Origin of the sequence: Inquilinus ginsengisoli, assembly GCF_050434925.1 — a bacterium.
GTDB lineage: Bacteria > Pseudomonadota > Alphaproteobacteria > DSM-16000 > Inquilinaceae > Inquilinus > Inquilinus ginsengisoli_B.
In genome coordinates this window covers 2,746,295-2,802,415 of record NZ_JBNDJK010000001.1, presented here as the reverse complement: position 1 = coordinate 2,802,415, position 56,121 = coordinate 2,746,295, and the positions used below count along the sequence as shown (strand labels likewise).

Genomic DNA, 56,121 nt, shown 5'->3' with positions numbered 1-56,121 from the left:
GCCCTTGCGGATGACCGAGCCCTCGATGTCGACGCCGCTCATGCGGGTCTGGGCGGTGAAGGGCACGAACTGCGCGTGCATGCGGCCGACCTCGCGGGCCCGCAGCCCGTATTTCTCCTTCGCCAGCACCACCACCGAGCGGCCTTCCGGAGTCTCGTCGCTGAGCGAGGAGAGCTGGGCGGCGTCCGCCAGCTCGGCGTCGGTGACGCCGGGCAGCGGCACGAACTCGGTGGCCAGGCGGTTGCCCAACGTGATGGTGCCGGTCTTGTCGAGCAGCAGCGTGTCGACGTCGCCGGCCGCCTCGACCGCGCGGCCGGACATGGCGAGCACGTTGAAGCGCACCAGCCGGTCCATGCCGGCGATGCCGATGGCGGACAGCAGCGCGCCGATCGTGGTCGGGATCAGGGTGACGAACAGCGCCACCAGCACCACCACCGAGATCGACCCGCCGGCATAGGCGGCGAAGCTGGGGATGGTGACCGTGGCGAAGACGAAGATGATCGTCAGCCCGGCCAGCAGGATGTTCAGCGCGATCTCGTTCGGCGTCTTCTGGCGCGACGCCCCTTCGACCAGCGCGATCATGCGGTCGAGGAAGGTCGATCCCTGGGCCGCGGTGATGCGCACCTTGACCCAGTCGGACAGCACGCGGGTGCCGCCGGTGACGGCCGACCGGTCGCCGCCGGATTCGCGGATCACCGGGGCGGATTCGCCGGTGATCGCGCTTTCGTCGACCGAGGCGATGCCCTCGATCACCTCACCATCGGAGGGGATCAGGTCGCCGGCCTCGACCAGCACCAGGTCGCCCTGGCGCAGCGACAGCGCCGGCACCGGCTCGGTGTCGCGGCCGGCGGCGTCGCGCAGCCGCTTGGCCACAGTGTCGGTCCGGGTCTTGCGCAGGCTTTCGGCCTGCGCCTTGCCCCGGCCCTCGGCCACGGCTTCCGCGAAGTTGGCGAACAGCACGGTGAACCAGAGCCAGAGCACGATCTGGACGGTGAAGCCGATGCCGGCGGCGCCGGTGGCGATGTCGCGCAGCAGCAGCACGGTGGTCAGGGCCGCGACGACCTCGACCACGAACATCACCGGGCTGCGCCACATGATGCGGGGGTCGAGCTTGCGCACGGCGTCGATCGCGGCCGGGCCCATGATCTTGGCGTCGAACAGCGACGCCGGGGTGTTGGAAGTCTTCATGACCGAGTGTCCGATCAGAACAGAGTGCCGGCGGAGGAGGCGAGCTGGTCCACGATCGGACCCAGCGCCAGGGCCGGGAAGAAGGTCAGGCCGCCCATGATCAGCACCACGCCGATCAGCAGGCCGACGAACAGCGGCCCGGTGGTCGGGAAGGTGCCGGAGGACGGCGGCAGGCTGCGCTTGGCGGCGAGCGACCCGGCGACGGCCAGCATCGGCACGATCATCAGGAAGCGGCCGATCAGCATCGCGAAGCCGAGGGTGATCGTATAGAACAGCGAGGTCGCGGTCAGGCCGCCGAAGGCCGAGCCGTTGTTCGCGGTGCCCGAGGTGTAGGCGTACAGCACCTCGGTGAAGCCGTGCGGCCCCGGGTTGAGGATGCCGGCCAGCCCGGCCTGGGTCGACACCGCCAGGGCGGTGAGGCCCAGCATCGAGGCCGGCAGGATCAGCAGGGCCAGCATGGTCATCTTGACCTCCTTGGCCTCGATCTTCTTGCCGACGTACTCCGGCGTGCGGCCGACCATCAGCCCGGCGACGAAGATCGCCTCGACCACGAACAGCAGCATGCCGTAAAGGCCGGCGCCGACGCCGCCGATCACGACCTCGCCCAGCATCATGTTGACCAGCGGCACCATGCCGCCCAGCGCGGTGAAGCTGTCATGCTGGGCGATGATGGCGCCGCAGGACGCCGCGGTGGTGACCACGGCGAACAGGGCCGACAGCGCCTCGCCGAAGCGGACCTCCTTGCCCTCCATGTTGCCGAGGCTGGTGTCGACGCCGAGCGAGGCCAGCAGATGGCCGCCGCCCGCCTCCTGCCAATAGGTGATGAAGACGCCGGCGAGGAACAGCACGCCCATGGCGCTGAGGATCGCCCAGCCCTGGCGCTCATTGCCGACCATGCGGCCGAAGACGTTGGTCAGCGCGGCGCCGATCGCGAAGATCAGCACCATCTGCACCAGGTTCGACAGCGCGGTCGGGTTCTCGTAGGGATGGGCCGAATTGGCGTTGAAGAAGCCGCCGCCATTGGTGCCCAGCATCTTGATCGCCAGCTGCGAGGCCACCGGCCCCTGGGCGATGGTCTGATGCGCGCCTTCCAGCGTGGTGGCGTCGACATAGCTGCCGAAATTCTGCGGCACGCCCTGCCAGACGAAGAACACCGTGGCGACGACGCAGATCGGCAGCAGCACGTAGAGCACGGTCCGGGTCAGGTCGACCCAGAAATTGCCGATGGTCGGGGACGACCGCCGGGCGAAGCCGCGCACCAGCGCGATGGCCAGAGCGATGCCGACCGCGGCGGAGGCGAAGTTCTGCACCGTCAGCCCGGCCATCTGCACCAGGTAGCTCATGGTGCTTTCGCCGCCATAGGACTGCCAGTTGGTGTTGCTGACGAAGCTGACCGCGGTGTTGAAGGCGAGGCCTTCCGGCACCGCCGCCATGCCGGCCGGGTTCAGCGGCAGCACGTCCTGGAAGCGCTGCAGCGCGTACAGCACGACGACGCTGACCAGGCTGAAGATCAGCATGCCGAAGGCATAGCCGGTCCAGTGCTGCTCGCGGTCCTCGCGCACGCCGGCGGCGGCGTAGAACAGCCGCTCGACCGGGCGCAGGATGGGGGAGAGGAAAGTGCGCTCGCCCGCGAAAACGCGGGTCATGTAGCCGCCGAGCGGGCGCACGATGAGGATGACGATCGCGCAAAAGATCGCGATCTGGATCCAGCCGTTGAGGGTCATGGTCGCCTCAGAACTTCTCGGGCCGGACCAGGGCATAGACGAGGTAGCCGAGCAGCAGCGCGGATACGACGCCGCCGAGGATGAGATCGAAGGTCATCGTCCCCTCACAGCCGGTCGCAAAGCAGCACATAGCCCAGGCCGACGGCGAAGAACGCCGCGGCCAGGGCGAGCATCAGAACGTCGAGCACGAAGTCTCCTTTCCGCAGATGGCCTGCGGAGTCGTGTGATCGGGGCGGATCAGACGCCCGGAGCACATAAAAATTCGATCCGGATTTCCGCCGCAGGTCCACGCCGGACTATCCTGACTGCAAGACCTTTTCCAGAATGTCTCTTGGGCCATTTGGGGGGCCAGCAACGCCATCGACCGAAAGAGAAATGGGTCCCCCCTCCCCTCGCGGGAGGGGGCTAGGGGGAGGGGGTTTTCGCCGTCAAGACCGGCCTGGGTTCTGGCGATCCGGCTCTCACCGCGGGACCCGTTCTCTGCCCATTCGCGCGCGGACGCGCGCAGCCCCCTCCCCCTGCCCCCTCCCGCAAGGGGAGGGGGGACTAAAAAGGAACGGACTTCAGCTATTCTGAAAAGGTCTCGACCGCAGAGGGGCCGAGCTTGGGAGATGGGTAAATGATGACGGGCGGATGCCTGTGCGGGGCGGTGCGCTACGAGGTGGCGGCCGATCCCGTCTACACCGGACACTGCCATTGCCGGTCCTGCCAGCGCGCCAGCGGTGCCGGCCATTCCACCTATGTCGGCGTCCCGCGCGCGGCCATGACCGTCCGCGGCGAGACCCGCGTCTACGCCGCGACCGGCGGCAGCGGGCTGCAGGCCCTGCGCCATTTCTGCCCGGTCTGCGGCAGCCAGCTGTTCGGCACCGGCGAGATGGATCCCGGCACCGCCACGCTCTATGCCGGGTCGCTGGACGACCCGTCGGCGATCCGGCCGGACGCCGCGATCAATGTGCGCGACCGCCAGCCCTGGGACCGGATCGCCGGCGGCCTGCCGGAATTCGACGGCATGCCGCCCGGGGCCGGCGGAGTGTAGCGTTCCTCAGCCGGCGATCGATCGGATGACCCGCGCCGGATTTCCGCCGGCCAGGCTGTTCGGCGGAACGTCCCTGGTGACCACCGAACCCGCCGCGACGACCGAGTTCTCCCCGATCGTGACGCCGCCGATGACGATCGCACCGGCCGCGATCCAGACGTTCCGCCCGATCGCAATCGGCTTGGCGACGACGCAGGCGCGCCGCTGGGACGGCTCGATCGGGTGGCCGGACGTGATCAGGCTCACATTCGGCCCGATCATCACATCGTCGGCAATATCGAGCCCGCCCAGGTCGTAGAAGGTGCAGTTCTGATTGATGAAGACATTGCGCCCGACGCTGATGTCGGCCCCGCCGGTCGTGAAAAACGGCGGGATCAACAGAAAGCTGTCGTCGACCGTCTTGCCGATCAATTCACCGAACAGGGTCCGGATCTGAGCCGCATCGTCGAAGGTCAGGCGGTTGAGCGCGGCGGTGAGCGCCATCGCTCGTTTGACGCTCGCGGTCATGGCCGCCGATTCCGGCGTTCTCCCGGGAATGATCCTGGTGCGGTCGTCATTCTCCATTTGTTGTCTCCGTCTGCGTGCGGTCTGTCAGGCGAGGGTGAGGTAGATCTCGGCCTCGATCACCCAATCCGCGCCGGTCTTGCGCCATTTGGCGGTGTAGGAGCCGGATGCGAGCGGCAGGCCGCCGGCGGCGGTGACGCCCTGCCAGCGGCCATGCTCGAGGGCGATGGGCTCGACCGGCGAGACCAGGATGGTGTCGGGGGTGCGGGTGTAGATCGTGCGCAGGGACGCGGCGAATTCGCGCTCCCATGCCGCGAGCTGGGCCTTGCGGCCGGAGATGACGGCGCTGTCCGTGCCGGTGACGAGAACGACACCCGGCGCCAGAAGCAGCCCGATGGCCTTGAGGTCCGCCCCGGCCAGAGCGCGATTGAAGGCATCGCGCCGCCGGCGGATGGCGTGGTCGGGGGCATCGGTCATCTCTAGGCTTTCGGCAGGGGATCGACTGCCGGGGATAGTGCCCCTGCGCACGATGGCGGTCGACGCCCCAGTTTCGTTGCGACGATACCGCCGAATGGATCGAGGCGCCCGCAATCCGGGCGAGGCCCTGGCTGGTTTCGACCCTTTGCGGACATAGGGCATGGGGCAGATACGGTGCCTCTCCCCGATCCGCTCTAGAAACGTTGCGGGCGGCTCGGCGATGACGTCTAAATATCTGCTACTGAGATACGGCGCGGGACAGCTTTCCGCCAGCCCCGGCCGAGCTCGTTTCGACAACCACTTTTTAAGATATAGGAGGCGCCATGAAGCTTAATGTCCATGAAATCTCCATTGCGGCTCGCTGTCTTAATGAATTTCTGAATGGTCTTCCTGCTTCTGTTCTCCGGCCAAAACAGCCATTTCCAGAAGAGCATTTCCGTTCATTTCTCAGGAAAATAAAGGACGACAGATATTATTTTAATATCGGCTATAGTTTGGATATTGACGATAATCAAAGAGTTATGACAATTTTTGTGGTTAATATAGTCTTGAATGAAATAGAGGAATGGGAAATTCCTATACGATTGGGATTTAAGAAAGACAGAATATTAAATTTTCTAAATAAACTTGAGGATCGTGATATAACCGGATTAAATAACTGCATATTTCGATAGGCCAATGGATGATTATATACGGATAATCATGGCAATAACGTGACTCGTCATGTGTTCGTCCCCTGCATGCTTCTCCTTCGGTTCGCTTTCCGCCCCTTCCGGCCGGATTTCCGCCGGTCACCGCCCCGTCGGCGGCCGGGCCACCCAGACCAGCCCGTGCCAGGCGACGCCGTCATAGGTCGCGGTGAAGTCGCGCGACGGATCGCGCTGCAGGCCCAGCCGCGCCATCACCGCCTGCGAGCGCAGGTTGTCGGGCGCGATGTAGGCCAGGATCTCGGCCAGGCCGAGCCGGCCGAAACCGTCCCGCAGCGCCGCCGCCGCGGCCTCGGTGGCGTAGCCGCGGCCCCAGGCGTGCCGCATCAGCCGCCAGCCGATCTCGGCGCCGGGGCCGAGCGGATGGTCCGGCCCCAAGGGCATCAGCCCGGCATAGCCGAGGAATTCGCCCGCCGCGCTCTCCACCGCCCAGCGGCAGAAGCCGTGCCGGTCGAAGGCGGCGCGATAGCGGTCGAGCTTGGCGTCGCTGCCCGCCCGGTCCAGCGGCCCGCCGAGATCGCGCATCACCTCGGGGTCGGCGGCCAGGGCGGCGAAGGCGTCCCGGTCCTCGTCGCACCAGGGCCGGAGGCGCAATCGCGGTGTGGTCAGGATCACCGGCGCCTCAGCGCCGGCTGTCCGGGTCGAACTCCAGCCCGTCGCCGATCTCGTCGAGGCCGAGCAGCGGACCGCGCGGCAGGGTCTCCCAACGCGTCTTCTCCGCGTCGCTCTCGATCGTGCCCTGGGTCCGCTTCGCCCGGCGGGTCAGATAATTGATGCTGAGGCCCTCGATCTCGCCGCTGCCGCGGTTGGTCTCCGTGCGGTCGTAGCCGATCAGCTCGAAGCGGCCGTTCTGCCAGCGGAAGGTCGTGGCGATCGTCGACATCGACCAGCTGCCGGCGCTGGCGAAGACCCCGAGCCTCAGGCGCAGCGTGCCGCGGGCGACCTCGAGGCCGCTGGCGGCAACGGAGTCGAACGGGTCGTCCAGCACCGGATCGGTCCGGCGCGGGATCAGGGCATGGTTCTCCAGCGCCAGCTCGTAGCCCGCCGCCCGGGCGAAGGCGACGGCCAGGATGCGCGGATTGGTGTCCAGCGAATCCACGCCGAGCCCGTCCGGGTTGGCCACCACGTTCTTCGGGTCCGTGCCGTGCAGGACGAAGGCGAGATCGGCCTTGCCGTCGCCGTTCAGGTCGCCCTTGGCCTGCGCCTCCAGCCGCCAGCCGGGCGGCACGAAGCCCTCGGCCGAGGCCGCCTGGCGCGGCAGCGCCGGATAGGTGGCCGCGGGGATCGCGAGCTCCTGCGCGGACGCGCAGGACAGGCCGGCGAGGAGGGCGGCAACGACAGAGACCAGAAGCTTCACGGCGAATCCCTCTCCGAACATGATGGCATCCAGAGACACCAGGCTTCGGGCTTTGTCATGGCAGCGCCGGGCCCCGCAGCCGGTCCAGCGCCAGCACGGCGCCGCCGGCCACCAGGCCCCAGAAGGCGGCGCCGATGCCGAACAGGGAGAGGCCGGAGACGGTGGTGACGAAGGTGACGACCGCCGGCAGCCGCCCCTGCTCCCGCGCCAGCGCGGTCGACAGCGCGCCGCCGAGGCTGCCCAGCAGCGCCAGCCCGGCCACCGCCTGGATCAGCAGCGGCGGCGAGGCGGCGATGAAGGCGGCGGCGAAGCCGGCGAACAGGCCGAGCCCGACATAGACCGCCCCGGCCATCACCGCCGCCGGCCAGCGCCGCGCCGGGTCGGGATGGGCCTCGGCCGAGGCGCAGAGCGCCGCGGTGATCGCCGACAGGTTGACCGCATGGCCGCCGAACAGCGCGGTCAGGGCGCTGGTCGCGCCGGTGGCGACGAACAGCGGCCCGACCGGCGGCCGGTAGCCATTGGCGTTCAGCACCGCCAGGCCGGGCACGTTCTGCGACGCCATGGTGACGATGAACAGCGGCACGGCGATGCCGATGATGGCGCCCGTGGTGAAGGCGGGGGCGACGAAGACCGGCTCCGGCCACAGCTGGGCGAAGGCCCCCGGCGGCACCGCGGTGGTCAGCGCGATCAGCGCCACCGCCGCCGCCACCGCGGCGGGCACGGCGTAAAGCCGGGCGAAGCGCCAGGTCAGCGCCCAGACCAGCAGCACCGGCAGGGCCAGCATCGGCATGGCGCCGACCGCCCGGGCCGGGGCCAGGCAGAGGTCGAGCAGCACCCCGGCCAGCATGGCGCTGGCCAGCGGCGTCGGGATCGCGGTGACCAGCCGGCCGAAGGGGCGCCACAGCCCGGCCACCACCACCAGCGCCGCGGCCACCAGGAAGGCGCCGACCGCGGCCGCGAAGCCGCCCGCCGGCACCCCGGTGGCGATCAGCAGCGCCGCGCCGGGGGTCGACCAGGCGATGCTGATCGGCAGCTTCGAGCGCCAGGACAGCAGGATCGCCAGCAGCCCCTGGCCGATGCAGACCGCGAGCAGCCCGGAGGCCGCCTGGGCCGGGGTGGCGCCGGCCGCCGCCAGGCCCTGCAGCACCACGGTGAAGGCGCTGGCGAAACCGACGATGGCGGCCAGCAGCCCGGCCGCGACCGGCTGCAGCGCCGAGCCGCCGCGCGGAGCCGCCGGTACATCGTCGAAGGTGGAGGAAGTGTCGGTCCGCATCGCCGGGCCTCTGCAGTGGGCCGGCGGAAGGCTGCCGCCCGGCGGCTGCCCAAACTAAAGGCAGTCGCCCGGCTCCGAAACAGGTCAATTGTTTGGATACAAGCGCGCCTACTGCGCGATCGCCGGCCGCTCCGGCTCCGGCCCGTCGCAATAGATCCGGTTGCGGCCGCTCATCTTGGCGGAGTACAGCGCCTTGTCCGCCCGTGCGTAGAGGCCGGCGACCGTGTCCCCGGCGCGGCCCTCCGCCAGCCCGGCGGAAAAGGTATAGGCGACGTCTCCGCGGTCCGGCACCGGCCGGGCTGTGCGGATCACGGCCAGCATCCGCTCGACCACCAGGACCGCCGGCTCGATCGAGGTGCGCGGCAGGACCAGCAGGAACTCGTCCCCGCCCATCCGGCCGAAGCAGTCGGACCGCCGGACCATGCCGGCGATGCGCTGCGCGAAGTCGCGCAGGACCAGGTCGCCGGCCTGGTGGCCGTGCCGGTCGTTGACCGGCTTGAAATGGTCGATATCCAGGAGCGCGACACAGCCGAGCACGCCGGGTTTGAATGGCGGCCGGCGGAGCATCTCCTCGATCCGCTCGGTGACGAAGCGGCGGTTGGCGACGCCGGTCAGCTCGTCGGTGTAGGACGCCTTGACGGCGAAATCCCGGTCTTGCCGCACGGCCCGGTCCTCGGCCCGCATGCCGGTGATGTCGCTGGCGATGCACAGCATCCAGCCGTCGCCGCGGACGCTTTCCGTCATCCACAGCCACCGGCCGTCGACCAGATCGGTCTCATAGGCCCGGAAGCCGGTCTTGCCGCGGCGGGACTGAGTCGAGACCAGCCACGCCTCGAAATCCTCCGCCCGGATCACCGAGCCCCGGCCGGCACCATGGTTCCGGCGCATGATCTCGGACCAGAGCGGGGTCTCGTCGTCGGCGATGAAGAAGGCGCCCCGAAAGGCCGGGTTGGCATAGCGCAGCCGGTCGAACTCGTCATAGGCGGCAACCAGAACCGACGTCCCATCGAACATCTGAACGAGGGTTGCGAGAACGCTGTCCATAATACCCCATCATGACCGAGATCCGGCCACGGGGCGAGTGTCGTCGAAGCGTATGGATGCGGCTTGCAGAGGAGGACGACGAGGAGGATCGTAGGATCGGAGTCGGCCGTCGGTTGGCGACGGCGGTTCGCAGGGGGAGTACGGATCATGCGGAATCCGACAGTAGCGCTGCTTTCGATGGTTGCGGCCGGCATCGCCCTGGTCGCGTGCTCGTCCTCCGAGACGCCGGGCGACAGCTTCAACCTGTCGGTCCACAACCCGACCCCCTCCGCGCTGGCCCGGACCGGCCCCACCGCGGAGCCCGGCGAGGATCCCTACAACCGGACCGTCCCGCTGCCCTGAGGCGGCTCAGAGACCGTCTGGAAGTGCGCTGGCGAGTCGGCTGGCGGTGGTTTCGAGAACCGGCGCGCAGCGCACGTCTGGTGCGTGAGCACCGGAAGCTTCGAGTCCGCCGTCAGACGGCCGCGCCAGTAGCGTTTACAAGCGGTCTCTCATTCCATCCGGCGGCGGAACATCCAGGCCGCGGCACTGAGCGTCACCAGGGCAATCAGCGCCAGCGGCACGGTGTTGCGCAGCATCTCCTCGACCGGCAGCCCCTTCAGGAACACGCCGCGGACGATGATGATGAAGTAGCGCAGCGGGTTGACGTAGGTCGCCGGCTGCAGCCATTCCGGCATGTTGTCGATCGGGGTGGCGAAGCCGGACATCAGCGTCGCCGGGATCATGAACAGGAATGACCCGAGGATCGCCTGCTGCTGCGTCGCGGACAGCGCCGAGATGAACAGCCCGATCCCGATCAGCGCCAGCAGGTAGAAGAACACCCCGGCATAGAACATGCCCAGCGACCCGCGCAGCGGCAGGCCGAACCAGACCACCGCCACCAGCAGGTAGAAGCTGCAATGGGCGAAGCCGATCAGCAGCGACGGGATGGTCTTGCCCAGCAGGATCTCATGCACCCTGAGCGGCGACACCAGCAGCTGGTCGAAGGTGCCGAGCTCGCGCTCCCGCGCGATGGTCAGGCCGGTGACGATCAGCCCGATCAGCACGGCGATCACCGCGACCAGGTTCGGCACCATGAACCATTGCGTGTCGAGCGCCGGGTTGAACCAGAAGCGCGGCACCGCGGCGTCCGTCCCCTTCGCCACGCCGCTGGGGCTGGCCGCGTCGAGCGCCATGGCGGCAACGATCTGCGAGATGTAGTTGCCGGTCAGCTGCGAGGCGTTGGACCGGCGGCCGTCGAGGATGACCTGCACATCGGTCGGGCGCCCGGCGGCGATGTCGCGGGAGAAGCCGGGCCCGATCTGCACGGCCGCGAGCACCTCTTGCTGATCAATGGCTCGGCGCAGGGCCTCCGGCGTGTCGACCACCAGGATGCTGCGGAACGTCGGCGAGCCCTCGACCCGCCGCACCAGCTCCTGGCTCCAGGCGCTGCGGTCGCGGTCGAGCAGGGCGATGTCGACATTCTTCACCTCCATCGTCGCGGCATAGGCGAAGACGAACAGCTGAATGATCGGCGGCACGATCAGGATCAACCGGCCGCGCGGGTCGCGCAGCACGGCCAAGAGCTCCTTGATGATGAGAGCTCTCAGGCGGCGCAGCATCGCATGCCCCTCCTCGCCATCCCCGAAACCGTCATGGCGAGCCCCGCAGGGGCGTGGCCATCCAGGGCCGCTCGCACCAATCCTGGATGGCCACGTCGCTTCGCTCCTCGCCATGACGGTTTCGGTGGGTGGACAGGCCCGTTCTCCTTCGGTCCGACATCAGGCCAGCCTCTTCCGGGTCAGCCGCGCCGCCAGGGCCAGCAGCACCGCGCCCTCGACCAGCATCACCGCCATGTTGCGCAGGTACAGCGGCCAGATGTCCCCGGCCAGGAACACGGTCTGCAGCGCCGGCACGTAGTAGCGCGCCGGCAGGATGTAGGTGATCCACTGGATCGGAAGCGGCATCGAGCTGATCTCGAACAGGAAGCCCGACAGCAGGAAGGCCGGCAGGAACCCCGCCACCAGGGCCAGCTGCGACGCCAGGAACTGGTTCTTGGTGGCGGCGGAGATGATCAGCCCCAGCCCCAGCGCCGGACACAGGAAGGCGGCGGAGACCAGGTAGAGGGCCCCGATCGAGCCGCGGAACGGCACCCCGAACAGCACCACGGCGACGAAGACGCACAGGGTCAGCGATGCTAAAGCGAGCAGGAAATACGGCAGCACCTTGCCGGCCAGCAGCTCCAGCGCCGTGACCGGCGTCGCCATCATCGCCTCCATGGTGCCGCGCTCCCACTCCCGCGCCACCACCAGCGCGGTCAGCAGCGTGCCGATCATGGTCATGACGATGGCGATGGCGCCGGGCACCAGCGTGTTGCGACTGACCAGCTCCTGGTTGAACCAGACCCGCTGCTCGACATCGATCATGGGCGCGCCGTCGGCGCCCTGCCCCGCCGCCCGCATCGCCCGCCAGCCCGACAGCACGCCCTGGGCATAGGCCATGACGAAGTTCGCGGTGTTCGGGTCGCTGCCGTCGACCAGGATCTGGATCTGCGGCGCCCCGCCCGGCCGCGCCGCCTCGGCGGCGAAGGTCGCCGGGATGACGATGATGCCCTTGACCCGGTTGGTCACCAGATCCTCGGCGAACTCCCGCCGGTCGGTGCCGATCCGGGCGTCGAAATAGCGCGAGGCCTGGAAGCTGGCGGCGAGGTCGCGCGCCTCCGGCCCCGGGCTCTCCACCGCCACGCCGACCCGGGTGTGGTCGGCGTCGAGCGACAGGGCGTAGCCGAACAGGAACAGCAGCAGCACCGGCAGCACCACGGCGATCAGCAGGCTCGACGGATCGCGCAGGATCTGCCGGCTCTCCTTCCGCAGCAGCGCCCCGAACCGCCGCAGCCGGTCGGCGCGGGAGATGGCGGGGGCGTCGGTCATGCGGCGCCTCCGAACCGGTGGCCGTCCGTGACGGCCCCGTCACGCTGCGCCCTTTTATTGTCCCCCCTCGCCTTGCGGGAGGGGGGTAGGGGGAGGGGTCTGCGCGCGTCCGCGCGCGAATGCCATGGAAGCACAACTCCCACCCAGACCGGCTCTGCAGAATCCAAGGTCCGCCCGAGCTGCGACACCCCCCTCCCCCTAGCCCCCTCCCGCGAGGGGAGGGGGGACTCATCTTTCTTCTGCCTGCCCACGCCCATCACGCCGCCTCCTGCTTCGCGTCGGAGGCCTCAACCAGGGCGATGAAAGCGTCCTCCATGGTCGGGTCGGGGTGCTCGCTGTCAGCCACCTTCGCCTTCAGCTCGTCCGGCGATCCCAGCGCGATCGAGCGGCCACGATAGATCAGCGAGATCCGGTCGCAATATTCCGCCTCCTCCATGAAATGGGTGGTGACCAGCACGGTCACCCCCTTCTCGACCAGGCCGTTGATGTGGGTCCAGAACTCGCGCCGGCTGATCGGGTCGACGCCGGAGGTCGGCTCGTCCAGGAACAGCACCTCGGGCTCGTGCATCACGGCGCAGGCCAGCGCCAGGCGCTGCTTGAAGCCGAGCGGCAGGGTGCCGGCCGAGCGCGGCAGCACGTCGCCGAGCGCGAAGATCTCGGTCATCAGCCCGATCTGCCGCCGCGCCCGGCGCCGGTCCAGGCCGTAGACGCCGGCGAAGAAGTCGAGGTTCTGGCCAACGCTGAGATCGCCGTAGAGCGAGAATTTCTGGGCCATGTAGCCCAGCCGGTTGCGCGCCTCGGCGCTGTCGCGGCGCAGGTCGAAGCCGGCCACCCGCCCCTTCCCCGCCGTCGGCTTCAGCAGGCCGCACAGCATCTTGAAGGTGGTCGACTTGCCGGCGCCGTTGGGGCCGAGCAGGCCGAAGATCTCGCCGCGCGGGATGTCGAAGGTGATGTCGGCCGCGGCGGTGAAGTCGCCGAAGCGCTTGGTCAGGCCGCGCGCCTCGATCACCGGCCCTTCCCGCGGCGGCAGCGTCTCGCGCGCCTCGGCCAGCTTCGACCGGCCGCCGGGGCCGCCGCCGAGGATGTCGACGAAGGCGTCCTCGAAGCGCGGCGCCGCCGGGCCGATCTTCGCGGCCGCTCCGGCCTCCTCCGGTGGCGCCGGGGGCTGCCCGGCGTCCTTCGCCACCAGCCGGATCGCCGTGCCCTGGATCACGCCGTCGATCACGCCCGGCTGGTCCAGCACGGCCGCCAGCACCTGCCGCCGCCGGCCTTCGACCCCGGTCAGCCGGAACACCCGGCCCTCGACCCGCCCGGTCAGCCCGTCCGGCTCACCCTCGTAGAGCAGCTTGCCCTCGTTCAGCAGCAGCACCCGGTCGCATTTCTCGGCCTCGTCGAGATAGGCGGTCGACCACACCACGCCGATGCCCTCGCGGGTCAGGTCCTGCACCATGCCCCACAGCTCGCGCCGCGAGATCGGGTCGACGCCCACGCCCGGCTCGTCCAGCAGCAGCAGGCGCGGCTTGCGCAGCAGGGCGCAGCCGAGGCCGAGCTTCTGCTTCATGCCGCCGGACAGCTTGCCGGCGAGGCGGCCGGTGAAGCGCTTCAGGTCGGTGAAGGTCAGGATCTCGTCGAACACCGCCGGCCGCTCGGCCCGCGGCAGGGCGCGGAGATCGGCGTAGAGGTCGAGGTTCTCCTGCACCGTCAGGTCCTCGTACAGGCCGAAGCGCTGCGGCATGTAGCCGATCGCGGCCTGGATCGGCGCCGGCTCGGCCCGGCTGTCATGGCCGAGCACGGTCAGCGATCCCTCCTCGGGCCACATCAGCGCGGTCATCAGCCGGATCAGCGTGGTCTTGCCCGCCCCGTCCGGCCCGACCAACCCGGTGATCCGGCCGCCGCCGATCGCCGCGGTGACGGCGTCCAGCGCCGGCCTGCCGGGCCCGAAGCGCTTGGTGACGCCCTCGATCCGGACCAGGTCCGTGGGCATGGAAATCCGGCTGTGACCGCTCGACGGCATGACGCTCACCCCGTCGCAGCCAAAAATAACTGAGTCCCCCCTCCCCTCGCGGGAGGGGGATAGGGGGAGGGGGTTCTCTCCGCTCGCGCCGCGCCAGGGTATCCAACCCGCAACGACGGCGGAGACGGCCATGACTCATTCGCGCGCGGACGCGCGCAGCCCCCTCCCCCTGCCCCCCTCCCGCAAGGGGCTACGGGATTCACGGAAGTTTTGCCTGTGTTGCGAGGGCATAGCCATGGAGCATAGGGGCGAGCCGTTTCCATCCATTGTGCATGGTTTTGGGACCCGGTGGCTTGCCGTAGCAGTTCCATCCGCCGAGGCGAGCGGTGACCCAGGAGAGGAAGGCGAGGCTGGTGGGGGCATGGGGGTTCTTCTGGCGCGGGGTGTTGCCTTCGAGGGATCGAGAGATGGCGGCAAGTGGAGCGAGGAGGTCGGGATCGACCACGTCGGTGGCCGGCCTGGGGCTGCCGTCGCGGGCATCGACGAGTTGCAGGGTGCGGACTGCGGCGGCCAAGCCCATGGCGGCGAGGATGAACAGCCGCTCGGCATCGGCGAGTTGAGTGTCTTCGAGGCCCAGGCCATCGCTCTTGAGGGCACGAAAGACCTGCTCGATGCGCCAGCGCAGGCGATAGAGATCGATGATCTCGGTGGCGGCGTCGGCGCCGTCGGCGGGATGGGTGGTGAGCAGGCGCCAGGCGATGGCCTGCTTCGGGTCGGGCGGATCGATCTCGATGGCCTGGACCAGCGTCAGGGTTACGGTGCGCACCGCGCCCGGTTCGGCCTTGCGGCTCTTCGGACGGGCGATCTGCACGCTGCCCGCCTTGATCGCGAGGGTCGCTTCACGGCTGCGCTCGCCCGGTCGGCTCGGCGGCACCAGGATGCGGCGGCGCGTCAGCTCCGGGGCATCGTCCAGGGCGGCGAACAGCCGGCCGCCGCCGGCCAGGCTGCGGTTCTGCGCCGACCGGAGGATCAGGTCGAGATTGTCCGGGCGCTCGGTGAACAGCTCCCAGATGTCGCTCTCGCGATCGGCGATCATCGTCACCGCCGCCGCCTCGGCCAGCACCCGGGCCGCGGTGGTGCAGCCGTCGTGCCAGCGCATCGATTCCTTTTCCGCCAGGGCCCGGCCACGCCGCTCGCCCACCGGCACCGAGCCTCGCGTCCAGATCTGGGCCCCGACCAGGCCGATCACCGCCTCTTCCTCCACATCCACCGCAATCACCGGATGCAGGAAGAAGCCGGGGTCCTTCCCGTTGCCCCCAGGACCCAGCCCGCGCCGCTTGGCCGCCCGACCCTTGAAGTTGACCTCGCTCGTATCCTGGATCGCCACCACCCGGCGCCCCACACACTGCTGGGCTGTCCGCGACGCCAGCGTCTCCACGATCCCTTCCACCGAGCTGTACGGCGACGACAAAAACCGGTGCACCGCCATCTCTCCGGCCCGCGTCCCGCCAAGCTCGCGCACCACCAGCGATCCCGTCGCCACGATCTGCTCGATCAACCACTCGGCTCGCGCTGCCACCCGGATGTCGCCCAGCCCAAACGTCACGGCAAAGTCTCCTCTCGGCTTGACTTCGCCTTGAATCACACCTCCCTCCACGCGCAAATCACTTTCGTGCATCCCGTAGCCCGCAAGGGGAGGGGGGACTAAGATGAAATGCGCCTGACGAGACGATTCCAATCATCTCACCCACCCTTCGGCATGCGCACGGTCACCGGCATGCCCTGGCGCAGGGCCGGGTCGGGCTCGTCGACGATGATGCGGAGGCGGTAGACCAGGTCGGTGCGCAGCTCCGGCGTCTGCACCGTCTTCGGCGTGAACTCGGCGACCGGCGAGACGAAGCCGACCCGGGCGCGGTACGGCCGGTCCGGCCTGGTGTCGGTGACCACCTCGACCATCAGCCCCGGATGGACCCGGCCGAGATCCGGCTCCGCCACATAGGCGCGGATCCAGACCGGCCTGGTCAGCGACAGCACGTAGGCGACGCTGCTGGGCGCCATGATCGCTCCCGGCTCCGCCACCCGCGACAGGATGATGCCATCGGCCGGGGCCTCGAGCGTCGCGTCGGCCAGCGAGGTCTCGGCGGTGGCGAGGTCGGCCTGGGCGGCAGCGAGATTGGCCCGGCCGGCGGCGATGTCCTCGGCCCGGCTGCCCTCCAGCAGCAGCTCCAGGGCGTGCCGGTCCGCCTCCAGCCGGGCCTGGGCCATGTCGCGGGCGGCCACGGTCTGGTCCAGCGTCGATTGTGGCGCGTTGCCCTTCTGGCGCAGCTCCTGGGTGCGGTCGAAGGCCAGCTTGGCGTTTGCCAGATCGGCCTCGCGCTCGGCCACCGTGGCCCGGCCCTGGGCGATCTCGGCGACGCGCGGGCCGGCCACCAGCTTGTCGAGATCGGCCTGGCGTGCGGCAACGCTGGCCTTGGCCGCGGCGACGCTGTCCTGGAACGGCCGGTCGTCGAGCCGGGCCAGCACCGTGCCGGCCGTCACCGCCTCGCCCTCCTCCAGCTTCATCTCGGCCAGCCGGCCTGAGACGCGGAAGCCGAGCTCGGCCTGGCGGATGTCGACATTGCCGTACAGCGTCAGCGTGTCGCCCTGCCCCTGGCGCCAGCCCAACCGGCCCGGCAGGTCGAACCACCAGCCGGCGGCGACCGCGGCCGCGACCAGGACAAGAACGGCGATGCGGATCTTCATGGCCGTGCCTCCACCGCCAGGCCGCGCAGATAGATGTCGAGATGCCGGTCGATGAAGATCCCGAGATCGAAGCTCTCATCCGGCCGCACGAAGGTGGTGCCCCAGATCACCGCCATCAGCAGCGGCGCAATCATCAGCCGGGCGGCATCCTTCGGATCGACCGGCCGGATCTCGCCGGCGGCGATGCCGCGTTGGATCAGGCCGGAGACGACGCCCAGCATCCGGTCGATCACGGTCTCGCGCCAGAACTGCGCCAGCTCCGGAAACTGCGGCGATTCGGCGATGATCAGGCGCGGGAACTGCATCAGGGACGATCCGGCCACCGTCTGCATGATGGCGCGCAGCAGCCGCGGCAGGATCTCCAGCACCGGCATGTCCGGCCGCGCCGTCTCGCCGATCAGCCGCTCGACATTGGGCAGCACCGACTGGCGCACCAGCGCCTCGAACACCGCCTGCTTGCTGGGGAAGTAGAGATAGACCGTGCCCTTGCTGACCCCGGCGCGGGCGGCGATGTCGTCGATCCGCGTCGCGGCGAAGCCGCGCTCCACGAACAGCTCGAACGCCGCATCCAGCAACTCCGCCGGCCGCGCCTCCTTGCGCCGTCTCCGCACCGCCTGGGCCATGCCGGTCCGCTCGCCTTCGTTAATGACTGACCGGTCAGTTATTAACGAAACGACGGCCCGAGTCAAGGATGGGTCGTCCCTTCATCCGACCCTGAACCGTCGGCGCCAGTAAACACATTGTGCAGTTGTATTAATCTGCGATCTTGTTCATGCTACGTTCCATGAACAAGGCGCAGACCGACCGGATGTCGGAAGCCCCGGCCACTCCCCAGGAGGAGCGGGCGGCGCGGCATCTGCGCATGCTCGCCCGGGCGGCCGAGATCCACATGGAGATCATGGAGGCGACCCGCACCGAGGCGGTCGAGGCGCCGCAGCCCGGCGTCGACTATGGCCAGCGGATCGCCGTCATCACCAAGTCGCTGCGGCTGACCCTGCTGCTGGAGGACAAGTTCGCCAATCATCGCGACGAGCGGCGCAAGGCCGCGGCGAAGCGCGAATCGGCCCAGGAGGATTGGCACGACCTGCGGGTGAAGCTGGCGATGCTGGCTGCCGCCTATGAGGTGTCCGAGGACGATGAGGAGGTCGACCGCCGTGTCGCCGAAGTCTGCGAGCGGGTCGAGCGGGTTGAGGTGGCGGAGCTGATCGCTGCCAGCCGGCCCGAGGTCGCGGTGGCCGCCCTGTGCCGGCGCTGGGGTTTCCCGCCGGAGGTGGAGCGCTGGCTGGAGATGGCCGACGAGGCCATGGAGCATTACGGCTTCATACCGCCGGAGGATGGCGAGGAGGCTGATCCGGAGGATCCGCCCGAGCCCCGCTCCACTGCTCCCGGCCGCCGCAGGCCGCCGGACACGGGATGACCGCCGGCGAACTCATCCGCTTTACCAACCTTCAGCACTCGCGAACGCAGCCTTCCACACTCCCCCTCCCCTTGCGGAAGGGGGTTGGGGAGGGGTCTGCGCGCGTCCGCGCGCGACTGCGCAGAGGACAGGCCTTGCCGTCATGGCCGTAGCGTCAGAGTTCAGGCCAGCCTCGACGGCGATACCCCCACCCCCTGCCCCCTCCCGCGAGAGGAGGGGGAGAGTAGAAGGGATGGATCGGCTCGAACGGCGGTATTCCAGAAAAGTCCCACCCAGCGGGAGAGGTCGGAGGCGCTTGCGCCTCCGGGTGAGGGATCCGGATCCGGCCTATTGCCCGATCTCGGCCAACTCCTTCGGCAGGGCGCCGGACTCCACGACCCATGTCGTGCCGTCGAGGCGGACCACCACGGCCTCGCTGCGCTTCCGGCCCTTGTTGCTGACGTCGTAGGTCAAAGTCACGCGGCCGGCCGCCGGCTTGTCGAGATCGGCGCGGCTCTTGACCTCGACGATGTCCTTCTCGTCCTCCACCGCCCCGCCGTTACCGGCGCCGATCCGCAGCGGATCGGCCACGACGATCCGGTCATGATCGAACAGGAACAGGTTGAGGTCGTTGAACGAGTAGCCCTGGTTGACCGAGCCGCTGCGGGCGGTGAACCCGTCGCGGCCGCCGAATGTCACCGCCGCCAGGTCGCCGGGGTTGCCGAAGGTGCCGACCTCGGCGAAGTCCAGGACGGGCGTGACCAGGCCGGGCCCGTCGAGCGCCGGGCGCGACGGGTCGGCCCGCATGATGTAGGCCGACAGTCGCGCCGGCTCGCCCGCGCCCATGCCGCCGACACGGCCCCGGGCCGTGACCAGCAGGTCGAAGCCGTCATAGGTCAGCCGCTGGACCGGCCACACGCAATCGGCTCCGTCGTCGCTGTCCTTGGCGATGCTGTAGTTCGAGTCGAATGCCGCCTCGACCATGACACCGAGCAGCGAATCGTCCTCCATCATCCCGTAGGCCTCGGGGCACAGCACCGTCTTCGTCTCCGCCCGGGCCGGCGGCGACAGCGGGCCGGCCAGCGCCGCGGCGGCCGCCAGGGCGGCGATCAGCATCTTCATCGAGGAATTCCCCTTCGGTTCCGCCCCATTTGAATCAAGGAATCGCGGCGGCAACGAGGCAAACTCTCCTAGACGCTCATGCGCAGGGGTGTCGCCGCCCGGTCCCGCCCCTCCTCGACCGCGTGGCAGGCGACCAAGGCGTCGCCGGCGGCGAGCGGCCGCGGCACCTCCTGCCGGCAGCGGTCGTTCGCCAAAGGGCAGCGCGGGTGGAAGGCGCAGCCCGGCGGCGGGGCGATCGGGCTGGGGATTTCGCCCTCCACCATCCGCCGCGGCCGGCCGGTCATCTCCAGGTCCGGCAGCGCGTCCAGCAGCATCCGCGTGTAGGGGTGGCGCGGCGCCCGGAACAGCGACCGGGCCGGCGCCAGCTCCACCATCCGGCCGAGATAGACCACGCCGATCCGGCTGGCCATGTGCCGGACCACGGCCAGGTTGTGGCTGATGAACAGATAGGTCAGGCCGAACTGGTCCTGCAAATCCTTCATCAGGTTCAGGATCTGGGCCTGGACCGAGACGTCGAGCGCCGAGGTCGGCTCGTCGCAGACGATGAACTCCGGCTCCGACGCCAGCGCCCGGGCAATGCAGATGCGCTGGCGCTGGCCGCCGCTGAACTCATGCGGGAACTTGCGCCCGTCGCGCGGATCGAGTCCGACCCGGCGCAGCAGTTCCGCTACCTTTTCCGCCGTCTCGGCCTGGGACGAGGACAGGCGGAAGGCGCGGATCGGCTCGGCCACGATGCGGTCGACCCGCCAGCGCGGGTTCAGGCTGGCAAAGGGATCCTGGAAGATCATCTGGATCCGCCGGCGCAGCTTAGCCAGCTGCGCCTTCTTCGCCGGGTCCGCCAGGTCGATGCCGTCGATCAGCACCGCGCCGTCACTGGGCTGCAGCAGCCCCACCGCCAGCCGGGCGATGGTCGACTTGCCGGAGCCGGATTCGCCGACCAGCGCCAGCGTCTCGCCCCGGCTGATGGTGAAGCTGACATCCTGCACCGCCTTCAGGGTCAGCCGCGGCGCCCCGCCCAGCAGCCGCGCCAGCCAGGGCTGGGACAGGTCGAAGCGGCGGCTCAGCCCGACCACCTCGACCACGGCGTTCGTCGTCATGCGCGGCCTCCTTCCACCAGCCAGCAGGCCGCCGCCCCCGGCCCCGCCGCGATCAGGTCCGGCCGGTCGCGCCGGCAGCGGTCGAAGGCGGAGCCGCAGCGCGGGTTGAAGGCGCAGCCGGCCGGAATCGCGTCCAGCCGCGGCATCGCGCCCGGGATCTGCGCCAACCGTTCGTCGTCGCCCGTGACCGTCGGGATCGAGCCCATCAGCCCCACCGTGTAGGGGTGGTGCGGCTGCTTGATCACGGTTCGCACCGGGCCGATCTCGGCGATCCGGCCGGCATACATCACCGCAACCCGGTCGGCGGTCTCGGCGATCACGCCCATGTCGTGGGTGATCAGCATCACCGCGGTGCCGCGCTCCCTGCACAGCCGCTTCAGGACCGCGATCACCTGGGCCTGGACCGAGACGTCCAGCGCGGTGGTCGGCTCGTCCGCGATCACCAGCTCCGGCTCGGCCGCCAGGGCCAGGGCGATGACCACGCGCTGGCGCATGCCGCCGGAGAACTCGTGCGGGTAGCTGTCGATCCGCGCCGCCGCCGCCGGGATCCCGACCTCCTCCAGCAAGGCGATGGCGCGGCGCCGGGCGCCGTCGCGGCCGAGCGGCAGGTGGGTGGCGATGGTCTCGGTCAGCTGCTTTCCGACGGTGTAGAGCGGGTTCAGGCTGGTCAGCGGGTCCTGGAAGATCATGCCGATGCGCCGGCCGCGGATCCGCCGCATCGCCTCGGGCTTCAGGTTGTCGATGCGCTCGCCCTTGAGCCGGATCTCGCCGCCGGCGATGCGCCCGGGCGGGTCGATCAGCCCGATCACGGCGGTGCCGGTGATCGACTTGCCGGCGCCGGATTCGCCGACCACGCCCAGCACCTCGCCGGGCGCGATGTCGAAGGACACGCCGTCGATCGCGGTCAGGAGGCCGCGCCGGCTGCTGAACTGGACCTTGAGGTCGCGGACGCTGAGGGTGGGTTCCGTCATGGCCCTCACCGCAGCTTCGGGTTGAGGGCGTCGCGCAGCCAGTCGCCCAGGAGGTTGACCGACAGCGCCAGCACCGCCAGCGCCGCGCCGGGGAAGATCGTGATCCACCACTCGCCGGAGAACAGGAAGCGGTTGCCGATGTTGATCAGCGTGCCCAGCGAGGGCGAGGTCGACGGCACCCCGACGCCGAGGAAGGACAGGGTCGCCTCGGTGATGATCGCCAGCGCCAGGTTGATGGTGGCGATCACCAGCACCGGCCCCATCACGTTCGGCAGCACGTGGCGGAACATGATGGTCCAGTCCGACAGGCCGATCAGCCGGGCCGCCTGGACGTATTCCTTGCGCGATTCGACCAGGGTCGAGCCGCGCACGGTGCGGGCGTACTGCACCCAGTAGGACAGGCCGATGGCGACGACGATCACCCCGATCTGGACGTCGGTGCCCCCGCCCCTGCCGACCAGCGCCAGGGCGATACCGTTGATCAGCAGCGCGATCAGGATCGCCGGGAAGGTCAGTTGCACATCGGCGACGCGCATGATCACCGCCCCGACCCAGCCGCCGCGATAGCCGGCGACGAGGCCGAGGGTGACGCCGATCAGCATCGCCAGGGCGACGCCCGCGACGCCGACCAGCAGTGAGATTCGGGTGCCGTACAGGATGGCCGAGAACAGGTCGCGGCCCTGGTCGTCGGTGCCGAGCGGGAATTGCGGATCGCCGTCCGCCTCGAAGGCCGGCGGGATCAGCGAGTTCATCAGGTCGAGGCTGGCCGCGTCGAATGGATCCTGCGGCGCGATCAGCGGCGCCAGGATGGCCCCCGCGGCCATCAGCAGCGCGGCCAAGAGGGCGATGATGGCGATCGGCGAGCGGCGGAAGCGCCAGGCGAGGTCGCTGTCGAGCATGCGTCGCATCGGCTCAGGTCCCGACGCGGATCCGCGGGTCGACCGCGGCGTAGAGGATGTCGACCACCAGGTTGATGGTGACGAAGATGAAGGCGCTGAGCAGCAGGTAGGCGGCCATGATCGGGATGTCGACATTGGCCACCGCCTGGATGAACAGCAGGCCCATGCCCGGCCACTGGAACACCTGCTCGGTGATGATGGCGAAGGCGATGATCGAGCCGAGCTGCAGCCCGGTGATGGTGATGACCGGGATCAGCGTGTTCTTCAGCGCATGGCCGAAATGGATCGCCCGGTCGGGCAGGCCGCGGGCGCGGGCGAAGCGGATGAAGTCGGTGCGCATCACCTCCAGCATCTCGCCGCGCACCAGGCGCATGATCAGCGTCATCTGGAACAGGCCGAGCGTGATCGCCGGCAGGATCAGCGAGCGCAGGCCGGACAGGGTGAGGAATCCGGTGCTCCACCAGCCCAGCCGGACCACGTCGCCGCGGCCGAAGGAGGGCAGCCAGCCGAGCTCGACCGAGAAGATGAAGATCAGCAGGATGCCGATCAGGAAGGTCGGCAGCGACACCCCGACCAGCGAGCCGCCGAGGAACAGGCGCGACAGCCAGCGCCGGGGATAGAGGCCGGTGAACACCCCCATCGGCACGCCGATCAGCAGCGCCAGCAGGGCCGAGGTCAGCGACAGCTCCAGCGTCGCCGGCGCACGGTCGCCGATCAGGCCCGAGACCGGCTGCTTGAACTGGTAGGAGTTGCCGAAGTCGAACCGCACCACGTTGCCGGCATAGCGGACGAACTGAACCACCACCGGATCGTTCAGACCCAGGCTCTCGCGCAGCGCCTCACGCTCCGCCTCGGTGGTCTCTTGCCCGACCATCTGGTTGATCGGGTCTCCGACGAAGCGGAACATGGTGAAGGCCAACAGCGCCACCACCAGCATCACCAGGATCGCCTGCGCCACGCGCGTCAGGATGAAGGCCAGCATCACACCCCGCTGTCGATGAAGGAAAGGGGGCGGCGGCTCGAGGCCGCCGCCCGGCGGGTCTCTAGTTCTTCTTGATCCAGTCGAAGATCAGCCAGTTGTCCGGCCGCTGGACCACGGCGAACTTCTTCGACACGCCCCAGGACAGCGCCTGCTGGTGCAGCGGCAGGTAGCCGACATCCTGGTTCAGCAGAATGTCGTAGGCCTGGAAGATCAGCTCGTCCCGCTTGGTCTTGTCGCCTTCGACCGAGAAGGCGTCGACCAGGGCGTCGACCTTCGGGTTGCAGTAGCCGCCGTCGTTCGAGACGGCGACGCCCGGCGCCCGGCAGCGCACCAGATTGTTGAAGACGCTGAGCGAATCATAGCCGTCCGGAGTCCAGCCCAGCAGGTAGAAGCTGGTGCTGTGGCCGCCGGCCTCGCCGATCTGGGTGAAGTGCTTGGCGCGCGGCTGGGCGTTCAGGGTCACCTTGACCCCGATCCGGGCCAGCATCGACACCACCGCCTGGCAGATCGCCTCGTCATTGACGTAGCGGTCGTTCGGGCAGTCCAGCGTGACCTCGAAGCCGTCCGGATAGCCGGCCTCGGCCAGCAGCTTCTTCGACGCCTCCGGATCGTAGGGATGGCGCTTGAACTCGCCGGCCCGGTCGAACAGCGCCGGCGAGATCATCAGGGCGCTCGGCGTCGCCTGGTCGCGCATGATGCGCTTGGCGATCGCGTCCTCGTTGATCGCCTGGTAGAAGGCCAGCCGCACCTTCTGGTCCTTGAACGGGTTCTTGCCCTTGATGTTGGAGTACAGGAGCTCGTCGCGGTCCTGGTCCAGGCCGAGGAAGATGGTGCGCAGCTCCGGCGCGGCCAGCAGCGTGGTGTCGGCGTTGTTGGTGACGCGGTCCTGGTCCTGCACCGGCACCGGGTCGACCCAGTCGACCTGGCCGGAGAGGAGCGCGGCGACGCGGGTGGCCGAGGACGCGATCGGCGTGAACTCGACCCGGTCGATATTGCCCTCGGGCTTGCCCCACCAGTTCGGGTTGCGCACGAACACCGTCTTCACCCCGATCTCATGGCTTTCGACCATGAAGGGGCCGGTGCCGTTGGCGTGCAGCACGGCGTAGCCGGGGTTCTTGTCGGCCGTGGAGGACGGCGCCACGGCGTTGTTCTGCTCCGACCACTCCTTGTCGAAGATCGGCCAGGAATCCCAGGTCCCGTTCAACAGCGGGTTGGGCTTGGTCAGGACGAAGTCGACCGTGTTGTCGTCGACCTTCACCGCCTTCATGTCGGAGGGCACGCGGCCCTTGATGTCCGAGCCCGGGGCCCGCAGCCGGTCGAGCGAATACAGCACGTCGTCGGCGTTGAAGGCATCGCCATTCGCGAACTTCACGCCTTCGCGCAGATGGACGCGCCATTTCAGCCCGTCATCGGTCACTTCCCAGCTCGTGGCCAAGGCGGGGACGATCTTCATCTCCTGGTCGCGCTTGGTGAGCCCCTCATAGACGTTGCTCATCGTCGCGGTCGTGAAGGTCTCGTTGTACTGGTACGGAGTCGAGCGTGTTCAGGTTGCCCTGGAAGGCGAAGCGGAACACGTTCTCCGCCCGCGCCGAGGCCGAAGCCGCCAGCACCGCGGCCCCGATCAGAAGCCCGGCCGCGGCCCACCGCAGCGGCCCGGGGGCCGCCAGGGCCATGGATCGATGTCTGCCTCGCTGTCTCACATCCGCCATCGCTGCCTCGCTGGTTCTTGGTTGCAGGACGCCGGGCGGCCGATGCCGGCCCGGCTGGGTCCAAAAGATTCGAAGGCGCGGCCGGTCGCGGCCACGATCTGAACGCCGGTCGGCGTTGACTGGATACCTCCCCGGTGCGGATGATTGCCCGACTTTTGCTCCGGGTCGAGCCGGATCGGGAATCGGTGCCCAATTCTCGGGCAATCCCTGCCGGCCCCCGACGGCAGATCCGCCCCACCATCCCCGATTTCCCCGCCCGTCCCGCTCGCCCCGGCAACCCCCCGGCAACCCCCCAGCAACTGCCGTGCCAACGGCGCCGGTCTGCGATGCGGCAGCGGCGTCCATGGCGGCGGCGGCCGGCTTGCACCGGTTCGGCCTTGGCCCTAGGGTACGCCGCTTCTGTCCTGGAGAATGCCGCGGTGCGCTATATCAGCACCCGGGGTCACGCCCCCGCGCTTGCTTTCGACGATGTGCTTCTGGCCGGCCTGGCCCGCGACGGCGGGCTGTATCTGCCCGAAACCTGGCCGACCCGTTCGGCCGAGGAGTGGCGGCGCCTGCGCGGCCTGCCCTATGCCGAGCTGGCGACCGAGGTGATGCTGCCCTTCGTCGAGGGGTCGCTGACCCGGACGGAGCTGGCGGCACTGGCGGCCGAGACCTATGCCGGCTTCGGCCATCCCGCCGTGGCGCCGCTGGTCCAGATCGACCAGGACCTGTGGCTGATGGAGCTGTTCCACGGCCCGACCATCGCCTTCAAGGATTATGCCCTGCAGTTGCTGGGCCGCCTGTTCGACCATGTGCTGACCAAGCGCGGCGAGCGGGTGATGATCGTCGGCGCCACCTCGGGCGATACCGGCTCGGCCGCGATCGAGGCCTGCCGCGACCGCGCCGCCATCGACATCGTCATCCTGCACCCGGAGGGCCGCACCTCCGAGGTGCAGCGCCGGCAGATGACGACGGTGCTGTCATCCAACGTCCGCAACGTGGCGCTGAAGGGCAGCTTCGACGACTGCCAGGACATGGTGAAGGCGATGTTCGCCGACGCCCCGTTCCGCGACGAGGTCCATCTCTCGGCGGTGAACTCGATCAACTGGGCCCGGATCATGGCCCAGATCGTCTACTACGCCGCGGCCGCACTGGCCCTGGGCGCGCCCGACCGGCCGGTGGCCTTCGCCGTGCCGACCGGCAATTTCGGCAATGTCTTCGCCGCCTATGCCGCCCGCAAGATGGGCCTGCCGATCGCCAGGCTGGTGGTCGGGTCGAACCGCAACGACATCCTCGACCGCTTCTTCAAGTCGGGCGAGATGAAGATGGACGGGGTGGTGCCGACGCTGAGCCCGTCGATGGACATCCAGATCTCCTCCAATTTCGAGCGGCTGCTGTTCGAGCTGTGCGATCGCGACGCCGACCGACTGAGCGCGCTGATGGCGGAGTTCCGCGGCACCGGCCGGTTCAGCGTGACCCCGGCGATGCACGAGGCCGCGACCGAGCTGTTCGCCAGCCACCGCCTGGACGACGACGGCACACTGAAGGTGATCGCCGAGACCCGCGCCGCGACCGGCCAGACCATCGACCCGCACACCGCCTGCGGCCTGGCCGCCGCCCGCGCCCATCCGGCCGGCCCCGGCATCCCGATGGTGGTGGCCGCCACCGCCCACCCCGCCAAGTTCCCGGATGCGGTCGAGCGCGCCACCGGCTGGCGGCCGCCGCTGCCGCCGCACCTGGCCGACCTGTTCGAACGAGAGGAGCGGCTGACCCTGCTGCCCAACAATCTTGCCGCCATCGAAGCCTTCGTCCGCGAGTCCCGCACCAATGGAGGGCCGGCCTGATGCCGCCCCGTGAGAGCACCCTGTCGAACGGGCTGCGCGTCGTCACCGACCCGATCTCCACCGTCGAAAGCGCCTGCGTCGGGCTATGGGTCGGCGCCGGCACCCGGCACGAGACCGCCGAGGTCAACGGCGTCGCCCATCTGCTGGAGCACATGGCGTTCAAGGGCACGCGCCGGCGCAACGCCCAGGACATCGCCCAGGAAATCGAGGCGGTGGGCGGCCATCTGAACGCCTATACCAGCCGCGAGAACACCGCCTACTACGCCCGCATACTGAAACAGGACGCGCCGCTGGCACTCGATATCCTCGCCGACATCCTGCAGAACTCGGTGTTCGACGAGACCGAGCTGGGGCGCGAGCGCGCCGTGGTGCTGCAGGAGATCGGTCAGGCGATCGACACGCCGGACGACATCATCTTCGACCAGTTCCAGGAAGCCGCCTTCCCGGACCAGCCGATCGGCTGGCCGGTGCTGGGCACGGCCGACATCGTCGGGTCGCTGCCGCGCGAGGCGATCGCCGGCTATATCGGCCGCAACTACGGCGCCGACACCATGGTGCTGGTCGCCTCCGGCAACGTCGACCACGACCGGCTCGCCGAGCAGGCCGAGCGGCTGCTGACCGGCCTGCCGGCCAAGGCCCAGGCGCGCACCGCCCCTGCCGCCTATCAGGGCGGCGAGCACCGCGAGGAGCGCGACCTCGAGCAGTTGCACCTGGTGCTGGGCTTCCCCGGCCTGTCCTACACTGACCCGGACTTCTACGCCGCCTCGGTGCTGTCGACCCTGCTGGGCGGCGGGATGTCCTCGCGGCTGTTCCAGGAGATCCGCGAGAAGCGCGGCCTAGTCTATTCGATCTACTCCTTCACCAGCGCCTACCAGGATGGCGGGCTGTTCGGCATCTATGCCGGCACCGGCGAGACCGAGGTGGAGGAGCTGCTGCCGGTGCTGTGCGGCGAGATCGGCCGGGTGGTCGGCGACGCGGCGGAGGACGAGGTCGCCCGCGCCCGCGCCCAGATCAAGGCCGGGCTACTGATGAGCCTGGAATCGACCATGGCGCGGGCCGAGCAGTTGGGCCAGCAGATGCTGATCTTCGGCCGCCCGGTGCCGCCGGAGGAGGTGGTGGCGAAGATCGACGCGATCGACGCCGCCGCGGTGCGCCGGGTCGCCGAGCGCGTGTTCCGCACCGCCCCCACCCTGGCGGCGCTGGGGCCGGTCGGCCGGCTCGAGAGCTACGACGCGATCCGCGCCCGGATCGGCTGACGGCGTTGAGCGGGGCGGCGGTGATCGGCTTCTTCCGAACGGGGCTCGGCACCCTTCCGCCGGTCAGGATCGAGGGCCGGCGGACCTATCTGAGGCCGCCGCGGCTGCGCGACTGGCGCCAATGGGTGGCGCTGCGCGGCGACAGCCGCAGCTTCCTGACGCCGTGGGAGCCGACCTGGCCGGAGGACGCGCTGAGCCGCGCCGCCTATCTGCGCCGGCTGCGCCGCCAGATCTACGAATGGCGGCAGGACGAGGGCTACGGCTTCCTGATCTTCGAGCGCGACAGCAAGCAGCTGGTCGGCGGCATCGGCTTCTCCAACGTCCGCCGCGGCGTCGCCCAGTCCGCGTCGATCGGCTACTGGATCGGCGAGCGATTCGCCCGGCGGGGGCTGATGACCGACGCGACCGCGGCGGCGGTGGCCTTCGGCTTCAACCAGCTCGGCCTGCACCGAATCGAAGCGGCCTGCCTGCCGCACAACGAGGCCAGCCAGAAGCTGCTGCTGCGCCTCGGCTTCACCCATGAAGGCCATGCTCGCGCCTATCTGAAGATCGATGGAGATTGGCGGGATCACTTGCTGTTCGGGCTGGTCGACACCGAGTTCCATCCGGGGGCGTGACCATCCGGCTTGATGCCGTTCCTCTGCGCGCCTAGGGTCAGGGCAAAATCATGGCGGAACGCGGCACGTGGCTTTGGACTGGGACACCCTCTCGCGCACCCTGCGCCCCGAGAACAGCCCTGGCTTCCTGCTGTGGCAGGTCGCCAACCAGTGGCAGCGGCTGCAGCGCTCGACCCTGGAACCGCTCGGCCTGACCCATGTGCAGTTCGTGCTGCTGGCCGGGCTGGCCTGGCTGAGCCGCAAGGAGAGCGACGTCACCCAGGCCCGGCTGGCCGCCTTCTGCAAGACCGATGCGATGATGACCAGCCAGGTGGTGCGGTCGCTGGAGGCCGGTGGCTTCGTCGCCCGGGCGCCGCACCCGACCGACAGCCGGGCGCGGCAGCTGCGGGTCACCGCCAAGGGGGCTGAGGTGCTGAACGCCGCCATGCCGCGGGTGCGCGAGGCCGACGCCCAGTTCTTCGGCACGCTGCAGGAGAGCCAGGACTTCGTCGACCAGCTGCGCCGCCTGTGGGCCAGCGGCTCCAAGCGCGAGCCCTAAGCCAGGAACCAGGCCGGGATCAGGAACACCAGCGGCACGAACAGCGCGACCCGCATCCGCGGCAGCGCCACGCCGTTGCGCTTGAGCAGCGTCAGCTGGATGTGCAGCGCGATGAACAGGGTCGCGGCGAAGACCAGCGCCGCCGCCGACAGGGTCAGCAGGCCCAGCGCCTGCAGCAGCGCCAGGGCCGCGATCATCACCCCGGCGCAGCCGAGCAGCCAGATCGTCGCCTGCTTCGAGATCAGGGCGCGGTTGATCCGCAGCTCGACATGGGCCAGCGACACCCACCAGATCGTCTGCATGCAGACGATGGGCAGCAGCCGGGACATCTCCGGCAGATGCGCCCGCCAGCCCGGCAGCAGGTCGGCGGCGAACAGCTCGAAGCCGGCCAGGATCACCGCGGCGCCGGTCATGGTCAGCGCCAGCAGCACCAGGTAGAAGCGGTCGAACCACTCGACCGAGGCCTCATACAGCGTCTTGAAATAGGCGGTCACGATCAGCTGGTGCACCAGGAAGATCGCCGCCGAGATGCGGACGCAGACCGCATAGACCGACACCGCCTCGACCGACAGGAAGAAGCCGACCAGCACCCGCGAGCTGTTGGCGATGGCGAAATAGACCAGCGAGTTCACCATCATGAAGAAGCCCATCCGCCGGGCGTCGGCATAGGCGGCGAAGAAACCCGGCCGGATGGTGCGCGCCAGGCCGATGGCGGCGAACAGGGTGAAGCCGAGCGCCGCGGCGCCACAGCCGAGGATCACAGGCGCCAGCGGCACTCGCCACAGAGCCAGGAAGACCAGCGCGCCGACGATCAGGAAGACGTAGAGCGCCAGGTTGTCGGCCACCAGGATGCCGAAGCGGCGCCCCATGGCGCGATAGTAGACGCTGGCGGCGACCTGCGCCCCGGCACCGGCGATGGCGACGCCGGCGAAGACCGGCAGCAGCGCGCCCGCGGCGGTCCAGGCGATGGCGGCGCCGCCCAGGCCGATCAGGCCGATCGTGGCGACGACGAAGAACAGCAGGTCGAGGACCCGGTCGTCCTTGCGGATCAGGACCAGCTGCGGGACCGCCCCAGGGATGCCGAGGCTGAGGATCTGCGCCCCGATCACGCCGATGCTGAGCCCCAGCTCGGCCGTGCCGTAATCCTGGATGCTCATCACCTGCGACAGCAGCAACGGCCCGAGGAAAGCGGAGCCCTTGCCGAGCGCGAAGGCGAGCAGGAACACCGCCGCCTGGCCGCCGACCGCCCGGACCCGGGCGAGGGTCATCGCCAACGCCATGGCCGGGGGCGGCTCATGGCGACCCTGGGATCGTCATCCGGGTCAGGCCCGCAGGTAGACGCGGTTGACGTGCGGGTCGAGCGTCAGGCCCGGGGCCACCCGGCCGGCATCGACGATCGGCCGCAGCGGGCCGTACAGGATCGGGCCCTGGCAGTAGACCACCTGGAAGATCAGCCGCGCGGAGGTCCGCGCCGGCTGGCCGCGATGGAAGCCGAAGGTGTTCTCCAAAAAGCTGGTCCCGGCAGGCCCCTCGAACCGGACGAAGCGCTCGCGGCCGAAGGCGCCCTCGACCTCGGCGTCGGAATAGCGCCGGATCGGCATCAGCCGGTCCTCGCGGTGCGAACCGCGGACATAGATGTGCGGTCCGGCCCCGGCATCGACATCGGTGAGATAGATGAACAGCTTGATGAAGCGCCAGTCGTCATAGTCGCGATGGAACAGCTCGGCGTGCTGCCCCTCCTCGTCCCCGGCGATCGACCACCAGGCGGCCATGTAGCTGATCGTCGGCTTGCAGCCGAGGGCGGCCTGCACCGCCTCCAGCACCGCCGGGTCGTTGGCGATCGCCAGGGCGTGCGGCGCGTTCACCACCACCTCCGGCCGGAAATGCGCCACATGGGTGCCCTTCGGCGCCTGCTCCGGCGCCTGGAAGGTGCCGTGCTCGGGCTTGTAGGGGTTGAAGGAATGATGCCCGGCGAAGTGGCGCCGCATGTCGGCGATCCGGTCGGGCGTCATCAGCCAGGGCGTCATGGCGAAGCCCTCGGCAGTCAGGGCCTTGGCGGCACCCTGGGCCTCCGGCGTGCCGGAGACCGGGCCGCGCCCAACCCGGCTGGCGATCCGGTCGGCCACCCAGTCCCGCCAGGCGACGCGCCGAAACCGGCGCTGCAGCAGGAACCGGGTCATCAGCCCGGCCTTGGCCGCGTGTTCGGAAAGGGCTGCCATCGAAATCTCCTCGCGCCGAGCGCCGTCGACGACAACCCGGGGCAGGACGCCCGCCCCGGGCCGCCAGCGGTCAAATTCCGCTCCGAGTCCTATACCGGTCGTCTCCGTGCGCACCAAGAATCATTTTCATCTCGGTGCGCACGGACCGGCCGGTCCGCAGTCACTCCGCCGCGCGATAGATCTGGCTGCCGCCGTCGCGGAACCGCGCCGACATCTCCTCCATCCCCGCCTCGGCCGAGGCCCGGATCTCCTGCGTGATCTTCATCGAGCAGAATTTCGGGCCGCACATCGAGCAGAAATGCGCCGTCTTGGCACCTTCCGCCGGCAGGGTCTGGTCGTGATAGGCCAGCGCCGTGTCGGGGTCGAGCGACAGGTGGAACTGGTCGCGCCAGCGGAACTCGAAGCGGGCGCGGGACAGCGCGTCGTCGCGCATCTGCGCCGCCGGGTGCCCCTTGGCCAGGTCGGCGGCATGGGCCGCGATCTTGTAGGTGACGACGCCGGTCTTGACGTCGTCGCGGTCCGGCAAGCCGAGATGCTCCTTCGGCGTGACATAGCAGAGCATGGCGGTGCCGAACCAGCCGATCATCGCCGCACCGATGCCCGAGGTGATGTGGTCGTAGCCCGGCGCAATGTCGGTGGTGAGGGGCCCGAGCGTGTAGAACGGCGCCTCGCCGCAGACCGCCAGTTGCTTGTCCATATTGGCCTTGATCTTGTGCATCGGCACGTGGCCGGGGCCTTCGATCATGACCTGGACGTCGTGCTCCCAGGCGATCTTGGTCAACTCGCCCAGCGTCTCCAGCTCGGCGAACTGGGCCGCGTCGTTGGCGTCGGCGATCGAGCCGGGACGCAGCCCGTCGCCCAGCGAGAAGGCCACGTCATAGGCCCGCATGATCGCGCAGATCTCGCGGAAATGGGTGTAGAGGAAGCTCTCGCGGTGATGCGCCAGGCACCACTTCGCCATGATCGAGCCGCCGCGGCTGACGATGCCGGTGACCCGCTTCGCCGTGAGATGGATGTAGGGCAGCCGCACCCCGGCATGGATGGTGAAGTAATCGACCCCCTGCTCCGCCTGCTCGATCAGCGTGTCGCGGAAGATCTCCCAGGTCAGGTCCTCGGCCACGCCATTGACCTTCTCCAGCGCCTGGTAGATCGGCACGGTGCCGATCGGCACCGGCGAATTGCGCAGGATCCATTCCCGGGTGGTGTGGATGTTGCGGCCGGTCGACAGGTCCATCACCGTGTCGCCGCCCCAGCGGATCGCCCACACCATCTTCTCCACCTCCTCCGCAATCGAGGAGGTGACGGCCGAGTTGCCGATATTGGCGTTGATCTTGACCAGGAAGTTGCGGCCGATCGCCATCGGCTCGGATTCCGGGTGGTTGATGTTGGACGGGATGATCGCCCGGCCCCGCGCCACCTCGTCGCGCACGAATTCCGGGGTCACATAGTCCGGGATCGCGGCGCCGAAGCTTTCGCCGTCGCGCGCCGCCTCCTCACGCGCCCGTTCGCGGCCGAGATTCTCGCGGATCGCGACATACTCCATCTCGGGCGTGACGATGCCGGCGCGGGCATAGGCCATCTGGGTCACCGCGGTGCCGCCGCGGGCCCTCAAGGGCCGGCGGTCGCCGCGCGGGAACTCGAACAGGTTGGCCGCCTCGCCGGGGCGGCGCCCGTCATCCTCCGGCCGGACGGTGCGCCCGTCATAGGCCTCGACGTCGCCACGGGCGGCGATCCAGCCGGCCCGGATCGGCGGCAGGCCGGCGCCGATGTCGATCAGCGCCGCCGGGTCGGTGTAGGGGCCGGAGGCGTCATAGACCCGGAGCGGCGGCTCGCCGGATTCGGGCGACAGCACGATCTCGCGCATGGCGACGCGCAGCTCGGGGTTGCGCTCGCCCGGCACATGGACCTTGCGCGACGCCGGCAGCGGGCCGGTGGTGACGGTTGTGGGGATGACGTCCTTGGGCATCCACGGCCTCCTCGATCGGACGGATTGAGGGCGTGCCAAAGACGGAAAGCTGGAAAGAGAGCGGCTGAGCGCGCATGTGGTTCCATTCCCTACGCCGGCACGACCCGGATCAGGTTCGAAGGGTTCCCACGTCGCGAATGGTGTGGTGTCTCAGCTCCTTACCGGAGCTCCCCTCGGAACGCCCCGATCAGAGCGCGCCCGGGGACGGCCTGTCAAGCGGCGGAGTGTGCCGGGCGGTCCGTTGGCCGCGTCCGGCCCTCATGCCATGATCCGACGCGGGGCAATGTCGGGGGAATCCGCGATGGGGATGTCTGTGAAGGGCGGCGTGGCAGGTGCGTTCCTGGCCGCGCTGGTGTCGTCGTCCGCCTGGGCCGAGCCATATCCGAGCCCGGAGGTCGGTTGCCCACCGCAGGACGACGGCGCCAGGGTGCAGCGGTTCGACTCTTTGGCGGCCATGCCCGAGCCGATCTGGCGCAGCATCGCCGGCGTCCTCCGATCCGGAGGTGCCCGCGGACAGCCTGCCCGCGGCCCTGCCTAGCATCGTCGCCCCGCGGGATGCCGAATGGCAGAACTCGGACGTCATCCGGGACGAAGATACGTTGGCGTGGCGCCGCTTCATCCGCGGCTTCTCGGTAGAGACCCGGTCCCACCCGAGTCAGCCTCTGCGAAGGGTCTGGTACGTCTGGCTCGAACATGGCGGCATGGCCCACACGGTTTCCGTCGCGATCTTCAAGGAAAATCGGGAAATCAAACTGGTCGCTCTATTTCGTGGGCATGAAGACAGTCTATGCCCTATCCAAGCTGCATTCCAAAATCTTCCGTTTGAAGTCTACAAGCTCTGACGCTCCGAGCTGGCCGCAACGGCCCGGCATCGGCGACGGCGGGCAAGCCGCTCCGCCTCGATCTTGACCAGAATCCTAAAAATATCTACATTTCAACATATTGGAGTTGATTTCTGATTCTTCGGTTGAGGGCGACAGATGCTGCGACACGCCTGGGTGCTGTCGGTCTTGCTGGCCCTGGCCGCCTGTGGCGGCGGCGGGCGCGACATCGTCCGCAACCCGACCGGCGCCGGCGTCGCCCGCTACGTCACTGCCAATGCGCCGGAGGAGTGCGTGCCCTATGCCCGCGCCGTCTCCGGCATCCAGATCAAGGGCGACGCCTGGACCTGGTGGGACCAAGCCGACGGCGTCTACGGCAAGGGCGGTGCGCCGCGCTCCGGCGCCGTGTTGGTTCTGGGCCGGTCGGACCGGCTGAGCTCCGGCCATATCTCGGTGGTGGTGTCGGTGCGCAACTCGCGTGAGATCACCGTGTCGCACACCAACTGGGGCAGCGACGGGGCGACCCGGCGGCGGATCTACCGCGAGCAGTCGGTGATCGACGTCTCCAACGACAACGACTGGACCGCGGTGCGGTTCTGGAACCCCGATACCGGCGCCTATGGCGGCGTCTACGAAGCGGACGGCTTCGTCTATCCCACCAGCGCCTAGATCCCCGGGGCGCCTCTCGACGCCCGAGAGCGCTTCGGCTATAAGCCCGCGCGCGACTGTGGCACGGCTGCGGCGCTTCGGACGTTCCATCCCATGACCCTTCCCCTTCCCATCCCGGACCCGCGGGCGCGCCGGCGTCTGGAGATCGGCCTCGCCCTGCTCGCCGACGGCCAGCCGGAAGACGCCGCGGACGCCATCCGCGCCGCGATCGAGATCGCCCCCGGCGACGTCGAGATCCGCTACGCCCTGGGCCAGGCGCTGGAGGCGGCCGGCGGCGACGCCGCCGCGGCCTATCGCGCCACGCTGGAGCTGGATCCGGAGGACCGGATGGGCGCCGCGGTCCGGTTGGCGCTGATCGGCGCCGCCCCGGCGCCGGCACAGCTGCCCGAGGCGCATGTCCGTACCCTGTTCGACCAGTACGCGCCACGGTTCGAGACGTCGCTGGTCGACGCGCTGCACTATCGCGGCCCGGCGCTGCTGCGCCGCGCCGTCGACCGGATTGTCCCCGAGGGCGACTTCGACATCCTCGATCTCGGCTGCGGCACCGGGCTGGCCGGCGCCGCCTTCGCCGACCGCCGCCGCCGGCTGGACGGGATCGACCTGTCGCCCGGCATGATCCTGCAGGCGATGGCGCGACGGCTGTACGACCGGCTGGAGCCAGGCGAGATCGTCGCGGCCCTGGCGGAGTGGCCGGAGCGCTACGACCTGATCCTGGCCGCGGATGTCGCGGTCTATATCGGCGATCTCGCGCCGCTGTTCGCCGGCGTCCGGGCCGTGCTGCGGCCGGGCGGGTGGTTCGCCTTGACCGCGGAATCCCAATGACGGCGAAAGCTGGCGCCTGGGCGACCGCCACCGCTACCTGCATTCGCCCGGCTATCTGGCGGCGGTCGCCGCGGCCACCGGCTTCGCCGTGACCGAGGTCGAGGCGGCCTGGGCCCGCACCGAGAACGGGACGCCGCTGCCCGGCTGGGTGGCGGTGCTACGGGCGGCATGAACTATCGCCACGCCTTCCATGCCGGCAACCAGGCCGACGTCCTCAAGCATGTGGTGCTGGTGGCGCTGGTCGAGGCGCTGCGCGGCAAGGACAAGCCGTTCTCCGCCCTCGACCTGCATGCCGGGGTCGGCCGCTACGCCCTGGCCGCCGAGGCCGCCAAGACCGGCGAATATGTCGACGGCATCGCCCGGATCGAACGGGAGACGGAAACTCCCGCCGCGGTGGCGCGCTATCTCGAACTGGTGCGCGGCTTCAACCCGTCCGGCAGGCTCGAGATCTATCCGGGATCGCCGCGGCTGATCCGGGCGCTGATGCGGCCGGAGGACCGGCTGACACTGGTCGAGCTGCATCCGGAAGACAACGCCAGGCTGCGCGCCGAATTCGGCGGCGACAGCCAGGTCGCGATCCACCACCGTGATTCCTGGGAGGCGCTGCGCGGCCTGCTGCCGCCGCAGCCGCGCCGCGGCCTGCTGCTGCTCGACCCGTCCTTCGAGCAGCCGGACGAACTGGCGCGGCTGGCCCGCGGCCTCGCCACCGCGCACCGGCGCTGGCCCGAGGGTGTGATCGCCGCCTGGTATCCGATCAAGGACCGGCCGCCGGTCGACGCCATGCTGGCGGCGCTGCCGCCCCTGCCCCGCGCCTGGGCGGCCGAGCTGACCGTGTTCGACACGCTGTTCCCGGCCCGCCTCAACGGCTCCGGCCTCGTCCTGGTCAACCTGCCCTGGGGCGTCGAGGAGGCGCTGCGCGCGGCCCTGGCCTGGCTGCAGCCGAAGCTGGCCCGTCAGGGCGGCGCCTGGCGGCTGGAACCGCTGCCGGGCTGAGTGGAATCCTACTCGCCGCCGGGGCGCCGCCGCGTTAGGCTTCCTCTATTGCGAGGGGGGAGATTTCACGATGCGATTGTTCGGGCTGGCCGTCCTTCTGGCGGCTCTTTCGGCCTGCGCCGCCCAGGCGCCGCGGCAGATCGTGCCGACGTCACCGGCCACCGCGGTGGCCCATGCCGCCGTGCCTTTCCAGGCCGTGGCCCCGGCCGGCTATTGCCTGTCGGACGAATCCGACACTTTGGGCGCCCAGGCAATGCGCGCCGTCAGCAAGAACCTGGAGCCCGATGACACGCTGCTGGGCGTGTTCCGGCCCTGTGACGAACCATCGTCGCCGTCCGCCAGCGTTGTGGTCGACCGGCTCGCGCTCGTCGCCTCCGCCCTGCAGCCGGCATCGGCCGAGGAGGCGGCGATCATGGACCGGCGGATGTTCCTGACGATGATGGCCAACCCCAAGGTGTCCGCGCTGATGAGCGAACGGGCCATGTACCGGACGCCGAATCCGTCATCGCGGGAGTTCCGCCTGGATTTAGGCGGGTTCCAGTATCTCGGCGCGGATGACTTCGGCGTCTACAACGGCTTCGCGCTCACGCCGGTCGAGCCCGCAGGCCCGCTTCGCCGCTCACAGGCGGTGCTCGGCATGAGCATGACCGGCGATCACTCCCTGACGGCGGTCGGCGTCAGCGTCGGCGTCGGGGCCGAGCCCCACGGCCGGAAGCTGCTGCAGCAGGCGATATCCGATCTCCTGCGCGGCACCATCGTCGCGGCCGAGCGGCCGGCACGGGCAAGGCCCGCCACTCCCGAGCGGCCTGCCCCGGGAATGCCGGCGCCGGCGTCTCCCACCGCACCCGCCGGGACGGGCCTGACCACCTGAGGGCCTCGGCCGCGGCCATGACCCATGCCGTTTCCGCCGTAGAGACACGATCCTTCGTCGATAGGAATCGCCGGTCGACAGGTTCACAGTCCTGGGGATCGCAATCCGGAGACGGACCATGTCGACAGCAGACCGTTCGCCTGAGCGAGGTGTCTCGGCCACTTCCGGCGACGGCGGCTCTGTCGTCGGCAAGACTTTCCTGGTCGCCCTGTCGGCCGCGATGGGCGGTTTCCTGTTCGGCTACGACACCTCGGTGATCAACGGCGCCGTCGGCGCCATCCGCGAATGGTCCGGCGCCGGCGACGTGCTGCTCGGCTTCTCGGTGGCCAGCGCCCTGCTCGGCTCCGCGGTCGGCGCCTGGTTCGCCGGGGGGCTGGCGGACAGATACGGCCGGATCGCGGTGATGCAGCTGGCCGCGGTCATCTTCCTGATCGGCTCCGTCGGTTCCGGGCTGGCCTGGGACATCTGGGCGCTGACGGCGCTGCGCTTCCTCGGCGGCGTGGCCGTGGGCGCCGCCAGCGTGATCGCCCCGGCCTATATCGCCGAGGTCTCGCCCGCCCATATCCGCGGGCGGCTCGGCTCGCTGCAGCAACTGGCCATCGTCGTCGGCATCTTCGTCGCCCTGTTGTGCGATTACGCGCTGGCCGCCGCGGCCGGCGGCGCCGGGAACACGCTGTGGCTCGGGCTCGAAGCCTGGCGCTGGATGTTCATCTCCATGGCGGTGCCGTCGGTGGTGTACGGGGTGCTGGCCGGCATCATCCCGGAATCGCCGCGCTTCCTGGTCAGCAAGAAGCGCATCGCCGAGGCGACCGAGGTGCTGCGGCGCTTCGTCGGCAACCGGCCGCCGCCGCGGGTGAAGATCGCCGAGATCGAGAACAGCATCGACCAGGAAAACCGGCAGTCGCTGCGCGATCTCGCCGGCCCCAGCTTCGGCCTGCTGCCGATCGTCTGGACCGGCATCCTGCTGTCGGTGTTCCAGCAGTTCGTCGGCATCAACGTGATCTTCTACTACTCCTCGGTGCTGTGGCAGGCGGTCGGCTTCACCGAGGCCGATTCCCTGATCATCACGGTCGCCACCTCGGTCACCAACATCCTGACCACGCTGGTGGCCATCGCCCTGATCGACCGCGTCGGCCGCAAGCCGCTGCTGCTCGTCGGTTCGGCCGGCATGACCCTGTCGCTGGGCACCATGGCCTATATCTTCGGTACGGCCCCGACCGAGATGGTCAACGGCGCCATGACGCCGGTGCTGGACGGGACGGCCGGCGTGGTCGCCGTTGCCGCCGCCAATCTCTACGTCGTGTTCTTCGGGGTCAGCTGGGGGCCGGTCGTCTGGGTGCTGCTGGGCGAGATGTTCAGCAACCGCATCCGGGCCTATGCGCTGGCCGTGGCCGCGGCGGCGCAGTGGGTCGCCAACTTCGTAGTCTCGGAGACCTTTCCGTCCCTCGCCTCCGCCGGCCTCGGCGTGGCCTATGGCATCTACGCGGTGATGGCGCTGTTGTCCTTCGTCTTCGTCAGCCGCGCGGTGCGCGAGACCCGCGGGCGGGAGCTGGAGGAGATGGAGTAGCCGGCCATCCGGATCGACCCGGAGCGATGCGGCGGGAACTGCGGGGGTTACCGCACCGTTCCATTCCCGCCCCAGGCTTCCGCCCGTGCCCAGATGCTGTCCGAACCCGGCCGATCCCACCGCAGCCTGACCCCGCTGACCGACAAGATCGGCGCCCTGTCCTCGACCAACGGGATCCTGGTGATCCTGGCGGCGACCGCGGCGCTGTATTTCGGCCGCGACGTGCTGATCCCGTTCTCGCTGGCGCTGCTGATCAGCTTCGCCATGGCCCCGGTGGTGCTGCAGCTGCGCAAGCTGGGGCTGCCGCGGACCCCGGCGGTGCTGATCGTCATCGTCGCCCTGTCGATCGGGGCGGTGGTCTTCATCGTGCTGGTGGCCAGCCAGGCGATCGACCTGGCCGGCAACCTGCCGCGATACCAGAGCAACCTCGAGACCAAGATCCAGTCGATCAAGGAGGTCGCGCCGGGCGGCGGGCTGATCGACCGGCTGACGGCCATGGTGGCCCGCCTGTCCGAGGAGGCGACCGAACGGGCGGTGGCGTCCGCCCCGATGGGCATGGAGGGCGCCCAGGGCAAGCCGGTGCCGGTGCAACTGGTGCCGCCGGCGCTGACGCCGCTGCAACTGGCCTGGGAGGTCGGCGCGCCGCTGATCGAGCCCTTCGCCATCATCGGCGTGGTCCTGGTCTTCTCGGTGTTCATGCTGCTGGAGCGGGAGGATCTGCGGAACCGGCTGATTTGGCTGCTGGGATCCAAGGACCTGACCCGCGCCACCGCGGCGATGGACGACGCGGCGCAGCGACTCAGCCGCTTCCTGCTGGCCCAGGCGTTGCTGAACTTCTGCTACGGCGCGGCCTTCGGCATCGGCCTCTGGGTCATCGGCGTGCCCAACCCCATACTGTGGGGCCTGCTGTCGGCGGTGCTGCGCTTCATTCCGCTGGTCGGGACGGTCGCCGCCGCGCTGCTGCCGACCATCCTGGCCTTCGCCGTCGATCCCGGCTGGCTGATGCCGCTGGAGACGATTGCGCTGTTCGTGGTGCTGGACCTGATCACCGTCAATGTCGGTGAGCCGCTGCTGTATGGCGGCAGCACCGGCCTGTCACCCTTCGCCGTGCTGTTCGCCACCATCTTCTGGCTGACCCTGTGGGGCATTCCCGGGCTGCTGCTGGCGGTGCCGCTGACGGTCTGCCTGGCCGTGCTGGGCCGGCACGTGCCGCAGTTCGGCTTCCTGGACGTGCTCCTGGGCAGCACGCCGGCGCTGACGCCCGAGGCGCATTTCTACCAGCGCATCCTGGCCGGCGATCCGCTGGAAGCGTCGGAGCTGGCCGAGCGCGGGCTGCAGGGCCAGTCCCGCCAGGCGCTGTTCGAGAGCATGATCCTGCCGGCCATCCACCTGGCCCAGGCCGACCGGCAGCGCGGCGCGCTGGACGGCCCGCAGCGCGGCGCGGTCTGGGGCGGCATCCTGGCGGCGGTCGCGGATCTCGACGAGGACGGGCACGACACGCCGCCCGCCGTGCTGTGCCTCGGCGCGCGGGACGAGCTGGACCAGGCCGCCGCGCTGATGACCGGTCAGCTGCTGGCCGAGAAGGGCATCGCCTGCCGCCATGGCGAGCGCGGCGGGGCGGTGCCCGAGGCGGTCGACGTGCCGGTGGTGATGGTGGCCCATTCCGGCACCGTGACCGAGCACCAGCTGGGCCGGCTGATCCGGCGGCTGCGCCGGCGCATCGGGCCGGACGCCATTCTGGTGGTCGGCCTGCTGGGGCCGCGGGAGCTTGCCGGGGAGATGCCGGAGGGGCTGGAGGCGCACACGGTCGTGGTCCGCGGCTTCAGCGCCATCGCCACGGCGGTGATGCAATGGACCCCGAAGCCGGCCGGAAACGGCGGCGGCGGGACGACGGAGAGCGAGGCGATGCCGGAGCCGTCCGGCATCGCCGCGGCCTGAGTCTCAGGCCTCTTTCTTCTGGCGCTCGATCTTCTTGCGCTCGTTCGGGTCCAGCACGGTCTTGCGCAGACGGACCGTCTTCGGCGTGACCTCGACCAGCTCGTCGTCGTTGATGTAGGTCAGCGCCCGCTCCAGCGTCATCTGGATCGGCGGGGTCAGGCGCACCGCCTCGTCCTTGCTGGTGGTGCGGATGTTGGTCAGCTGCTTGCCCTTCAGCACGTTGACCTCGAGGTCGTTGCCGCGGGTGTGCTCGCCGATGATCATGCCCTGGTAGACCTTCGCCTGCGGCTCGATCAGCATCGGGCCGCGGTCCTCCAGGTTCCACAGCGCGTAGGCCACGGCCTCGCCCTGGGCGTTCGAGATCAGCACGCCGGTGTGACGCGAGGCGATGGCGCCCTTGTGCGGGGCGTAGTCGTGGAAGATCCGGTTCATCACGCCGGTGCCGCGGGTGTCGGTCAGGAACTCGCCCTGGTAGCCGATCAGGCCGCGAGTCGGCACCAGCATGACCAGGCGCTGCTTGCCGCCGCCGGAGGGCCGCATCTCCAGGAGCTCGCCCTTCCGCTCGGACAGCTTCTGCACGACGATGCCGGAATGCTCCTCGTCGACGTCGATCGTCACTTCCTCGATCGGCTCCAGCACCTGGCCGGACTCGTCGTCCTTGTAGACGACGCGCGGCCGGCTGATCGACAGCTCGAAGCCCTCGCGCCGCATGGTCTCGATCAGGATGCCGAGCTGCAATTCACCGCGGCCGGCGACCTCGAAGGCATCCTTCTCGGCGGTCTCGGTGATCTTCAGCGCGACATTGCCCTCGGCCTCGCGCAGCAGCCGGGCGCGGATGACGCGGCTGGTGACCTTGTCGCCCTCGGTGCCGGCCAGCGGGCTGTCGTTGACCGAGAAGGTCATGGCGATGGTCGGCGGGTCGATCGGCTGGGCCGCGAAGGCCTCGGTCACGTTCAGGTCGCAGATGGTGTCGGCGACGGTCGCGGTTTCCAGCCCGGCGATGGCGACGATGTCGCCGGCCTCGCCGATCTCGATCGGCTGGCGCTCGATGCCGCGGAAAGCCAGCACCCGGCTGATGCGCCCGGTCTCGATGGTCTCGCCGGTGCGCGACAGCGCCTTGACCGTCATGTTCGGCCGGACCGTGCCGGAGCGGATGCGGCCGGTCAGCACCCGGCCGAGATAGGGGTTGGCCTCGACCGTGGTGGCCAGCATGCGGAACGACTGGTCTTCCTCGATCTTCGGCGCCGGCACGTGGCGCAGCACCAGGTCGAACAGCGGCGCCATGTCGGTCCGCTCCGCCTCCAGGCTCTCCGCCGCCCAGCCCTGCTTGGCCGAGGAGAACAGGGTCGGAAAGTCGAGCTGGTCGTCATTGGCGTCGAGCGCCGCGAACAGGTCGAACACCTCGTCGTGCACCTCGTGCGGGCGGGCGTCCGGCCGGTCGCATTTGTTGATCAGCACGATCGGCCGCAGCCCCAGCTTCAGCGCCTTGCCGGTGACGAACTTGGTCTGCGGCAACGGCCCCTCGGCCGCGTCCACCAGCACCACCACGCCGTCGACCATGTTGAGGATGCGCTCGACCTCGCCGCCGAAATCGGCGTGGCCCGGCGTGTCGACGATGTTGATGCGGACGTCCTTCCACACCAGCGACGTGCATTTCGCCAGGATGGTGATGCCGCGCTCGCGCTCGAGGTCGTTCGAGTCCATGATCCGCTCGGCCACAACCTGGTTGTCGCGGAAGGCCCCCGACTGGCGCAGCAGCACGTCGATGAGCGTGGTCTTGCCATGATCGACATGGGCGATGATGGCGATGTTCCGGATATCCATGGTCCGTCCAAGGGGCGGGAGGGCGGGAAGCGATGCGGGCAAAACAAAGGACGGCGGACGGGTCGTCTTACCAACGCCCCAGCCGCCGTTGCAGTGCAATATAGTCGGATCGGCGCCAAACGCAAGTCGAGGCGCCAAATCGTTGAAAAGTCGAGGTAGAATTTAGGACGACCAAGGCAACGAAAGTTGCATGGTATGTGTTCCCATCATGGCACAACCGAAGCGCGAGCGGCGGCAGCACCACCAGCGCGCGGCGACAGGGAGAGCGCGGGATTGCGAGCAAGACTGGGCAGACTCGGGTGGCTCGGCCTCCTCGCTGCATTGGTTCCTTCGGCAGCGCTGCTGGCCCAGGACGAGCCCGCGACCGACGGCGACGCGGCGACCGAGACGGCGCCGCTGCCCGACGAGTTGCCCTATGCGGCGACTCTGGAGCCGATCCCGGACGAGAACGCGACCGCGGCGCTGACCGGCGCCTCGAACCTGCTGAAGCTGCAGTCCAGCCCGCCCTCCGGCCCGGTCGGGCTGGTCCGCCGGGCGCTGGCCGACCGCGACCGGCTGTACGGCGCCCTGGGGGCGCTATCGTATTACGGCGGCGAGGTTCACATCACCATCGACGGCGTGGACATGGACGATCCCGGGCTGGTCGACCGGCTGACGGCACGGCAAAGCAAAGATCCGGTCAAGGTCTCGATCAAGATCGATCTCGGTCCATCTTATAAGTTCGGGACCGTGCGGCTGACCGACATCCAGGGGTCCGACCAATTGCCGCTGGTGATCGACCGCACGCCGCTCGGCCTCGATCCCGGCAAGCCGGCGCTGTCCGGCACCATCCTCAGCGCCGAGGGCGCGATGGTGGCGCAGATGAACGACCAGGGCTATCCCCTGGCCAAGGTGCCGTCGCGCGACGCGGTGGTCGATCATGCCGACCAGACCATGGACCTGACCGAGTTTCTCGACCCCGGGCCCAAGGCCGGTTTCGGTCCGGTGACGGTGGAAGGCGAGGAGACGGTCCGGGAAAGCTTCATTCAGAGCCGCGTGCCCTTCGTCACCGGCCAGGTCTACTCGCCGCAGCAGGTCCAGGACCTGCGCAAGGACCTGGCCGATCTGGGCGTATTCAGCAGCGTCCGCGTCACCACCGCGGACCAGATCGACGCGCAGGGCAATGTCCCGGTGACGATCGCGGTGCAGGAACGGCCGCTGCGCTTCATCGGCTTCGGCGCCAAATACGAAACCAATTACGGCGCCGGGGTGAACGCCTATTGGGGCCACCGCAACCTGTGGGGCGGGGCCGAGCAGCTGCGCATCGACGGCGAGGTCAGCGGCCTCGGCTACAACGACGCGACCGAGCCGAACTTCAAGTTCGGCGTGTCCCTGAAGGTGCCGGGCTTCTTCGATCGCAACACCACCCTCGACTCCAAGGCCGAGGCGGTACGCGAGGTGCTGGACGCCTACACCAGCACCCGCGGCCTGGTGCAGAGCATCGCCACCTACAAATACTCGAAGGAGATCGACCTGCTGGCCGGGCTCAGCTTCGAGACCGGCCATGTCGAGAACGACGAAGGCGAGTGGGATTACACCTTCGTCGGCATCCCGCTCGGCGCCAAGATCGACACCACCGACAACCTGCTGAACCCGAGCAAGGGCTACCGGGCGCAGCTGTCGCTGACCCCCTACCCGACCTTCCTCGGCTCCTCGGTCGACATGGTCGTGGCCAAGGCGCTGGGGTCGACCTATATCGACCTGTCGGGCGGCGACGGCGACATCATCCTGGCCGGGCAGCTGGGCATCAGCAGCATCGCCGGGCCGGACATCGCCGACGTGCCGCCCGACAAGCGGCTCTATGCCGGCGGTGGCGGCAGCGTCCGCGGCTACAAGTACCAGAGCATCGGCCCGCTGAATAAGGAAGACAACCCGACCGGGGGCCTCAGCTCGATCATCGCCAGCCTGGAGCTGCGCTACAAGATCACCGACACGATCGGCATCGTGCCGTTCTTCGACGCCGGCGGCGTCTATGACAAGAGCGTTCCGGATTTCGGCAGCAACATCCAGTACGCGGCCGGTCTGGGCGCCCGCTACTACACCGGCATCGGGCCGATCCGCGCCGACATCGCCATCCCGCTGAACAAGCGCGCGAGCGACGACAGCTTCCAGCTCTACATCAGCATCGGGCAGGCGTTCTGATGCGCGCGCTCAGAATCCTCCTCATCGTCCTGGCGGTCGTCATCGGCCTGCCGGTCGCGCTGCTGCTAGTCGTCTTCGCGGCGGCGCAGACCGGCCCCGGCAAGCGCCTGATCGCCGACCAGGCCGGCAGCCTGGCGAGCTCGCCGGAGATGCAGGTCTCGATCGGCGCGATCGAGGGCTTCGTGCCCTTCGACATGACGGTCCGCGACGTCGCCGTGTCCGACCCGGCGGGCAAGATGGTGACGGTCGACTGGGCCCACCTCGCCTGGAGCCCCTCGGCGCTGCTGCGTCGCACCCTGCGGGTCGACGCGGTCGAGGCCGGCACGGTCACGGTCGACCGCCTGCCCGCCGCCGGCACCGAGCCGGAGACGGAGCCGACCTCCACCGGCTTCTCGCTGCCGCGGCTGCCGGTCGACATCCGGCTCGACCGGCTGAATGTCGAGCGGATCGCGGTCGGCCCGGCCATCGCCGGGCTGGCGGCGACCCTGAGCGTGGTCGGCGACGCCCAGCTGGGCGACCCGTCGCAGGGGCTGGCCGCCAACCTCGCGGTCCGCCGGCTGGACGGCGCGGCCGGCGACATCACCGCCAGGCTGGCCTTCATCCCGTCGACCGAGCAGCTCGATGTCGCCGTGTCGGTGCAGGAGCCGCCGGGCGGCCTGATCGCCGGCATGGCCCAGTTCCCCGGGCAACCTCCGGTCGACCTGAAGCTCAACGGCACCGGCACCCTGCGCGACTGGCGCGCCACCCTGACCGGCAAGGTCGGCGACCTGGGCGGCGTCGAGGGCGAGGTGCGGATCGAGCCCGGCGAAGGCCGCCGGCGCCTGACCGTCGATCTGAACGCCGATGCCGTCCGGTTGGTCCCGGCCGCGCTCGCCGCCACCGCCGCCCCGCTGCTGCAAGGCCCGACAACGCTGAAGGTCGAGGCGGAGATCGCCGATGCCGGCCCGATCACCATCCGCCAGCTCGACGCTAAGGCTGCGGCCGGCAGCGTCTCGGTGACCGGCAGCGTGAACCCGACCGGCAACCAGGTCGATCTCGCCTACACGCTGCAGGCCGGCACCGCAGCCGGCTTCGCCACGCTGCTGCCGCCGGGCATCGGCTGGGAGTCGCTGGCGGTCGACGGCACCGCCAAGGGCGCCCTGGATGCGCCGGTGGTGGTCGCGACGATCCGCGGCACCGGGCTGCGCCAGGATCCGTATGCCGCCGGCACCCTGATGGTCGACCTGACGGCGACGCCGCAAGGCCCGTTCTCCGACCCCGAAGCCCCGATCGGGCTGCACGTCACCGCCTCCGCCGACGGCCTGGCGCTGGGCGACCCGCTGCTCGAGACCGCGGCAGGCCACACCCTGCAGCTCAGCTTCGACGGCAGCGCCACCCAGTCGGGCAAGGCGGTGATCGACCGGCTGGAGGCCCGGCTGGATGGCGCCGTCCTGACCGCCAGCGGCCAGGGCGATGCGATGGCGCCCTCCGGCGCCGGCACGCTGCACCTGACCTATGCCGATCTCGGCCGCTTCTCCGGCTTGGTCGGCCAGCCGATCTCCGGCGGCCTCGACCTGACGGTGAAGCCGATGCTGGCCGCCGACGGCGCCGCCACCCTGGAATGGACCGGCACCATCGCCGAGCCGAACGCCGAAGCCACGCCGACCGCCGCCGTGCTGGGCAAGCAGGCGACATTGACCGGCCGGGTGGAGCGCGACGCCGCCGGCAAGATCACCGTCTCCGGCATCAGCGTGAAGGGCGAGAAGGCCTCGCTCGATGCCGCCGGGACGCTGGATGGCGACGCGATCGACGGCACGGTCAAGGCGGCGCTCGGCTCGCTCGCCGCGGTGTCGCCCGGCGTCGAGGGCGCGGTGTCGGTCGACGCCGCCCTGTCCGGCACCATCGGCGCGCTCGGCGTCAAGGGCCAGGTTGTGGCCGAAGGGGTGAAGACCGCCGGCCATGCGGTCGAGCACCTGACCGTCGACATCGACGCCGCCGGCCTGCCTGCTGCGCCTGCAGGTACGGTCAAGCTGGCCGGCACAGTCGACGGCAAGCCGGCCACCGGCGACATCGTGCTGGCCCGGAAGCCGGATGGCGGCATCGATGTCAGCACGCTGGTGCTGGACGTCGCCGGCATCAAGGCCGACGGCAATGCTGCGCTGGCGGCGGACGGCAAGCCGGTCGGCGGTACCATTCGCCTGGCCGTGGCCGATCTCGGCGTGGTCGGCGCCTTCATCGGCCAGGCGCTGCGCGGGCAGCTCGACGCCACCCTGACGCTCGACCCCGCGGCCGGCGCCAAGATCGACCTGACCGCCCGGCGCGTCGCGTATGCCGACCAGGCCCAGCTCGGCGAGATCCGGCTGACCGGCACCGTGCTCGACCCGATGGTGGACGGCCGCCGCATCCAGGACGGCCGGCTGCTGGTCACCAACGCCACCGCCAGCGGCACCCCGATCAGCCGGGCCGAGCTGACCGTCGCCGGCACGATGCAGCAGCTGGCGCTGAAGCTGCAGGCCGCGACCGGTTACGGCACCGCCGACATGGCGGCCGATATCGGCCTGAACGGAGCCGAGACCGTAGTCGGGCTGAAGAACCTGGCGATCCGCCAGTCCGGCCAGTCGGTCACCCTGTCGAGGCCGGCCACCATCCATGCCGGCGCCGCCGGCGTCGATCTCGGCACCATCGACCTCGCGGTCAGCGGCGGCGGCAGCGTCAGCCTGTCCGGCCGCGCCGGCGACGCGCTGGACCTGCGCGCCCGCATCGCCCGGCTGCCGCTCGGCCTGGCCTCGATCGCCAGCCCCGGCCTAGATCTGCAAGGACAGTTGAACGGCGAGGCCACCATCACCGGCAGCGCCGCCGACCCGGGCGGCAAGTTCTCGCTGAAGGTGTCCGGCGCGAAGATGGGCGGACTGAACACCGCCGGCCTGCCCGCGATCGACGCCACCGCCGACGGCACGCTGGGCGGACAGCGGATCAACGTCACCAGCCGGGTCACCGCTGGGCGCGCCCGGCTCGACTTGCAGGCCGCGGTGCCGCTGGGCGGCGGGGCAATCTCGGGCTCGGCCAAGGGCCAGGTCGAGCTGGCGATGTTCAACGACTTCCTGGCCGCCGGCGCCGACCGCATCGCCGGCCCGCTGTCGCTCGACGTCAGGATCGAGGGCACGGCGGACAGGCCGCAGGCCTCCGGTACCGTCACCCTGCGCAACGGCAGCTACCAGAACTCCGAATACGGCGTCCGGCTGCAGGCCATCAACGCCACCGTGACCGGCGCCGGCGACAGCTTCCGCCTGACCAGCCTGTCGGCCAAGACGCCGGGCGGCGGCACCGTCAGCGGCAACGGCAGCGTCACCCTGGGCGCGAATGGCAGCCTGCCGATCGATATGCGGATCCAGACCAGCAACGCGCTGCTGGTGTCCAGCGATCTGGCGACCGCCCATGCCGACAGCGACCTGTCCCTGTCCGGCGACCTGTCGGCCGATGCGCTGCTCCAGGGCTCGATCAAGATCCGCAACGCGGTCATCCAGATCCCGGACAGCTTCCCCGTCTCGGTGACGCCGATACCCGTGCGCCAGATCAACGTGCCGCCGGAGGTTGCGGCCCGGATGAAGGCGGAGGGTGTTGCCCTCAACACGGCGACGCCGCCGAGCCGGAACCGCAACCGGAACCAGCCGCAGAAGCCGCCATCGCAGATCCGGCTCGACATCACCGTCGACTCGCCGAACCAGTTCTATGTCCGCGGCCAGGGCATCGATGCCGAGATGCAGGGGCAGCTCAAGATCGTCGGCACGACGTCCACCCCCGACATCCAGGGCAACTTCAAGATGCGCCGCGGCCAGATCTCGAAATTCGGCCAGCGCCTGGACTTCGAGCACGGCAATATCAGCTTCGACGGCGGGGTTATGGATCCGCGACTCGACTTCCTGGCCTCGACCCGGGCCGGCGACGTCACCGCCAATATCGAGATCGGCGGCTATGCCTCGAAGCCCCAGCTCACGCTGAGCTCGTCGCCCGAGCTGCCGCAGGACGAGGTGCTGTCGCGCCTGCTGTTCGGCCAGGCCACCGGCCAGCTCAGCCCGACCCAGGCGATCCAGCTGGCCCAGGCGGCAGCGGAAATGGCAGGAGTCGGCGGCGGCGGCACCGGCCTGCTCGGCGGCATCCAGAAGTCGCTCGGCCTCGACCAGCTCGACTTCAACACGGACGCCTCCGGCGGCTCTGCGATCGGCCTCGGCCGCTATCTCACCAAGGGCGTGCGGGTCGGGGTGGAACAGGGCATCGACGCCGGCAGTACCCGGGCCACGGTCACCATCGACATCACCGACAACATCAAGGGCAAGGCCGAGGCTGGCGGCGACAGCGGCGGCGGCGTCGGCGTGACCATGGAATGGGACTACTGACGGCGGCCGTCAGCCGGCCGCTCTCCGGTCCGGCGCCTCGTCATCGTCCTGCGGAATCGCCACCGCGCCTTCCGGCAGGTGCTGGCGCAGGAACTCGGCCAGCATCTCGATCTCGCCCCGTCGCGCCGCGCCCCGGCGCCAGACCAGCCCGATCCGGCGCGACGGCTGCGGCGCATCGAACGGCCTGACCGCGATGTCGCTGTCGGCCATGGTCGGCGCGGTGCAGGCCAAGGCCGGCAGCAGGGTGATGCCGATCCGCCCGGCCACCATCTCGCGCAGGGTCGACAGGCTGGTGGCGCCGAACGAATCCTCCTCGGTCCGCGCCGCGCTGCGGCACACCTCCAGCGCCTGGTCGCGCAGGCAGTGCCCATCCTCCAGCAGCAGCAGATGCTCGCCCGACAGGTCGGCCGGTGTCACCCGGTTGGCCCGGGCCAGCCGATGTCCGGTGGGCACGGCCAGCAGGAAGGGCTCGTCGAACACCGGCAGCGATTCCAGCTTCGGATCCTCGACCGGCAGGGCCAGCAGTGCCGCCTCCAGCTCGCCGCGGCGCAGCCGTTCGACCAGCCGGTCGGTCAGGTCCTCGCGCAGATACAGGCGCAGGTCGGGATAGGTGCGGCGCAGCGTCCGCATCAGCCGCGGCAGCAGATAGGGGCCCAGCGTCGGGATCACGCCGAGCCGGAAATCGCCGGCCAGCGGCGCCGCCTGGTCGCGCGCGGCCAGCAGCAGGTCCTGGGTCTCCGCGAGAATCCGCCGTGCCCGGACGACGATCGATTCGCCCAGCGGGGTCAGCAGGATCCGCCGCTTCGACCGTTCGAACAGCGGCCCGCCCAGCATCTCCTCCAGCGCCTGGACCTGGGCGCTGAGCGAGGGCTGGCTGACATGGCAGGCGGCGGCGGCCCGGCCGAAATGGCGCGTGTCGGCGACCGCGACGACATAGCGGAGCTGCCGCAGGGTGATCGGTTGGTTCATAGGCTCAGGCTATCATAATTGTCGGAACAATCGATTTGATTGTGAGACTCCGGCTTGCTATCTCCTTGCTGCACTGCGGCACCAACCCTGTTGCGCCGCACACAAAAAATCCCACCAAAGATCCCACGGAGCCTCTCGATGCCCATGCTGACCATTGGCGACACCTTCCCGGATTTCTCGCTCCAGGCCGTTGTCTCGACCAACCCGAAGGACGCCTTCACCCAGATCGATCGCGCCGCGAGCAAGGGCAAGTGGAAGATCGTGTTCTTCTGGCCGAAGGACTTCACCTTCGTCTGCCCGACCGAGATCGCGGCGTTCGGCAAGCTGGCCGGCGACTTCGCCGACCGCGATGCGCTGACCTACGGCGTGTCGACCGACAGCGAGTTCGTGCACCTGGCCTGGCGCCAGAACCACGCCGACCTGAAGGACCTGCCCATCCCGATGCTGGCCGACATCCGCAAGGACCTGAGCCGCGCCCTGGGCATCCTCGAGAAGAACGAGGAGGTGTGTCTGCGCGCCACCTTCATCGTCGACCCGGAGAACATCATCCGCTTCGTCTCGGTCAACGACATGTCGGTCGGCCGCAACCCGCACGAGGTCCTGCGCGTGCTCGACGCGCTGCAGACCGACGAGCTGTGCCCCTGCAACTGGCAGAAGGGCGAGGAGACCCTGCAGGCCGCCTGATCCGGCGTCCTGTTCCTCTCCGGCCGGCCCCACGCGGGCCGGCCCCTGCCTTTTCCAAGTCCCGCCGGAGTCCCCATGTCGATCGACACGCTGAAGGCCGCTCTTCCCGACTACGCCAAGGATCTGAAGCTCAACCTGTCCTCGGTCCTGACCGCGCCCGGCGTGACCGCCCAGCAGATCTGGGGTTCGGCCCTGGCCAGCGCCTATGCCTCGCGCAACGCCACCGTGATCAAGGCGATCGCGGCCGACGCGGCGCAGCACCTGTCGCCCGAGGCGCAGGGCGCCGCCAAGACCGCGGCGGCGATCATGGGCATGAACAACATCTACTACCGCTTCACCCATCTGGTGTCCGAGAAGGACTACGCGACCATGCCGGCGCGGCTGCGCATGAACGCGATCGCCAACCCGGGCGTCGACCAGGTGGATTTCGAGCTGTATTCGCTGGCGGTGTCGGCGATCAACGGCTGCGGCATGTGCATGGACAGCCATGAGCAGGTCGTCGCCAAGAAGGGCGTGGGCAAGGACGTGGTCCAGGCCGTGATCCGCATCGCCGCGGTGATCCACGCCGTGGCCGCCACGCTGGACGCCGAGGAGAAGCTGGCCGCCTGACGGCCCGCGCTCTGGCCAGACGCAAGGCCCGCCCGGGTGGCGGGCCTTTTGCTATTCGGCGGCCAGCCGGTCCACCGCGATACGGCGCCGGCGGATCGAGCGGTCGGCCAGCACCATCGGCATGCCGTCCGAGCAGGTCTCGACCCGCGCCTCGACGCCGTAGACCTCGCGCAGCATCTCGGCGGTGACGACGGTCCGCGGCTCGCCGCAGGCGGCGACACGGCCTTCCTTCAGCACCAGCACCCGGTCGGTGAAGCGCACCGCCTGGTTCAGGTCATGCAGCGCGATCAGCACGCATAGCGACCGGCTGCGGGCCAGGTCGCGGACCAGGGTCAGCACCTCGACCTGGCGCTGCAGGTCGAGCGCGCTGGTCGGCTCGTCCATCAACAGGATGCGGGGATCGCGCACCAGGGCCTGGGCGATCGACACCAGCTGCTTCTGGCCGCCGCTGAGCTCGCCCAGGTTGCGCATGGCGAGATCGTCGATCTCGAGCAGCGCCAGGGTGCGGGTGACGGCGTCGAGATCGGTGTCGTCGACCCGCCAGCCGGCGCTGCTCTTGCGCGCCAGCAGCACGGATTCGAGCACGGTGAGGACGGCGTTGACCGCCGCCTCCTGCGGGAGATGGCACGGCCGGCTCGGGTCGCTCGCCTCCCAGCCGGCGGCGGCGCGGCCGTCGACCAGCACCTCGCCCGGGCCGCCGATCAGCCCGGCGATGCGGCGGAACAGGCTGGACTTGCCGACCGCGTTCGGCCCGATCACGGCGGTGACCTCGCCGCCCGCCATCACCGGGGTGGTGATGCCGTGCAGCACCGCCCGGCGGCCATAGGCGACCGAAACGTCGCGCAGCTCGAGGGTGACGGGGTTCATTGCCATGCGCGGCGCCGGCTGGCCAGGATCAGGCTGAAGAAGAAAGGCACGCCGACCAGGGCGGTGATCACGCCAATCGGGAAGATCACGCCCGGCACGATCGACTTCGACACGATCGAGGTGGCCGACAGCATCAGCGCCCCGGCCAGGGCCGAGGCCGGCAGGAAGAAGCGCTGGTCCTCGCCGATCAGCATGCGGGCGATATGCGGCCCGACCAGGCCGACGAAGCCGATGGTGCCGACGAAGGCGACCGGCACAGCCGCCAGCAGGCTGACCGCCAGGATCGTCTCCAGCCGCATCCGGCGGACATCGATGCCGAAGCTGCGGGCCTTGTCCTCGCCAAGGCGCAGCGCCGTCAGCTGCCAGGCGCGGCGCGCCATCAGCGGCAGCAGGACGACCAGCACCCCGGCGGTGACCGCGAGCTTGCCCCAGCTCGCCTTGCCCAGGCTGCCCATGGTCCAGAACACCACCGCCGCCAGCGCCTGTTCCGACGCCACATATTGCAGCAGCGACAGCAGCGCGTTGAAGGTGAAGACGATGGCGATGCCCAGCAGCACCACCGTCTCCATGGTCACGCCGCGGCGCTGGCTCAGCGCGTGCAGCCCCAGCGACGCCACCAGCGCCATCAGGAAGGCGTTGACCGGCACCATGACGTCGGTCAGGGCGGGGATCAGCGCCACGCCGAGCACGAGGGCCAGCGCCGCGCCGAAGCTGGCGGCGGCCGAGATGCCGAGGGTGAAGGGATCGGCCAGCGGGTTGTTCAGCACCGTCTGCATCTGCGCCCCGGCCACCGCCAGGGCGGCGCCGACCACGACGGCCATCAGGGCCACCGGCAGGCGGATGTCCCAGATCACCACCCGCAGCGTCGCCGGGACGTCGGAGGGTGAGACCAGGGCCGACACCACCTCGCCGACGCCGTAGCGCGCCGGGCCGATGCCGATGTCGAGCACCAGGCTGACCAGCAGCGCCGCGGCCAGGGCTGCGAGCAGCAGCAGCTTGCGCCGGGCCATGCCACGATAGGCGGCGCGGCCGGCGCGCAGATGGGTGTCGATCGGGACGGCGTGGTCCGCCATGCTCAAGCCTTTCAGCCGGCCGGGGCCAGCGAGACCCAGTAGCCGGGCCGGTACGGGATCGGCAGGAAGCGCTCGTGCAGGGTGCGGAACGTCGCCTCCGGGTCGAGGTCGGCGTACAGGTCGGGGTGCAGCCATTTGGCGATCTGCTGGACGCCGACGAACTGGTACGGGCTGTCGTAGAACTGGTGCCAGATGGCGTGGACGCGGCCGTCCGCCACCGCCTTGACGCCGGTATAGGCCGGGCGCGCCACCAGCGCCGCCAGCCGGTCCTTCGCCTTCGCCTGGTCGGCATCGGGGCCGAGGCCGACCCAGCCGCCATCCGGCACGAATTGCGACCAGTTGGCGCCGGTCGCGATCACCACGTCGGGGTTGGCGACCGTCACCTGCTCCGGGTTCAGCACGCCGAAGGCACCGGGGATCAGGCCGGTGGCGATGTTGGTGCCGCCGGCCATCCGCACCATGCGGCCGAAATTCTCGTCGCCGAAGGAGGCGCAGCATTCGGCGCCCCAGCCGGTGCCGGCGGCACGCTCGATCATCACCTTCGGGCTCGGCGCATCCGCCTTGGACAACGGGCCCAGCACCAGGTCCAGCTGCTGGCGGTAGAAGGCGATGAACTCTTCCGCCCGGTCCTGCCGGCCGAGGATCTGGCCGAACAGCCGGACGCTGGGCTCGGTGTTGGTAAAGGGCTCGTCACGGAAGTCGATGAAGACGGTGGCGATGCCGGCGCCCTCCAGCGTCTTGATCAGCCCGGATTCCTCGGCCGCCGGTTTCTGGCCGAGCAGGAGGAACAACACGTCGGGTTTCAGCGCGATCGCCTGCTCGGTATTGAACGTCCCCTCCTCCGGGTCGCCGATGTCCGGGATGGCGTCGATGCCGGGGAACTTCGCCTGGTACAGCTTGTAGGTATCGAGGTCGGAGCGCTCGAACTCGTCCTTCCAGCCGGCGATGCGGCCGATCGGGTTCTCGCGGTCGAGCGCCGCGACGATGTAGATCTGCCGCCCTTCGCCGAGCAGGATGCGCTCGACCTTCTTCGGCACCTCGACCGTGCGGCCGGCCAGGTCGGTGACTGAGATCTTGTCGTCCGCCGCGACCGCCGTGCCGGCCCAGAGGCTGAACGCAGCCACTGCCAGGACCCTCAACATCGAACCCATCGTCACCCCCTCGTGAACGAGGTTGGGTTACCACGCGGATATTGCGATTGCGAGTGCCTTTCAATCGCGTCCGACGAGGCTGCAGCGCACCGCCGCTCTCTGGCATGCTGTCGCCGCAGCCCCGGAGTCGCGATGATCCGCCTGTCCCGTCCCCGCCTCGACCCGATCCATGTCCGCCAGGCGGTGCGGGGCGCGATCGCGGCCGTCGCCGCCTATGCCCTGGCCGAGGCCCTCGGCCTGCCCAAGGGCTACTGGTCGGTGCTGACCGCGGTGATCGTGCTGCAGGCCACGCTCGGCGCCACGCTGAGCGCGACCATCGACCGGCTGCTCGGCACCGCGTTGGGCGCCGCCTTCGGGGTGGTCGGGTCGGTGCTGTCCGGCCCCTCGGCGCTGCGCACCGGCGTCGTGCTGCTGCTGGTCATGCTGACCACCGTCTATATCACCGCCCGCCGCCCCAACCTGCGGCTCGGCTCGGTCACCGCGGCGATCGTGATGCTGTCCGACCCCAGCCATGCCGATCCGCTGGGCGCCGCCTTCCAGCGGGTGGCGGAGATCGGGCTGGGCACCGTGGTCGGGGTGTTGGCCGCGCTGCTGATCTTGCCCGCCCGCGCCGGTGACCATCTGCGCGACACCGGCGCCGAGTTGCTCGGCCAATGCGCCGCGCTGCTGACCCTGATCGCCGGGCGGCTGGCCGGGTCGGGGGAAGACCCAACCGCGCTCAACCAGCGCATCCGCACGCTGCTGCGCAAGGGCGACGGCCAGATCGACGAGGCGCGGCGCGAGCGGCCCGGCGCCATCCCCGACCATCTCGACCCGGCGCCGATCATCCGCACCATCCGCCGCCTGTGGCACAGCGAGATCATCCTGGTCCGGGCCGCCCAGGTCCCATTGTCATCGACGCTCCAGGCGGCGCTCGGGGCGACGCTCGACCAGGCGGTGACGGCGGCGAAGAAGCGGATGACCGCCCTGGCCGCGGCGCTGGAGGCCAAGGCGGCGGCCGGCGACGGCAGCGCGCTGGACCAGGCCGTCGCGGCCCTGCAGAGCAGTGTCGACGCCTTGCGCGGCACGGGCGGGGATGGCCTCGACGGGCGCGAGTTCGGCCAGGCCTTCGCCATCGCCTTCACCTTCGCCCAGCTCCGCGACAACCTCGCCGACCTGGCCGAGCGGCTGCGCGAGCAGGCGGGGGAAGGCGGCGG

53 protein-coding genes and 1 riboswitch (2 of these 54 only partly in view) are annotated in these 56,121 nt (G+C 69.7%); of the genes, 20 read left to right on the top strand and 33 right to left on the bottom strand.

The features are described from left to right. The 4 genes in view from kdpB to QFZ27_RS13195 are tightly spaced (at most 14 nt apart) and all read right to left on the bottom strand, a layout consistent with a single transcriptional unit that may run on beyond the window. On the bottom strand, positions 1-1,188 hold the 5' portion of the coding sequence (kdpB, locus tag QFZ27_RS13210) for a potassium-transporting ATPase subunit KdpB (protein ID WP_429226858.1). 873 nt of this gene lie to the left of the window's left edge; only the first 1,188 of its 2,061 coding nucleotides appear in the window; it begins with the start codon at positions 1,186-1,188; its stop codon lies beyond the left edge, outside the window. 14 nt (positions 1,189-1,202) lie between these two features. Then, complete coding sequence (gene kdpA / locus QFZ27_RS13205) at positions 1,203-2,912, bottom strand: potassium-transporting ATPase subunit KdpA (RefSeq protein ID WP_429226857.1); 1,710 nt, start codon at positions 2,910-2,912, stop codon at positions 1,203-1,205. Positions 2,913-2,919: 7 nt separating this feature from the next. Next, positions 2,920-3,009, bottom strand: coding sequence for a K(+)-transporting ATPase subunit F (gene kdpF, locus QFZ27_RS13200; protein WP_429226856.1), 90 nt, complete (start codon positions 3,007-3,009; stop codon positions 2,920-2,922). Between the two features lie 7 nt (positions 3,010-3,016). Beyond that, positions 3,017-3,202 (bottom strand): hypothetical protein, encoded by a 186-nt coding sequence (locus tag QFZ27_RS13195; RefSeq protein ID WP_429226855.1) that lies wholly within the window; start codon positions 3,200-3,202, stop codon positions 3,017-3,019. A gap of 329 nt (positions 3,203-3,531) precedes the next feature. On the opposite strand from QFZ27_RS13195, the gene QFZ27_RS13190 reads away from it, so the two are divergent. After that, on the top strand, positions 3,532-3,948 hold the full coding sequence (locus QFZ27_RS13190) for a GFA family protein (protein WP_429226854.1): 417 nt from the start codon (positions 3,532-3,534) through the stop codon (positions 3,946-3,948). Positions 3,949-3,954: 6 nt separating this feature from the next. Here QFZ27_RS13190 and QFZ27_RS13185 read toward each other — a convergent pair whose 3' ends face one another. Both QFZ27_RS13185 and QFZ27_RS13180 read right to left on the bottom strand, forming a co-directional pair. Next, the gene (locus tag QFZ27_RS13185) at positions 3,955-4,512 is read right to left on the bottom strand and encodes a sugar O-acetyltransferase (protein ID WP_429226853.1); all 558 of its coding nucleotides are present in this window, start codon (positions 4,510-4,512) and stop codon (positions 3,955-3,957) included. Positions 4,513-4,539: 27 nt separating this feature from the next. Then, complete coding sequence (locus QFZ27_RS13180; protein WP_429226852.1) at positions 4,540-4,929, bottom strand: nuclear transport factor 2 family protein; 390 nt, start codon at positions 4,927-4,929, stop codon at positions 4,540-4,542. Positions 4,930-5,252: 323 nt separating this feature from the next. On the opposite strand from QFZ27_RS13180, the gene QFZ27_RS13175 reads away from it, so the two are divergent. Continuing rightward, complete coding sequence (locus tag QFZ27_RS13175) at positions 5,253-5,603, top strand: hypothetical protein (RefSeq protein ID WP_429226851.1); 351 nt, start codon at positions 5,253-5,255, stop codon at positions 5,601-5,603. Positions 5,604-5,720: 117 nt separating this feature from the next. Here the strand turns inward: QFZ27_RS13175 and QFZ27_RS13170 are convergent, their stop codons facing one another. The 4 genes from QFZ27_RS13170 to QFZ27_RS13155 form a co-directional block, all read right to left on the bottom strand. After that, entirely contained in the window at positions 5,721-6,251 is a 531-nt protein-coding gene (locus QFZ27_RS13170) for a GNAT family N-acetyltransferase (RefSeq protein WP_429226850.1), read from the bottom strand. 7 nt (positions 6,252-6,258) lie between these two features. Next, positions 6,259-7,014, bottom strand: coding sequence for a hypothetical protein (locus QFZ27_RS13165; protein WP_429226849.1), 756 nt, complete (start codon positions 7,012-7,014; stop codon positions 6,259-6,261). A gap of 34 nt (positions 7,015-7,048) precedes the next feature. After that, positions 7,049-8,266 (bottom strand): benzoate/H(+) symporter BenE family transporter, encoded by a 1,218-nt coding sequence (locus QFZ27_RS13160; RefSeq protein WP_429226848.1) that lies wholly within the window; start codon positions 8,264-8,266, stop codon positions 7,049-7,051. A 108-nt stretch (positions 8,267-8,374) separates the two neighbouring features. Beyond that, positions 8,375-9,310 carry a GGDEF domain-containing protein gene (locus tag QFZ27_RS13155; protein WP_429226847.1) on the bottom strand — a complete coding sequence of 312 codons (936 nt, stop codon included), beginning with the start codon at positions 9,308-9,310 and terminating at the stop codon, positions 8,375-8,377. A 147-nt stretch (positions 9,311-9,457) separates the two neighbouring features. On the opposite strand from QFZ27_RS13155, the gene QFZ27_RS13150 reads away from it, so the two are divergent. Further along, entirely contained in the window at positions 9,458-9,652 is a 195-nt protein-coding gene (locus QFZ27_RS13150) for a hypothetical protein (RefSeq protein ID WP_429226846.1), read from the top strand. 149 nt (positions 9,653-9,801) lie between these two features. Here QFZ27_RS13150 and QFZ27_RS13145 read toward each other — a convergent pair whose 3' ends face one another. The 6 genes from QFZ27_RS13145 to QFZ27_RS13120 all read right to left on the bottom strand — a co-directional run bounded on the left by QFZ27_RS13145 (position 9,802) and on the right by QFZ27_RS13120 (position 17,538). Further along, positions 9,802-10,911: an ABC transporter permease gene (locus QFZ27_RS13145; RefSeq protein WP_429226845.1), complete on the bottom strand. Its 1,110-nt coding sequence runs from the start codon at positions 10,909-10,911 to the stop codon at positions 9,802-9,804. A gap of 159 nt (positions 10,912-11,070) precedes the next feature. Continuing rightward, positions 11,071-12,219 (bottom strand): ABC transporter permease, encoded by a 1,149-nt coding sequence (locus QFZ27_RS13140; RefSeq protein ID WP_429226844.1) that lies wholly within the window; start codon positions 12,217-12,219, stop codon positions 11,071-11,073. 256 nt (positions 12,220-12,475) lie between these two features. Further along, a complete protein-coding gene (locus tag QFZ27_RS13135) occupies positions 12,476-14,203 on the bottom strand; it encodes an ATP-binding cassette domain-containing protein (protein ID WP_429226843.1) in 1,728 nt (575 codons plus the stop codon). 229 nt (positions 14,204-14,432) lie between these two features. Further along, positions 14,433-15,779, bottom strand: coding sequence for an IS4 family transposase (locus QFZ27_RS13130; RefSeq protein WP_429224333.1), 1,347 nt, complete (start codon positions 15,777-15,779; stop codon positions 14,433-14,435). A gap of 137 nt (positions 15,780-15,916) precedes the next feature. Then, the gene (hlyD, locus tag QFZ27_RS13125) at positions 15,917-16,915 is read right to left on the bottom strand and encodes a secretion protein HlyD (protein ID WP_429226842.1); all 999 of its coding nucleotides are present in this window, start codon (positions 16,913-16,915) and stop codon (positions 15,917-15,919) included. After that, entirely contained in the window at positions 16,912-17,538 is a 627-nt protein-coding gene (locus QFZ27_RS13120; protein ID WP_429226841.1) for a TetR/AcrR family transcriptional regulator, read from the bottom strand. The genes hlyD and QFZ27_RS13120 overlap by 4 nt, the downstream gene beginning before the upstream one ends. A 149-nt stretch (positions 17,539-17,687) precedes the next feature. Here QFZ27_RS13120 and QFZ27_RS13115 point away from each other — a divergent pair, with 149 nt between their 5' ends. Beyond that, on the top strand, positions 17,688-18,332 hold the full coding sequence (locus QFZ27_RS13115) for a hypothetical protein (protein WP_429226840.1): 645 nt from the start codon (positions 17,688-17,690) through the stop codon (positions 18,330-18,332). A 327-nt stretch (positions 18,333-18,659) separates the two neighbouring features. Here the strand turns inward: QFZ27_RS13115 and QFZ27_RS13110 are convergent, their stop codons facing one another. From QFZ27_RS13110 to QFZ27_RS13080, 7 genes are all read right to left on the bottom strand, one after another. After that, positions 18,660-19,433: a hypothetical protein gene (locus tag QFZ27_RS13110; RefSeq protein ID WP_429226839.1), complete on the bottom strand. Its 774-nt coding sequence runs from the start codon at positions 19,431-19,433 to the stop codon at positions 18,660-18,662. A 68-nt stretch (positions 19,434-19,501) separates the two neighbouring features. Next, positions 19,502-20,530, bottom strand: a complete 1,029-nt coding sequence (locus QFZ27_RS13105; RefSeq protein WP_429226838.1) for an ABC transporter ATP-binding protein — start codon at positions 20,528-20,530, stop codon at positions 19,502-19,504. Continuing rightward, positions 20,527-21,501 carry an ABC transporter ATP-binding protein gene (locus tag QFZ27_RS13100; protein WP_429226837.1) on the bottom strand — a complete coding sequence of 325 codons (975 nt, stop codon included), beginning with the start codon at positions 21,499-21,501 and terminating at the stop codon, positions 20,527-20,529. The genes QFZ27_RS13105 and QFZ27_RS13100 overlap by 4 nt, the downstream gene beginning before the upstream one ends. A gap of 5 nt (positions 21,502-21,506) precedes the next feature. Continuing rightward, the gene (locus tag QFZ27_RS13095; RefSeq protein WP_429226836.1) at positions 21,507-22,400 is read right to left on the bottom strand and encodes an ABC transporter permease; all 894 of its coding nucleotides are present in this window, start codon (positions 22,398-22,400) and stop codon (positions 21,507-21,509) included. A 13-nt stretch (positions 22,401-22,413) separates the two neighbouring features. Continuing rightward, positions 22,414-23,382 (bottom strand): ABC transporter permease, encoded by a 969-nt coding sequence (locus tag QFZ27_RS13090; protein WP_429226835.1) that lies wholly within the window; start codon positions 23,380-23,382, stop codon positions 22,414-22,416. Between the two features lie 61 nt (positions 23,383-23,443). Continuing rightward, positions 23,444-24,877: an ABC transporter substrate-binding protein gene (locus QFZ27_RS13085; RefSeq protein WP_429226834.1), complete on the bottom strand. Its 1,434-nt coding sequence runs from the start codon at positions 24,875-24,877 to the stop codon at positions 23,444-23,446. Beyond that, complete coding sequence (locus tag QFZ27_RS13080; RefSeq protein ID WP_429226833.1) at positions 24,861-25,055, bottom strand: hypothetical protein; 195 nt, start codon at positions 25,053-25,055, stop codon at positions 24,861-24,863. The genes QFZ27_RS13085 and QFZ27_RS13080 overlap by 17 nt, the downstream gene beginning before the upstream one ends. Positions 25,056-25,510: 455 nt before the next feature. On the opposite strand from QFZ27_RS13080, the gene thrC reads away from it, so the two are divergent. The 4 genes from thrC to QFZ27_RS13060 all read left to right on the top strand — a co-directional run bounded on the left by thrC (position 25,511) and on the right by QFZ27_RS13060 (position 29,328). Then, a complete protein-coding gene (gene thrC, locus QFZ27_RS13075) occupies positions 25,511-26,917 on the top strand; it encodes a threonine synthase (protein WP_429226832.1) in 1,407 nt (468 codons plus the stop codon). Then, positions 26,917-28,173, top strand: coding sequence for a M16 family metallopeptidase (locus QFZ27_RS13070; protein WP_429226831.1), 1,257 nt, complete (start codon positions 26,917-26,919; stop codon positions 28,171-28,173). Before thrC ends, QFZ27_RS13070 begins: the two co-directional genes overlap by 1 nt. A gap of 5 nt (positions 28,174-28,178) precedes the next feature. Then, positions 28,179-28,790, top strand: coding sequence for a GNAT family N-acetyltransferase (locus QFZ27_RS13065; RefSeq protein WP_429226830.1), 612 nt, complete (start codon positions 28,179-28,181; stop codon positions 28,788-28,790). A gap of 67 nt (positions 28,791-28,857) precedes the next feature. Then, positions 28,858-29,328: a MarR family winged helix-turn-helix transcriptional regulator gene (locus QFZ27_RS13060; protein ID WP_429226829.1), complete on the top strand. Its 471-nt coding sequence runs from the start codon at positions 28,858-28,860 to the stop codon at positions 29,326-29,328. Here the strand turns inward: QFZ27_RS13060 and QFZ27_RS13055 are convergent. From QFZ27_RS13055 to QFZ27_RS13040, 4 genes are all read right to left on the bottom strand, one after another. After that, on the bottom strand, positions 29,325-30,596 hold the full coding sequence (locus tag QFZ27_RS13055) for a polysaccharide biosynthesis protein (RefSeq protein WP_429226828.1): 1,272 nt from the start codon (positions 30,594-30,596) through the stop codon (positions 29,325-29,327). The two genes, QFZ27_RS13060 and QFZ27_RS13055, sit on opposite strands and share 4 nt — an antisense overlap. A 54-nt stretch (positions 30,597-30,650) precedes the next feature. Beyond that, positions 30,651-31,547: a phytanoyl-CoA dioxygenase family protein gene (locus QFZ27_RS13050; RefSeq protein ID WP_429226827.1), complete on the bottom strand. Its 897-nt coding sequence runs from the start codon at positions 31,545-31,547 to the stop codon at positions 30,651-30,653. 160 nt (positions 31,548-31,707) lie between these two features. Next, positions 31,708-33,513, bottom strand: a complete 1,806-nt coding sequence (thiC, locus tag QFZ27_RS13045) for a phosphomethylpyrimidine synthase ThiC (RefSeq protein WP_429226826.1) — start codon at positions 33,511-33,513, stop codon at positions 31,708-31,710. 68 nt (positions 33,514-33,581) lie between these two features. Continuing rightward, positions 33,582-33,697, bottom strand: a riboswitch (TPP riboswitch). A gap of 74 nt (positions 33,698-33,771) precedes the next feature. Beyond that, positions 33,772-33,993 (bottom strand): hypothetical protein, encoded by a 222-nt coding sequence (locus QFZ27_RS13040; RefSeq protein ID WP_429226825.1) that lies wholly within the window; start codon positions 33,991-33,993, stop codon positions 33,772-33,774. Positions 33,994-34,016: 23 nt separating this feature from the next. Between QFZ27_RS13040 and QFZ27_RS13035 the strand changes: the two genes are divergently transcribed. From QFZ27_RS13035 to QFZ27_RS13025, 3 genes are all read left to right on the top strand, one after another. Next, positions 34,017-34,355, top strand: coding sequence for a hypothetical protein (locus tag QFZ27_RS13035; protein ID WP_429226824.1), 339 nt, complete (start codon positions 34,017-34,019; stop codon positions 34,353-34,355). Between the two features lie 138 nt (positions 34,356-34,493). Next, entirely contained in the window at positions 34,494-35,003 is a 510-nt protein-coding gene (locus QFZ27_RS13030; RefSeq protein WP_429226823.1) for a CHAP domain-containing protein, read from the top strand. Positions 35,004-35,096: 93 nt separating this feature from the next. Beyond that, positions 35,097-35,825, top strand: a complete 729-nt coding sequence (locus QFZ27_RS13025) for a class I SAM-dependent DNA methyltransferase (RefSeq protein ID WP_429226822.1) — start codon at positions 35,097-35,099, stop codon at positions 35,823-35,825. A 51-nt stretch (positions 35,826-35,876) separates the two neighbouring features. On the opposite strand, the gene QFZ27_RS13020 is transcribed toward QFZ27_RS13025, so the two are convergent. Further along, entirely contained in the window at positions 35,877-36,008 is a 132-nt protein-coding gene (locus QFZ27_RS13020) for a hypothetical protein (protein WP_429226821.1), read from the bottom strand. On the opposite strand from QFZ27_RS13020, the gene QFZ27_RS13015 reads away from it, so the two are divergent. From QFZ27_RS13015 to QFZ27_RS13000, 4 genes are all read left to right on the top strand, one after another. Continuing rightward, complete coding sequence (locus QFZ27_RS13015; protein WP_429226820.1) at positions 35,994-36,818, top strand: 23S rRNA (adenine(2030)-N(6))-methyltransferase RlmJ; 825 nt, start codon at positions 35,994-35,996, stop codon at positions 36,816-36,818. The two genes, QFZ27_RS13020 and QFZ27_RS13015, sit on opposite strands and share 15 nt — an antisense overlap. A 70-nt stretch (positions 36,819-36,888) precedes the next feature. Next, positions 36,889-37,689 carry a hypothetical protein gene (locus QFZ27_RS13010; RefSeq protein WP_429226819.1) on the top strand — a complete coding sequence of 267 codons (801 nt, stop codon included), beginning with the start codon at positions 36,889-36,891 and terminating at the stop codon, positions 37,687-37,689. Between the two features lie 118 nt (positions 37,690-37,807). Continuing rightward, positions 37,808-39,256, top strand: a complete 1,449-nt coding sequence (locus tag QFZ27_RS13005) for a sugar porter family MFS transporter (RefSeq protein ID WP_429226818.1) — start codon at positions 37,808-37,810, stop codon at positions 39,254-39,256. 93 nt (positions 39,257-39,349) lie between these two features. Next, the gene (locus tag QFZ27_RS13000; RefSeq protein WP_429226817.1) at positions 39,350-41,194 is read left to right on the top strand and encodes an AI-2E family transporter; all 1,845 of its coding nucleotides are present in this window, start codon (positions 39,350-39,352) and stop codon (positions 41,192-41,194) included. A 3-nt stretch (positions 41,195-41,197) separates the two neighbouring features. Here QFZ27_RS13000 and typA read toward each other — a convergent pair whose 3' ends face one another. Continuing rightward, positions 41,198-43,018, bottom strand: a complete 1,821-nt coding sequence (gene typA / locus QFZ27_RS12995; protein ID WP_429226816.1) for a translational GTPase TypA — start codon at positions 43,016-43,018, stop codon at positions 41,198-41,200. A gap of 273 nt (positions 43,019-43,291) precedes the next feature. On the opposite strand from typA, the gene QFZ27_RS12990 reads away from it, so the two are divergent. Both QFZ27_RS12990 and QFZ27_RS12985 read left to right on the top strand, forming a co-directional pair. Then, a complete protein-coding gene (locus QFZ27_RS12990; RefSeq protein ID WP_429226815.1) occupies positions 43,292-45,199 on the top strand; it encodes an autotransporter assembly complex protein TamA in 1,908 nt (635 codons plus the stop codon). After that, on the top strand, positions 45,199-49,572 hold the full coding sequence (locus QFZ27_RS12985; RefSeq protein WP_429226814.1) for a translocation/assembly module TamB domain-containing protein: 4,374 nt from the start codon (positions 45,199-45,201) through the stop codon (positions 49,570-49,572). The genes QFZ27_RS12990 and QFZ27_RS12985 overlap by 1 nt, the downstream gene beginning before the upstream one ends. 9 nt (positions 49,573-49,581) lie before the next feature. On the opposite strand, the gene QFZ27_RS12980 is transcribed toward QFZ27_RS12985, so the two are convergent. Continuing rightward, positions 49,582-50,541 (bottom strand): LysR substrate-binding domain-containing protein, encoded by a 960-nt coding sequence (locus tag QFZ27_RS12980; RefSeq protein ID WP_429226813.1) that lies wholly within the window; start codon positions 50,539-50,541, stop codon positions 49,582-49,584. 138 nt (positions 50,542-50,679) lie between these two features. Here QFZ27_RS12980 and QFZ27_RS12975 point away from each other — a divergent pair, with 138 nt between their 5' ends. Then, positions 50,680-51,225, top strand: coding sequence for a peroxiredoxin (locus QFZ27_RS12975; RefSeq protein WP_429226812.1), 546 nt, complete (start codon positions 50,680-50,682; stop codon positions 51,223-51,225). 75 nt (positions 51,226-51,300) lie between these two features. Next, entirely contained in the window at positions 51,301-51,834 is a 534-nt protein-coding gene (gene ahpD, locus QFZ27_RS12970) for an alkylhydroperoxidase, AhpD family (RefSeq protein WP_429226811.1), read from the top strand. 51 nt (positions 51,835-51,885) lie between these two features. Here the strand turns inward: ahpD and QFZ27_RS12965 are convergent, their stop codons facing one another. From QFZ27_RS12965 to QFZ27_RS12955, 3 genes are read right to left on the bottom strand one after another with little or no spacing between them, the layout of a single operon-like run. Continuing rightward, on the bottom strand, positions 51,886-52,707 hold the full coding sequence (locus QFZ27_RS12965) for an ABC transporter ATP-binding protein (RefSeq protein WP_429226810.1): 822 nt from the start codon (positions 52,705-52,707) through the stop codon (positions 51,886-51,888). Beyond that, a complete protein-coding gene (locus tag QFZ27_RS12960; protein WP_429226809.1) occupies positions 52,698-53,774 on the bottom strand; it encodes a FecCD family ABC transporter permease in 1,077 nt (358 codons plus the stop codon). The genes QFZ27_RS12965 and QFZ27_RS12960 overlap by 10 nt, the downstream gene beginning before the upstream one ends. A gap of 11 nt (positions 53,775-53,785) precedes the next feature. Then, entirely contained in the window at positions 53,786-54,898 is a 1,113-nt protein-coding gene (locus QFZ27_RS12955) for an ABC transporter substrate-binding protein (RefSeq protein ID WP_429226808.1), read from the bottom strand. 159 nt (positions 54,899-55,057) lie between these two features. Between QFZ27_RS12955 and QFZ27_RS12950 the strand changes: the two genes are divergently transcribed. After that, positions 55,058-56,121: the 5' portion of an FUSC family protein gene (locus QFZ27_RS12950; protein ID WP_429226807.1), read on the top strand. Its footprint extends 19 nt past the window's final position; the window shows 1,064 of its 1,083 coding nt (coding positions 1-1,064); its start codon is at positions 55,058-55,060; its stop codon lies beyond the right edge, outside the window.

Bases quoted from the DNA above. Each gene is read 5' to 3' on its own strand.
- QFZ27_RS13160 (WP_429226848.1), bottom strand. From the start codon at position 8,266: ATGCGGACCGACACTTCCTCCACCTTCGACGATGTACCGGCGGCTCCG.
- QFZ27_RS13000 (WP_429226817.1), top strand. From the start codon at position 39,350: ATGCTGTCCGAACCCGGCCGATCCCACCGCAGCCTGACCCCGCTGACC.
- QFZ27_RS13150 (WP_429226846.1), top strand. From the start codon at position 9,458: ATGCGGAATCCGACAGTAGCGCTGCTTTCGATGGTTGCGGCCGGCATC.
- QFZ27_RS13090 (WP_429226835.1), bottom strand. From the start codon at position 23,382: ATGCTGGCCTTCATCCTGACGCGCGTGGCGCAGGCGATCCTGGTGATG.
- QFZ27_RS12965 (WP_429226810.1), bottom strand. From the start codon at position 52,707: ATGGCAATGAACCCCGTCACCCTCGAGCTGCGCGACGTTTCGGTCGCC.
- QFZ27_RS13015 (WP_429226820.1), top strand. From the start codon at position 35,994: ATGAACTATCGCCACGCCTTCCATGCCGGCAACCAGGCCGACGTCCTC.
- kdpA (WP_429226857.1), bottom strand. From the start codon at position 2,912: ATGACCCTCAACGGCTGGATCCAGATCGCGATCTTTTGCGCGATCGTC.
- QFZ27_RS13070 (WP_429226831.1), top strand. From the start codon at position 26,917: ATGCCGCCCCGTGAGAGCACCCTGTCGAACGGGCTGCGCGTCGTCACC.
- QFZ27_RS12980 (WP_429226813.1), bottom strand. From the start codon at position 50,541: ATGAACCAACCGATCACCCTGCGGCAGCTCCGCTATGTCGTCGCGGTC.
- QFZ27_RS13010 (WP_429226819.1), top strand. From the start codon at position 36,889: ATGCGATTGTTCGGGCTGGCCGTCCTTCTGGCGGCTCTTTCGGCCTGC.
- QFZ27_RS13190 (WP_429226854.1), top strand. From the start codon at position 3,532: ATGATGACGGGCGGATGCCTGTGCGGGGCGGTGCGCTACGAGGTGGCG.
- QFZ27_RS13005 (WP_429226818.1), top strand. From the start codon at position 37,808: ATGTCGACAGCAGACCGTTCGCCTGAGCGAGGTGTCTCGGCCACTTCC.
- QFZ27_RS12975 (WP_429226812.1), top strand. From the start codon at position 50,680: ATGCCCATGCTGACCATTGGCGACACCTTCCCGGATTTCTCGCTCCAG.
- QFZ27_RS13115 (WP_429226840.1), top strand. From the start codon at position 17,688: ATGCTACGTTCCATGAACAAGGCGCAGACCGACCGGATGTCGGAAGCC.
- thiC (WP_429226826.1), bottom strand. From the start codon at position 33,513: ATGCCCAAGGACGTCATCCCCACAACCGTCACCACCGGCCCGCTGCCG.
- QFZ27_RS12960 (WP_429226809.1), bottom strand. From the start codon at position 53,774: ATGGCGGACCACGCCGTCCCGATCGACACCCATCTGCGCGCCGGCCGC.
- QFZ27_RS12985 (WP_429226814.1), top strand. From the start codon at position 45,199: ATGCGCGCGCTCAGAATCCTCCTCATCGTCCTGGCGGTCGTCATCGGC.
- QFZ27_RS13120 (WP_429226841.1), bottom strand. From the start codon at position 17,538: ATGGCCCAGGCGGTGCGGAGACGGCGCAAGGAGGCGCGGCCGGCGGAG.
- QFZ27_RS13095 (WP_429226836.1), bottom strand. From the start codon at position 22,400: ATGCTCGACAGCGACCTCGCCTGGCGCTTCCGCCGCTCGCCGATCGCC.
- QFZ27_RS13140 (WP_429226844.1), bottom strand. From the start codon at position 12,219: ATGACCGACGCCCCCGCCATCTCCCGCGCCGACCGGCTGCGGCGGTTC.
- QFZ27_RS13040 (WP_429226825.1), bottom strand. From the start codon at position 33,993: ATGCTGCGCCAGATCGGCTCGGGCATGGCCGCCAAAGAGTCGAACCGC.
- QFZ27_RS13165 (WP_429226849.1), bottom strand. From the start codon at position 7,014: ATGTTCGGAGAGGGATTCGCCGTGAAGCTTCTGGTCTCTGTCGTTGCC.
- QFZ27_RS13080 (WP_429226833.1), bottom strand. From the start codon at position 25,055: ATGGCCCTGGCGGCCCCCGGGCCGCTGCGGTGGGCCGCGGCCGGGCTT.
- QFZ27_RS13180 (WP_429226852.1), bottom strand. From the start codon at position 4,929: ATGACCGATGCCCCCGACCACGCCATCCGCCGGCGGCGCGATGCCTTC.
- hlyD (WP_429226842.1), bottom strand. From the start codon at position 16,915: ATGAAGATCCGCATCGCCGTTCTTGTCCTGGTCGCGGCCGCGGTCGCC.
- QFZ27_RS13135 (WP_429226843.1), bottom strand. From the start codon at position 14,203: ATGCCCACGGACCTGGTCCGGATCGAGGGCGTCACCAAGCGCTTCGGG.
- QFZ27_RS13145 (WP_429226845.1), bottom strand. From the start codon at position 10,911: ATGCTGCGCCGCCTGAGAGCTCTCATCATCAAGGAGCTCTTGGCCGTG.
- ahpD (WP_429226811.1), top strand. From the start codon at position 51,301: ATGTCGATCGACACGCTGAAGGCCGCTCTTCCCGACTACGCCAAGGAT.
- QFZ27_RS13100 (WP_429226837.1), bottom strand. From the start codon at position 21,501: ATGACGGAACCCACCCTCAGCGTCCGCGACCTCAAGGTCCAGTTCAGC.
- typA (WP_429226816.1), bottom strand. From the start codon at position 43,018: ATGGATATCCGGAACATCGCCATCATCGCCCATGTCGATCATGGCAAG.
- QFZ27_RS13185 (WP_429226853.1), bottom strand. From the start codon at position 4,512: ATGGAGAATGACGACCGCACCAGGATCATTCCCGGGAGAACGCCGGAA.
- QFZ27_RS13175 (WP_429226851.1), top strand. From the start codon at position 5,253: ATGAAGCTTAATGTCCATGAAATCTCCATTGCGGCTCGCTGTCTTAAT.
- QFZ27_RS13155 (WP_429226847.1), bottom strand. From the start codon at position 9,310: ATGGACAGCGTTCTCGCAACCCTCGTTCAGATGTTCGATGGGACGTCG.
- QFZ27_RS13110 (WP_429226839.1), bottom strand. From the start codon at position 19,433: ATGAAGATGCTGATCGCCGCCCTGGCGGCCGCCGCGGCGCTGGCCGGC.
- QFZ27_RS13055 (WP_429226828.1), bottom strand. From the start codon at position 30,596: ATGACCCTCGCCCGGGTCCGGGCGGTCGGCGGCCAGGCGGCGGTGTTC.
- QFZ27_RS13030 (WP_429226823.1), top strand. From the start codon at position 34,494: ATGCTGCGACACGCCTGGGTGCTGTCGGTCTTGCTGGCCCTGGCCGCC.
- QFZ27_RS13085 (WP_429226834.1), bottom strand. From the start codon at position 24,877: ATGAGCAACGTCTATGAGGGGCTCACCAAGCGCGACCAGGAGATGAAG.
- QFZ27_RS13025 (WP_429226822.1), top strand. From the start codon at position 35,097: ATGACCCTTCCCCTTCCCATCCCGGACCCGCGGGCGCGCCGGCGTCTG.
- QFZ27_RS13105 (WP_429226838.1), bottom strand. From the start codon at position 20,530: ATGACGACGAACGCCGTGGTCGAGGTGGTCGGGCTGAGCCGCCGCTTC.
- kdpF (WP_429226856.1), bottom strand. From the start codon at position 3,009: ATGACCTTCGATCTCATCCTCGGCGGCGTCGTATCCGCGCTGCTGCTC.
- QFZ27_RS13050 (WP_429226827.1), bottom strand. From the start codon at position 31,547: ATGGCAGCCCTTTCCGAACACGCGGCCAAGGCCGGGCTGATGACCCGG.